Source organism: Paenibacillus sp. G34 (assembly GCF_056856875.1).
Genome location: NZ_CM166469.1, coordinates 2,941,241 through 2,998,911, shown reverse-complemented (window position 1 = coordinate 2,998,911; position 57,671 = coordinate 2,941,241). Strand labels below are relative to the sequence as shown.

Genomic DNA, 57,671 nt, shown 5'->3' with positions numbered 1-57,671 from the left:
ACTATCCAGTTCGTCATGACACCCCCGTAACTGCCACCCGCAACACCCAAACGGGATGCATCCAGTATCGAATACGTTGACAACGCATAATCCACAGCTTCCATCAGATCCCGATAATCTCCGCCTGCGAAGTCTCCACGACAAGCTCTTGCGAATGCTTGTCCATATCCCATGCTGCCACGAGGATTAACCCATAACACAGCATAACCTTCGGCAAGAAGTGTCTGCATCTCATGACTGAAAGATCCAGTATACATCGCATGAGGACCACCATGAATCAGTAGTATTAACGGCAACTTACGGTGAGCCTGTATTGCATCTAAATCTTGTCTTGTAAGTGCAGATGGTGACCCCGCGGATGAAGCAACCTTCGTTTCAGCCGCATGTGTGTGTTGCGTTACATCGGGCATCGCTAGCCACCCTTGAATCAACCAGCCGTCCGATGAAGTGAATTCCACTCTTGTCGGCATGTTTACCTTGCGTTTAGCCATAAATTCATCATTGCGTTGAGTGAGTCTGGACATTTTGCCGCTTCTCATCTCTACGGTATAAAGCTCTCCCGGATGATTATCCGTCAGAGCAGCTACGATCAACGTTTCCTCATCCGCTGAAATCGTATATTGATAAACATCTTTTTCGCCTGCAAAGGTGATAACTTCGCAGCTTCCGTCCGCCTGAATCCGGTACACATCGACATTTCCATCATGCGTTCCCAGAACATATACTCCCTGGTGTGGAGACGAGCGACTAATGATTGGCGAAGGAGAAGCACTTGCCGACTTCATATCTCCCAGCGCAGCATTGCCAATATGCATATCTAATTCAGGTGCGAATAGCCTGGGTATCCCCCGCTGTACTGGAAGCGTAAAGAGTTGATGATGACTCCCACTCCCATATTCGCGATCACTCGCAATCAGGATCAGTTGCTTGGCATCGGCTGTAAAAGAGAACTGGCTAATCTGGAGGCTGGAGTCCGTTACTTTGAGAGGTTCATCAGCTACGCCTGCCCCCGACTCAACACTGACCATATAGACGTCCGTATGATAAAGTAAATCCGGATCGACTCCCTCCTCCTGTATTTGCTTAGAAATAAATGCAAGATTCAGGCTGTCCGGTGACCAGACTGGTGTAGTAATATTCCACAATCCGGACGTTATCTGTTGGATGTGTCCACTCTTGATCTCGTAAAGAAATAGATGGCTGTATTGACCATCCCACCACCCTGCACCCTCAGCTTTTGGCGTAGTACGCTCATAGACTTTGCCGCGCACTAAAGGTGCCTGCTGAGCGGATGGTTCAACATGTACATCTTTCGCCGACTCATCAGTACTAGATTGAACATCACTCAACTGAGCCTTACTTGACTCAACTTTACTGGTAAACGCAATGTACTTCCCATCGGGAGACCAGACGTAACTCATGATTTTACGTTCAGGAGATATGAGCATGGACGGTTCTGTACATTCCGTATGAACAGACCAAAGTCCTTTTCCAGCCTGAGTCGATCGAATAAACGTCAACTTATTGCCGTCTGGCGACCATGCAGGAGAAGAATCCTTCGTTCCATCCGTCAGCGCTACATCTTCTGTCCCATCCAGCGAAATTCCCCGAATCTGTGTGTTATATTCGTTCTTCGCCCGATCAATTGTCTGTTCAACATAGGCTACTTGTCCATTTGCACTGATCACCGGCTGACTGATCCAGCGGTAGTGAACAAGATCCTCCGGCGTAATCTGGCTTTTTTTCATATCCATAACTCCCTTCCGTTATGATTTCTGAGCTGACTCTGTTCGAGGATCAAGTACATCCCGTAACCAATCCCCTAGGAAAATAACACCCAGCACGGTAAACGTAATCGCAAGTCCCGGAAATGTCGCAACCCACCAGCTCGTGGCTACATACTGGCGTCCATCGCTCAACATGCCTCCCCACGATACATCCGGTGGTTTGATCCCTAGTCCCAGGAAACTCAGCGAAGCTTCCATGATGATCGTTGTACCTACATTCATACCGCAAATGACAATAAACGAGGATATGACGTTAGGCAAAATATGTTTGATAATCAAACGCCCGTTTTTGGCACCGATAGACTTGGCTGCAAACACGAAATCACGTTCTTTGATGCTGAGCACTTCACTTCGAACTACTCGGGTGAACGGAACCCAGTTGGTTACACCAATTACGAAGATCAGTGTAGTCATACCCGGGCCAACAATAGCCATCACAACCAGCATGAAAAGTATCGTTGGAATTGCCATAAATGCATCGCCTATACGCATGATAACGGCATCCAGCCATTTTCCATAGAAACCGGATATCAGTCCCAGAATCGCTCCAAGAATACCGGAGACAATGACTGCACCCATACCCACGATCAGCGAAACGCGTGCACCATATACGATACGGCTCCACATATCTCTACCCAGATTGTCGGTTCCAAGCCAATATTCGGCCGTTCCCCCTTCAAGCCATGCAGGAGGTTTGAGACGGTTCAGCGGATTAACCGCTGCCGGATCATGACTCGTGAGCAGAGGTGCGGCTATAGCAATCAGGACAACAACCATGACAAGCACTGCACCGAATAAACCGGTCTTGCTGATGATTAGCTGTTGCCAGATGGACCGAATCCCGGCAATCGTACGCTGCCTGTTGTTGTCCTGTTCTGCAACCAGAACGGATGTTTTATCGCTGTCTCTCATTGATCGCACCTCCTTCTAGTCATATTTGATACGTGGGTCCAGCAATCGGTAAGACACATCCGTCAGAATATTAACAACCACAACTATAAATGCAATGACAAACACAGCAGCCTGTACAATAGCCATATCATGTGTATTTACGGCTACAACCAGCAGTTGCCCCAGACCGGGCCAAGAGAATACCGTTTCTGTAATCAAGGTACCCCCGATCAGACTGGTAAATTGAAGACTCATGATCGTCACCACTGGAATTAATCCGTTGCGGAACGCATGTCTCGCAATGACCGCCATTCGTCCAAGGCCTTTGCTGCGAGCCGTACGAATATAATCTTGATTCAGAATCTCGAGCATGCTGGACCGGATCAACCTTGTCATCTGTGCAGCAAGTCCTACGCCCAGCGTAAATGCAGGGAGAATCAGATGGGATAACCCTCCGCGACCCGAAACGGGCAAAACGCCCAGCATAACAGAGAACAGCAGGATCAGCATAATGCCCATCCAGAAGTTCGGCATCGCCTTCCCGATCACCGAAATTCCCGAAATGAGAAGATCGGTAAACGTATTCCTTTTTACTGCGGAGATTACGCCCAGAGGCACCGCCATCAATACGGCAAACAACATCGCAGCTAAGGCCAGTTCAAAACTGGCAGGCAATCGTTCCAATACAAGCTCGAGCGCAGGTTGCCCGTAACGGAAGGATTGGCCAAAATCCCCCTGTATCGCATTGCCCAAAAATTTCGCATACTGCGTGTACAAGGGTTGATCCAGCCCCAAGGCCTGCGTTAACACTGCTCGGTCTTCTGCCGTTGCCGTTTCAGGTAACATCAGAGCAACAGGATCACCCGTTACCCGGACTAGAATAAAAACGATTAATGACACAATAAACAGTACCGGAATAACCTGCAGTAAGGATTTAAATACGTATTTGCCCACTCCCGGCTCACCTCCTATTCCAAAAAAAGAACGGCAGGAACTTGTTCATCCAGTCCCTGCCGTTCACGACTTACTGATGCAATGACAGGTGGTATAAGCCTGATTTTACTTTGCAGCAGGTGTAATCTCGTCCGCGTAGAACATCTCATCACTGCGTGGTGCAAAGTTCACTTTGTCATTGGTTCCGTATACGCCTTCCATCTGATACAAATACACAGCCGGGCGCTCTTCAGCAAAAATCTGCTGTACTTGCTGGTATTCTTTCTCACGAGACTCAGGGTTCATATTCACAAGCGCAGATTCCAGCAATTTCTCTACTTCCGGATTGTTATAGTCCGATTCCCCTTTGGCTTCTTCCACCATATAACGGTTATAGTTGTTCGAAGCATCAAACAGTGAATTACCAATACCAATCATGAAGATTTCTTTGAATGATTTGGAGCTGTAACGCTCGCTGAATGCACTTGGCTCCAGTACGTCCAGATTGATTTTGAATCCAGCCTGTCCCAGCATGGCTGCAACAACTTCAGCTTGTTCCTTGTACTGCGAAGATACCGAAATAGTCATCTCAGCTGCGCCTTCCGCATAACCCGCTTCTTTCAGCAACTGCTTGGCTTTGTCCAAATCGTACAACGATTGTTTATACAGTGACGGGTCTGCACCAAAGTTCCCAGGTGTTACGGATGTACGTGTAACGATCCCTGCTCCGCCAGCAATGCTATCTACAATGCCTTTTTTGTCTATGGCCAGATCGATCGCTTCACGAACCTTTGGATCAGCTGTGATGCTACCCTCGGTTTGACGGAAGATCAGTTGAAGAACACGCTGAATTGGTGCTTTCACAATTTTTTTGTCTGCTTCGCCTTCAATACGTGCAATGTCCGTGGATGGGATCGCTGCAGCAACATCAACTCCGCCAGCAAGCAACTCGGAGACACGCGTGGAAGCTTCCGGGATCACACGGAACACTACTTCATTCCATTTCGGCTCACCGCCCAAATAACTTTCATTTTTCACCAGTTCAATGCGGTCGTCTTTCGTCCATTTGCTGAACTTGTATGCACCAGTACCCACTGGCTCTTTAAGGAACGTCTCCATACCCTTGTCCGCAATATATTTCGCTGGCAAGATGCCCGCACCCATTTTGGACAAACGATTAAGTAGCAACGGATCTGGGCCATCAGTAATGATATCTACCGTATGCTCATCTACCGCTTTAACTTCAACGATGTTTTTGAAGTAACTATTTTGTTTGAGCGTATTATCTTTGGCTACACGCTCTAACGTGTATTTTACATCAGCAGATGTGAACGGATCGCCATTGTGGAACGTTACACCTTCACGCAGCTTGAATCTCCACGTTGTATCATTCACTTGCTCCCATGAAGTGGCGAGCGCAGGAACTTTTTTCTGCTCACTGTCGTTTTTGATCAAATAATCAAATACGTTTACAAGCACAGCTTCACTTGCGGTATTGTTATTGTTGTGCGGATCAAAGCTTTCAATATCCGTTGCTGCGGCAATGGTTAACGTACTACTGGCTGCTGCACTTTCACTTCCACTTCCCTCAGAAGCTGTATTGTTCGCCGTACCTTTACTGCCTCCGCCACAAGCACTTAACACCATCACGATTGCCAGCAAAGTAATCCACAAGCCTGTCCATTGTCTCTTTTTCATTGTGATTCTTCCCCCTTGGAAGTTGTATTCCTTGCCAAAAATTCAAGTGCAATTGCTGACAACAAGCCTACGCCATATGGCATGACCGTTTCGTCAAGATCAAATCTCGGATGATGAAGCGGATACCGTGTACGCTCCTCTTCATTTCCCGATCCTAACCGGAAAAACACACCAGGCACATGCTCGCAATAAAAAGCAAAATCTTCCCCGCCTGTCGACGGTTTGATGTAACTCCACCCCTTCTGCGCATTCACCTCTTCACAGACATCTGTGAGCAGATCAACCATGCCAAGGTCATTCACAACAACCGGATAACCGTCACCATAGGTGACTTCACATGCCGCTCCGAATGAACTGCAGACACCGTTCACGACTTGTTTGATCAGAGATGGCATCCGTTCACGCACTGCAGGAGATAATGTGCGGACCGTGCCAATCATCTCGACTTCAGGTGCTATAGCGGTACCCATATAACCTCCGGTGATTTTACCAATCGTGACCACTACAGGTTCAAGCGGGTCAACCATACGGCTGGCGATGTTCTGTAGCGCAGTAATCACCTGAGCGGATACGGCAATCGCATCAATCCCTTCATGCGGACGAGCCGCGTGACCTCCCTGACCCACAATCTTGATGACCAGCGGATCAGCCGAAGCAAAAGCAACTCCCTGGCTCACACCAACTGTTCCCGTATCCTGACCGGGTGTCATATGCAAGCCAGCAATGGCATCCACCTTTGGATTCTCCAGCACGCCGTCCTGAATCATGGACCTTGCACCGGCAAGTCCTTCTTCCGCAGGTTGAAAGATGAACTTGATATTGCCGGACTTGGGTCTACCAAGCCCTGTGAGCAGTTCAGCAGCCCCCATCAGAATCGATGTGTGTGCATCATGGCCACAGAGATGTGCCTTGCCTTTCACCGTTGAGCGATACTCGACTGATTTTTGATCCTCAATCGGCAAAGCATCCATATCTGCTCGAAGCGCAAAGGTAGGACCCTCTGTTTCTCCGCGAAGCAGGCCGGTTACACCTGTCTTCCCCACATGACGAGTAACCTCAAGTCCAAGGCTCTCCAAATGCTCGGCTACAATAGCAGAGGTCCGATGCTCCTCATAACCAATCTCCGGATGTCGATGCAAGTCTCTGCGCCAACCACTCAATTTCGCTTGCAGAGGCTGAGCCAGCTGTATTAGTTCAGATTGTTTCATTGGATCTCATTCCTTTCATGTTCCTCGGATTCCGACACCAACCGCGCATAGATGGCATCAGCCGAGAATTCGATGTGCCTTTTCATCGTATCCCGTGACCTCACGCTGTCTCTTGACTTCAGTGCTTCAAGAATCTCCATATGTACCCCGTAGTTTACGGAACGAATTCGGTCATCGTAAGGCATCAGATCGAGCGCCGGGTTGATTTTGGTTCGAATTTGTCTCACAGCTCGTTCACAGTATGGATTGCCAGATGCTTTGGCTATGGTCAGATGGAACTTCACATCCAGTGCTCTGAACCATTCTCGTGTACAATCCGGCTCAATACTTTGCTCCATATAGTTATACAGCTGTTCCAGTTCGCCTGCGGTGATCCGCTCAGCAGCCAGAAAAGCCGCCTCCGGCTCAATAATGGTCCGGTACTCAAATACCTTGAGCATCTGAGCCCAGCCTCGTTTGATCTCTTCTCTCGTTCGTTTATGTGAGTTGGCTGTCAGAGGCAGGACGAATGTTCCACCTTTGGCTCCAACTCTTTTTTCAATCAGTCCTTTATCTTCCAGTGCGGACAGCGCTTCCCGAACCGTAATCCGGCTTACATCGAACATCTCGGCCAAATCCCGTTCAGCCGGAAGCTGCTCCTCACTCATTAATTCTTTTAAAATAATAGCCTCCTCCAGCTGTTCTCGAATAAACTCACTAACCTTTTTAGTGGATACTTTTTCGAAACGAAAGGAGAATGGATTAGACATCTAAACACTCCAATCTGTATATGGTCTAGACCTTATACCATTAATATAATTCCGACTAAACTGATATGCAATACTTTTCTTGATAAATTTCAACATTTATTTTAATCGTTGTTTCGAAATCAATCTTTTCAAAGGGATGTCAACGCGACCCATAGAGAAGAAAAGACGCTCTGCTCTGGCTCAGAACCTCTTTATGATGAGAAAATATTCACCTATTTACTTTTCGCTAAGGAGAACAAACACCGCACACTTAGTCATCTATCTTCCTATTCTCTATTTCCTTACTGGCAATTCCTGCTCCTATACTTCCTTATTGGCAAAAGGTCTGAAATTCCCGGTTACAGCCAGACGCTCGCTTCCTTCGAGATAAAACTGATCCTCCGCCCGCCAGGTATGACTTGCCTTGTTTTGCCTGCGCAGATATACATAGTTGAAAGGTGAGGTCGCATACGTTTTATAACCTCTTCGTCTGCATTGTCTAAGAAATGTAACATCCTCGCCCACCGAACGATCGGTGAAACGAACTCTTTTTAATACCTTTTTCCTGAATAACAAGGTGCCCCCCTGGATGAATTCCACAGGTTTATTGCTCTCGCCCGGTGACCTTACCAACAATGTTCGGGAAGCCTCTAGATAAACTAAACAGGAATGTTTGCCCACGATATCACTTCCAGTTCGCCGGAGAGCACGCACCTGTTCTTCTAAATAATGAGGAGCGTAGTAATCATCATCATCCATTTTCGCAAGGAGTGAAAAACGGGCTCTCGTCATTCCGGCGTTCAAACACTGCCCCAGTGATACCCTCTCTGGTACCCTGTATACATGAACGTTTGCGTATTTCTGTACCTTTTTCCGAACCAAACGCATGTTCATGCTGTCCAGATTCAGAATAATAATCAGTTCCTTGGCCTTGTAACGCTGTCGAAGATAATTTTTCAGGATGTTATCGAGAAATTGTGGGCGATTGGTACAAACCACGATGGATACTCCTAGAGAGTTACGATATTTAGACACAACATCCCCTCTTTTCCGCTTATCTTCTCTCATCCTATGTTCTTGGTTCTTACCAGGTATGGACTGCTCCCTCTAGTCTTGAAAAAACAATAAAAACCTCCGCCCTGATTACAGGACAGAGGTTTACAGGAAAACTGATTTTTTAGCATTATTCGTGATGATTGCTTATTTGCTAAAAGAAGACATTACACTCACAGCAAAGATAAGTGTACGCAAGCGTCTCCGTTAATTATTAAAGTATACTGCTTTGCCCGTGTGTGCCGACTCGTAAATAGCTTCCAAAATCTGTGATACCACCAGCGCCTGTTTCGGTGTTACTACCGGCTCCAGATCTTTATCAATCGCTTCAATCCATTTGCGCATCTCCACATCTGGTGCGTTTTCGGACTGACCTTCATAGAAGTCCACACCGCCCGAACTGAGTTCAATTTCCTGGGTATATAGACGGCTGAACTTCTCGCCATTAATACGAAGTCCATTTTTCATGTCAGCACCTGCCTCGGTGCCACTCAAACTGCATTTAGCCTCATCCACATCAAGCGAGTTCAGCGCCCAGCTGGATTCCAGCATAATGGTTGCCCCGTTTTCCATAACAATCATGCCAAAAGCCGAATCCTCCACCGAGAACTTCTTAGGGTCCCACGGTCCCCACGCATTCGCTGCATTTTCTCTCTGGGAGAGCTCGTGATGCGTCGTGCCAAGCACGACCTTTGGCTGATAATTGTCCATCATCCATAACGTCAGATCCAGTGCATGTGTTCCAATGTCAATCAGTGGTCCGCCGCCTTGTTTCTCCTCATCCAGAAAGACACCCCAAGTTGGTACGGCTCTTCTTCGAATGGCATGGGCTTTGGCAAAATAAATCGATCCCAGCTCTCCTGCCTCACACAGCTGTTTGAGAACCATACTGTCTTGACGGAAACGGTTATTATAGCCAATCGTTAACTTTTTCCCCGTACGTTCTGCTGCTTCCAACATAAGCTGTGCTTCTGCGGCTGTTTTCGCCATCGGTTTTTCACACATGACATGCTTACCTGCCTCCAGCGCAGCAATCGAAATCTCCGCGTGGGAAATGTTCGGTGTAAGTACATGCACGATATCCAGCGACTCATCCTTCAGCAGCTCCTGGTAATCCGTATACACCTTGGCATCAGCTGCACCGTACTTTTTCTTCGCCTCAGTAGCACTCTCTTCGACAATATCACAGAAAGCAACTAGCTCCACGTTATTCAATTTACTCAAACTTGGCAGATGTTTGCCGTTCGCGATCCCGCCACAGCCAATAATTCCAATACGATACACTTTACTCATCATAAGTCACCCTCACTTTAGTATTGGTTGTTTCATTTTGCGAAAAGCCGACGGGGTTATCCCGAGGCGTTTACGAAACACAGCATGTAAATAATTCGCGTTGTTGAAACCGGAAGCGAGCGCAATCTGTTCAATGGATTCGTTGCTCTCCTGTAGATTACGACACACCGCACGCAGGCGAATATCCTCCAGCACACGACTGAACGGCTTACCTGGCTGCATCTGATTAAAAATTCGTTGCAATTGACGGCTGCTAATATTCAGCTTCTCAGCAACTTGCTCCAATGTCACTGCAGAAGCGTGATTGGCCTCCATATATTGAACGGCATATTCGTATCGGTACACCGTCATATCCCTTACGGGTGCTTCGGCTCGAATCCCGCCAGTATCATAAGCGCGCACCGTTTTTAGTAAAATGCTAACGACCAGCTGTTTAATTGAGGTATAATATCCGACCAGCTTGTGATCACACGCTTCATAGGCTTCAAGAAAACAGAGCATCGCCCGATGATAATCCTGAACCGGGGCATGTGGAAGTGTTCTCAGTTTTTCCATCGTTTCCTCTGATTCCGCAACTTCCCATGGATCAACATGCTCTCTTGGTTTATACACGATATCCACATGTAGACACAGCTCATCCATATCCCGCTCGGCATCGGCCTCCTGGTAATGGACAACCCCCGGCCCTGTGAGATAGAGCATACCTTCTGATAGTGCATGGGATTGCTCGTCAATAATAACCTTGCCTTTTCCTTTAGGAATAAAATGAAACTCATACTCCGCATGGTTATGAAAATCGACAATCCGTCCCGCGGGAAACGTCGTCAGATGAAATCGCAGCACACGAATCTCGTAATGCCCCCATACCACGGTAATGTCAAGCCGCTCCAGGAGATCCTGCCGATCAAGCATTTTCTCATACGGGTACAGACTCAAGACGCCTTCCTCCTTAACGCCTTACAGGAGTAATTTATATAAGTTGAACTAACAGATTTTACACAGTCCACTCCGATGACGTGTAAATACATCATTCAACTTTAATCCAATCTAATCCTGTAGGGCCCTCTTATCAAAAACTTTGCAACTCAGTCAGCGCAATTCGTCTACCTTCCTTCGCTGAGCGATTAGCGGCTTCCATCAAACGAGTTAATTCCATCGCCATGTTGATGTTGGTGCTGTCTTCTGTATCATTTTGAATATGGGATACCCATTGATTGAATGCGCTTTCTACATTTTCAGCAACAGGAAGTTCGGTCCAATCCGTATACTGTCCTTCTGCTGCTTTCGTGCGGATCAACAATTTTGGCTCAGGCGTGCCATATAACAACGTGCCCTCCGTGCCGTGTACTTCAATCGCAAAAGGCGAGTGACTGTTCACAAACCCAGCTTCCACCACACCGATCGCTCCTGATGCTGTCGAAAGGGTTGCCACTGCGTTATCTTCAACTTCTTTGCCTGTGATATAACCAAAGTTTGCATTCACGTCTATCACTTCCTGATTCAGAAACAATCGCGTTAAATACATCGGGTGACAGCCTAGATCAATCATTGCCCCGCCCTGACAGTCCTGTAAACTATAAAAATGTTGCGGCAGCCAGTCCGTGATGGCTCCATCATGTGATAATCGTGTCCTCACATAAGTAACTTGGCCGAGTAATCCGCGCTCCAGCACATCTTGAATAGTGGCTGTATAACCCGCATATAGACGGGGAAGAGAGACGGTCATTTTGACCTGATTTGACTTAACTTCTCTCAGGATAGCATTCGATTCCGCTTGTGTAGCAGCGATAACCTTTTCAGTAAAAATATGTTTGCCTGCCTTGACAGCAGCCGTAATTACTTCTTCATGTAGACGTGTGGGCGCATCCACAATTACCGCATCAATGTCGTCTTGGGCCAGCATATCCGCAAGCGATGCATAAAAAGGCACGTTCAAACGATCAGCAGCTTGCTGCCCACGTTCCGGATCTTCATCCCATACGGCTGCCATCACCGTATCCTCATGTTCCTGTGCTTGCTTGATGTAGTCCCATGCATGAACATGCCACAAACTGATTTTGCCGATTCGAATAGTCACGAATGTCTTCCCTCCATAGTATATAATATTCTGACAATGTATCTATAAGGTATCACATGATTCATCTATTTTTAATCGAAACTCACGACAATTCGTATATAAAATTACGACATACAGATCCCCACTTGCAAAAGTATGTGAACCAGACAAAAAACGACAAGCCCTGATTTCAGGCTTGCCGCTTCTAATGCGATAACAATATCTAGAGTAAGTGATTCCTTTAAATCCCTTTTTCAGTACGCCTATCTACGGCTCATCTCATGGCTCAACACTTTCAGCAGGAGTAGAACCTCCATTCGTTTGTTCCGATTCCAAATCACTCCCTGCCTCAGTTCCCTTCTCTGGAACAGGCTGCTCCTCCACTTCTTCTTGTGCAGCACGAACAAACAGTCGTCCGGCGGCTTGAGCCTCGGCTTTATTGCCTGCGGCATCCTGTGCCCGGATCACAATGACTCCACCTTCAAGCACAAGATTAGCAGGCGTTGTGTAGGAGCCCGTGTACACACCCGGTTCTGTCTCCACCAGCGGCACCTCTCCCGCACCGTCGACGTTCAGATTCAGAGGCAATTGAACTCGGAAAGAGGCTTGCAATCCCGCTTTGCTTTTGAATGAAACGTTGACACTTTCTCCTGATGTAATTCGTACATCTTGGGCTGGTGTGATATCGGTAAGTTCAGGTACTTCCGTTTCCACATAAACCTTACGTGTTACCGTCGTTTTATTTCCGGCAAGATCGCTTGCCACAATTGTAATGATGTTTTCGCCCTTGTTCACCAGTACACGATGACTGAACTTTTTGTCTCTATCGACTTGCACGGTCTGACCATTCACGGTGACTTTGTCGAGGAATTGCTCCACCACGCTACCTGTCACATGAACAACCTCGGTATTAATCCGGCTTCCTTCCGCTGGACTGACAACGTTTACCTGAGGTTTGGTCTCATCAAGAATGATAATGACTGGAAGTGAACGATCTGTCGTTTTACCATTAATGACAGCTTCTGCGGTAATCACATTGACGCCAGCCCGCAGCTTCACTCCATAAGAGAATTTTCCGTTATTTACGGTTGTTGTTCCTGCAGCATCCTTGCCATTGTAAAACTTGATCTGTGCTCCAGAAGCAGGAGATGTTCCAGCGATCGTAAAGGTGGACTGGTTGGTATACGTATTCGCTGGTGTTGTAAGCACCGGAGCATTTACCGGATATTGAACCACCGCGCGGATCATATAGTTCCCCTCTTCAGCAGGTGAAGCACTCCATGCCCCGCTTACTCGCTGCCAGCTTCGGGCTGCATAAGTCCCATCCTCGTCGGTAGCCAGACCAGGAGCAGCTGTACCCGCTAAACTTTGAATATAAACGATGTAGAAATCACCGGTCACAATAATTGGCTCAGGGAACTCAACTGAAGTCCACTGATCATTCCGCAGTGCCGTCCCATTGAATGGTCCGGCAAGCTTTTTACCTGGTGCTCCACCAGCGCCCGATGCATCATAAACCGCGTATTGGAAAGCAGTTCCTCCAGGTACAGGCCACTCCGTATTCCAGAATCGGAACGAAGCTCCCGTGATTTGCGCTGTTTCAAGCTCAGGGGTCATTCGGACGGCCCACGCATTATCAGCAGCATTAAATGCTCTTGCATTCTCTGCTGTACCGTCGTCATAAGCAATTTCGCCAGGGAAACCGATAAATGGTTTCAAGGTAATATTACTCTCGACTGTGCCATTGCCCGGTACCGTCACCGTAACTTTTTTGCTGTAATAGTCTGCCGCACGAACCGACAACGTGTAACTTCCCTCCAGCACTTGAAGCGTAAAGCTTCCGTCCGTTCCTGTACGAACCTCTGCTACTTTAGCATCCTCCACAACAAGCACAGAGGCATCCGCTATCGGTTGACCAGAGCGTTCATCTTTAACTACCCCTTTGATCTGTCCATAAGGGATCGTTTCCAGATTGAAATTGGCTTTGGCTCCACCGCCATCCGTGATGGTCACCGTTTTCGTTTGCGGATAATAACCGTATGCCTCTGCTTTTAAGGTATACTCTCCTGCAACATGTGTGAAGCTGTACTTCCCTGTAGACGAGTCTGTTTTCACAGAACGTCCCGTCTCAAGCACAGTAACGGTTGCACTCGCCGGCAGACTTTGTGGCTGAACGGAACCTGTTCCCGGTTTGAGGACATCAGGCTCCTGTTGTTTCGTCTGATTAAACTCTGCTTTATCTGTTCGCGTAACTTTGTACCATGGATTATCATAGTCCGGCTTAGGTTTGTCACTTGAAAGCACAACGGCTTCATCCTTTGTTACCGTTGGCGTAGCAACACCCAGTACACGGAAATCATCGATAAACCAGCCCGTTCTCACCACGCTGTTATCCGAGGTTAATCGGAAACGGAATTGAACTTCGTTTCCCGTCAGTGCATCCAGTCCATAGAAGACAGGCGTCCACTGTTTTCCGTTGGTGTTATGCGAGAATTTGCCGAGTTCCGTCCAGGTTGTTCCTCCATCTTTGGTTGCTTCGACATAACCGAAGTCATATCCACCTTCAATCTCATACCAGTGATTAAACGTAAGTGTCGCATCAGAGACATCCGTCAAATCAATCACCGGGGATACCAGCGAGTAGTTGGAACCATTCTCATACGTGTTGTCGAGATCGGTTGCCCACACATTAGGCGGGGATACCGCACTTAAAGGTCCAGTTAACGGGATACCTCGCTCCCACTCATCCTTGGTTCCGGCGTGTGTCCAACCGTTATCATCGTTTCCATCAAACGAATCGATATAAATATCTTCAGGCACCTCTACGGTAATGGAAACTTCATTCGATTTCTCACTTTCGTTACCACTATAGTCACGTGCCGCCACAGTGTAATAATACGTTGTGTTCGACTCCGTAGCCGTATCCGTAAATGTGGTTTTCTTCACCGTACCGACAGCCTCATAACCGGAACCAGCCGTTTCAGAACGATAAACCACATAAGACTCAAGATCCTCATCCTCCGAACCCGTCCAGTTCAGGGTTACGTTACCCAAAATATCCGCTCTTGCGGACAAAGCTGAAGGCGTTTCTGGAGCGATATCATCCAGTTCCTGCACTGCAAAGTCATCGATATACCAGCCAGCTTTCTGAACTGTAGCATCACTGGTCAGATTAAACTGGATGAACACCTGCTGTCCTGCATATTCGCGAAGATCAATAAACTGTGTTTTCCATCCTCCACTAGCTCCTGTGTAACTAAGCAGTTCCTCAAATACATAGTCGTTATCTTCAGAAGCAATGTATACCTTGCCAAAATCGAGATTATTCTCAATATCATACCAATGTTTGAATGTTAACAATGCCCCTTCAGGGCTATCTGTCAGGTCAATCGGCGGAGCAAGCAAGTACGCGTTGCTGTTAGGCAGATACGTGCCTTGCAGATTGGTAGCAATCACTTTCTCACCTGAATAAGCAGCCTTAGGTCCGCTTACAGGTTCACCCCAAACCCAGGTGCTTCCTGTGCCGCCCGTGGTAAAGCCAAGCTGATCTGCTTCAAAATCCTGCAAATATCCAGGCTTCACACCATTAGATACAGCAATGCTATATACCTCGCTCTCAAATCCATTGTTGCCATAATCATTCACTCGAATGTAATACTCCACGCCTTCTGGCTCAATCAGGAAAGCTGGAATTGTCGCTGTGTAAGTACCTGCTTTCGTGTCTCCTTCAATCCGGCTCATTGGCAGATAGACATACTGCTTCGTACCTTTGGTTCTGGCAAAAGCTTCAACGGAAACCACCGCAACATTATCTGTCACATGTGCCGTTAAAGGAATATCCAGACCCGTAAACGCCGTATTGACTGGCGTGTGCTGCAACACCGGCTCTTCCAGATCATCTCCAGCCGTGACCACTCTTCCGGAGACGGTTCCGATGCCTTCCAGAACCGATCCGACCGCATCAAGCGCGTTAATGATTCCGTGACCATAACCGTTGTTCGGGGTAACCGGAAATTTACCATCGGTTCGCGGTGTCGCCGTATCCATGATGATCTGTTCCAGCTGATCCACGTTAAGAGAGTGATTCGCTTGAAGCAATAATGCAGCGAGCGCCGTCGTATGCGGACCTGCCATGGATGTGCCGTTCCATCCACCTTCATATGTACCTCCAGGCACGGCTGAACGAATGTTCACGCCAGGGGCGGATACTTCTGGTTTGATCTCATTATACGGGGATGGTCCCAGCAATGAGAATGAACCTAAATTGCCGTTAATATCGGTTGCTCCTGTAGCAAAACTCTCAGGATAGTTCGCTGGATTCGCGACTGAAGCTGGGCCTCCCGGATTGGTCAAGGTTGTATTTCCCGCAGAAAATTCAGGGAAAATCTGAGCATCACGCCAAGCCTGAACCATCGGTCTGAACCATTCATCGAGCCCTGCGCCTCCGCCCCATGAATTATTTACGACGTCCGGTGCGAGTTCAGGATGCAGGTTGCCTTCGGCATCCACTGGAGCAATGAGCCATTGTCCACCATCGAGAATAATGGCATCCGTTGTTTCCGGATTAAAAATACGAACTCCGATCCACTTTGCACCAGGTGCAACGCCGATCTTATTCGTGCCGTTTGCTTCAGAACCAACCATCGTTCCCATCGTGTGGGTACCGTGTCCATCCCCATCAGCAGGAAGAGTTGCCCGGCTATGCGGATCGTACCAGCTGAGCTCTGGATCAACAACGTTGCCCGAAGCGTCCAGACCGCGCCATTTACTGCGAAGTGCAGGATGCGTGTAATCCACACCACTGTCCAGATTGGCAACAACGATGCCTGTTCCGTCAATGCCTCGCTCCCATACTGCAGGTGCATTGATGTAGTCAATGTTCCATTCCACATTTTCCGTCTGCTTTTTTACGCTTGAATCCACTTCCTTGGTAGCAGACCCTTGAGAAGCGGAGTCTTTCGTTGCTGGTTGCTCTTTGACCGGCGGCTCTTTAGCCGGTGATTGTACTGAATCCTTGGCTGGTGCCACACTTGCTGGCTGTTTGTTCACTTCCGCCTTATCCAGATATCGCGTTTCGTTAGGTAGAATTTTCTCTACCTCTGGCAGTAACGCAATTTGCTCCATCACTTCTTTGGTACTGGTCACTGCTAGAGAATTCACGATAAAAAAACTTTTATATTCTTTGACCTTACCCAGGTCAATTTCCTTTTCAAGATAATTCTCGATCGAATATTGCGTCCGTGAGGCGGTTTCGCGAAGTGAACTCACTACAGAGTTCCGCACAGACAGCTTGGTTGCCGAAGGGGTTTCTTTGGCAATCGTTGCTTTTTCCATCGCTTGTTTGGAGACATCCTTGGTGTCCACCTGTTCCTTCATTTTGACAAGATAGGTTACATATTCGCTGCCTTCGAATGCTTTGGTCAGTTTGGGATTCACTTTGGACGTTGAAATCTCAGCCCGGCTGGACTTCATATCGATTTTGGATGAGGATGAGTTCTGTGCAGCAACCGGAAGTGCCATTGAAAATGCAAGGAGAAGCGAGAGTCCCATGGAGACGGGCTTGCGTAACGGTTTTAATTTAATCAAACTTTTCCACTCCTTTTACCCTGCTTTATAGTTTGGTCTAGTACAAGTACCCTTCTCTGTGAAAGAATTGAATCGTTGATCTGTAGCAATCAAGTTAGAATCATAAGACGCTCCGACTTACTTTGCTTTTCATTTCACATACTGCCTCACCTCCTTTACAGGTCCGGTTAGGAAAATTCAGGGACTGTGTTGATATAATTGGCCATAGGTCAAAATTATTGCGTGCAAAGAAATGTTATCTTGGTGAGATAAGAAACGCTTTGGCTGGGGGTATAATCATTCGTGTGGGTCTGCATAAGTGAGAGACTGTGATTTCTATAAGTATTCATGTGGAGGTTATTCAGGAGCGTTAGCAGTAAGCTTGCCATGAAGTGGAAAAGTGAATCCGGATGACGCTTGCGGGTTGGTTGGAAGAATACATCTTAAATTACATATAAAAGTTAAATTTAGGTTTTAATTGGATTTTATTGGTATAGTATAGATTCAAAGTTCGATACACGCAAGACCTTTATTTGAAAATATTAGAAAATAAGTCTATATCATGCTTTTATAAGCCTTTTGTCTCTAACCATTCCTTCTTCAACTTACGCAATTGTGCATAATGTAGGTTGTTTAACTTCAACATCAAGGTCTTTATACCCTCTGTCACCTCAACAGTCATCCTCTCTCAATAAAATACAAAAAAAAAGAACCAGCCTGCTCGCCACCGGTTCTCTCCACAATTAGATTCATCCTTGTAATGACACCTAATTCAGGTCAATTTTAAATACGACAGGTACATTGCTCTTCACACCCGTTGCGGTAATCGTTAATGCATCTTCATTACGCTCCCAAACCGGCCGTTCCTCATATCCCAGAATCTGAACTTTCTCAATGATGCCATGAAAATGCGAAGACCCTTCGCTCAGCGATTTAATGTGCACAATTCCATTATCCGGGTATACCATTACCGTGGCATACAAACTGCTGCCTTTCACCGTAAAACGGATATCTTCACTTGTAAAAATCTTCGTATCCCCATCCGTGAATTGCCCTTCCTTCACCTCTGTAGGCCCTTCACCATACGTACGCCAGTACGTGGTCCCGTAGATCGCCTCTCCATTGACCTCCAGCCACTTCCCGATGTGGACCAGGATATCCCGATCCTCGTCTGGAATCGTTCCGTCTGCCCGTGGCCCAATGTTGAGCAGAAGACTTCCATTTTTGCTGACGATGTCCACGAGATCCCGTATGATCTCTTCTGCCGTTTTATAATCGTTGTTTTCAGTATAACACCAGGAATTTCTCGCAACTGCGGTATCCGTCTGCCAAAAATAAGGCTTCAGCTCCGCAAATTGTCCACGCTCCACATCAGGGACCGCCGTGCCAAACATGAATGCATCATGCTTATAATTGATGGCAACCGGAATGCCCCATTCCTCGCCTTTATTATAATAATACGCAGCAAACTTTTGGAGATATGGCTTGAACGCCGCCGTTTGAATCCACCAGTCAAAATAGAATACTCTTGGTTGGTACTCATCTACCAGTTCACAACATCGAATGAGCCAATCCTCCAGATATTCGTCTGAAGGTGGCGAGCCGTAAATATCTTGATGATGTGGCTCCGGCATGGCAGGCCAATAGAAATCCCCGCACTTCATCGGCTCTTGGATATCGGAATCAAATTCCTTTCCATGAGACATGAAAAACCAGTGCTCGGCTCGGTGGGACGACACACAGAAGGTCAGCCCCTGCTTCTCATAGGCGGCTTTCATCTCGCCAAGCACATCACGTTTGGGTCCCATTTCATATGTGTTATAGTGAGAGATAGAACTCTTGTACATCTGGAAACCGTCATGATGCTCTGCAACCGGCATAACATATTTTGCACCTGCTTGTTTGAATAAAGCTGCCCATTCATCTGCATCGAACCTCTCTGCCTTAAACATCGGGATGAAGTCCTTATATCCAAATTCCTTATGATTCCCATACACCTCAAGGTGGTGTTCATAGGCCTTGGACCCTTGGATGTACATATTACGTGAGTACCACTCACTATCATAAGCCGGAACCGAATACACGCCCCAATGGATGAAAATGCCGAATTTCGCCTGTTGATACCACTCGGGAACGACGATTTCACGAAGTGAAGTCCAGTTATCCTTGAATTTCCCATTGGCAATCCTGGCCTCGATCTGCTTCAAATATTCGTTTTTGTCCATGTGCTGTTCCCCATCCTTCCCTAGTTGACTACATTTGTATTGTAGTGTAGCAGGATACCGATGCACATGCAGAACGTTAACGATTAGATGGACGATAATAACTTTCAGGGAGATATGCTCATGGATCATCACACACTGCTGACCAACTATTTGTCCAATCTGCAAGTGGAGTTGTTTATGGTGAACTATAACCGCTGCGGCCCGCATTGGAGAGATCTGGACTATACCCCGGACTATAGCAAGCTGTATTGGATTTGCGAGGGTGAAGGTTGGCTTAAAATCGGCGATGAGGAATATTACCCCGAGCCAGGACAGCTCATTTTGATGCCAGAAGGGGTAAAGCAATCGTATTCCTCGATCAGTGACAAGCCTTTCCTCAAATACTGGTGTCATTTCTCCGCCAAAGTCGGGGGGATCAATCTGTTTCAGATTCTACAATTTCCGCACGTCGTTAACGTGAGTCAGCCCGAACGCTTTCAAGATATCTTTGACAGTGTGCTAACCTATGCGAATTCCAATGAAGTTTACGCCCATATGATGGCCAAGAGTAAACTGACCGAACTGCTTTCTCATTACATCATGGACCTGGAACTGGATCAGATTACCTATTTAAACGCGCCCGTTGTTGAAAAATTGTCCAGCCTGCTTACCTATATCGATGCACATATCGAAGAGAACATGTCCGTTCAGGATTTGGCTAAGATGCTGCATATGCATCCCAATTATTTCATTCGGTTTTTCAAGCAACAGATGGGTATGCCACCGATTCATTTCATGACCAGTCGAAAAATAGATAAAGCCAAAGAGATGCTTCGCTGTACCTCCCTGACGATGACTCAAATTGCCGACACTCTCGGATTCAGCGATTCGTATTACTTTTCCAGACAGTTCAAGAAACATACCGGGTTAAATCCTACCGAATATCGCAAACAGATGACTGTAACTATAACCACATAAATTTCAAATGCAGTTCAACTCCAAAAAAATCCCCACAAATTTAAATTTTGGATTAAAATGGATGTGTAGCTCATTCTTGCAGAAAGGAGGTTCGTATATGACGAAGAAGACACTCCTGCTCCTTGCTGCCCTGTTTGTTGTTTCCTCATTCTCTGCTTTTGCTTCGGCCGCACCATCAGACAATGGGTCTAGTGTATTATCTGATCGAGAAACGGGAACCGTTAAACCCAAATAACGATTCATCTTTGCATGCTGGACATCTGGTCATACATAATTTATGCATTCGTAAACGTAGCAAAGTATAGAGTTCATACAAAAACAACCTCCTGTTTCTGTTCAGGAGGTTGTTTCGCATTACGTTGCGTTTTGCGTGATGTGTTATACGGTTATACGTTATTGCCAATCTCTCTTCCTGAGATAAGATTCAAACACAAATGTTCCAAAAGGAAGTACCCCCGCCAACAAGCCCATGATCCAAAGTGACACTTTCCATCTTTTGACCAAGCCTAGATGTGCTAGTGCAATGAGATATAGAGGAAATAATATACCATGGATCATACCAAGTACAGCTACAGCTATAGAGATATCGGCGAAGTATTTTAACGGCATTGCAATAAATACTAGCAGCAGAAAGGATATGCCCTCCCAAATACCAGCAATTCTGAATCGACCTGTGACCGTGTTCATTCCGTTTGTTCTCACCTTTCCGCAAGATTGTTTGTGAAATATGTAACTTATGACATGACGCTTTACAACGCTGTATTTCATTCTCACACAACGTATGTAAGCCCTCTCCTAGTATAAAACATGAGCAAGATTCGAATTTACTTTAAATTTGAAGAATTATTGAATAGAATCGATCTGATTCACATCATTCCATATTCGTTACACTCACGCTAAGTTGTTGATCGTTCGATCAACCGATATGCGAGTGATGCCACCTTATGCTCCTCTTTTCCCAATATGGCCCATAGTTGATGAAAAGCCTGCTTCGCCTGCTCGGCAATTGGATTATGGATGGTTGTAAGTTCGAGTACACGCGACAACTCAATATCATCAAATCCCACAATAGCAAGCTGATCTGGAACCCGTATGTTCCGTCTGCGAGCTTCACTCATGATGCCTATTGCCGCATAGTCGTTGGAACAAAGCACTGCTTGCGGCAGCTCGCCTCCGTTGGCCATTCGTCGCAAGGCTATTTCTCCGTCTGATGAAGTGAATACGGAATACTGATAGGCTTCACGCCACACGGGAAGACCTTGGCTTGTCATGAATGTCTCATAGGCTTCGCGGCGGCTTTTCGTATTCAGACTGCCACTCCGGCCAAACACATTCGCAATACGTGTGTAACCTTTGGACACTAGATGCTCCAGCGCCAGTCTATACCCTTGAGCCTGATCCATGGCAATCGAAGGGATCTCTTCATTCCCCATGCGCTGCCAGGAAACCATCGGTCCATATTGCATGTAGGCTTTCAATTCCCCCGGATCATTCACACAAGTCACGATTAATAAACCATCCACACGTTTACTCCGCAAATCCTCGAAGGCTTGCAACTCAATTTTTTTATCACCACGCGACATATAAACAATCGTCTGAAATCCGTAGTCCATCGCGGTATCCATAAATTGGTTAATAAAGGTCAAACTCAGCTCATCAATCATCGCGGTGACAATCCCGATCTGTTTCGTTTGTCCAGTAGATAAAGAAACTGCATTGCGATTCGGTATGTAATCGAGTTCTTTCATAATTTCAGTAATAATACGTCTTGCTTCATCACTAACGTGCGGTGAACGATTAATGACCCGGGATACCGTAGCCCTCGAATAACCCGAGCGTTTCATAATTTCATCAAATTTGGACATTCCGATGCTCCTTTCCTGCGAATAAACGCCAAATATAGTATGCCTCATCTGCTCTGTAAAAGTAAAACTTGACGTGTAACCCGTTACAACGTGTAAGCTTTTTTGGGAGAGAATAAAGTGAACTTCACACACGTTCACCATGAATTAAATGAATGGAGCGATCTATATGAGCAAATCTTCGAATCATACGTATTCATTTCCTGAAAACTTTCTGTGGGGCGGTGCCATTGCGGCGAATCAGGCTGAAGGTGCATACAATCTGGGCGGTAAAGGTTTGTCTACACAAGACGTTGCCCCGCGAGGTGTCATGGGTTCGATTACGGAAGAACCGACGGACGATAACATGAAACTGATCGGTATCGACATGTATCACCGGTATAAGGAAGACGTAAAGCTGTTTGCCGAGATGGGTTTCAAAGTATTCCGCACATCCATCGCATGGTCTCGCATTTTCCCTAAAGGGGACGAGCTAGAGCCGAATGAAGAAGGTTTGCAATTTTATGATAATCTGTTTGATGAATGTCGCAAATACGGTATCGAGCCGCTGGTCACGTTGTCTCACTATGAGACACCTCTGCATCTTGCCAAAGAATACGACGGCTGGGTCAACCGGAAAATGATCGGCTTTTACGAGCGTTATGCAACAACGGTCTTTAATCGATATAAAAACAAAGTCAAGTACTGGCTCACTTTCAACGAAATCAACTCTATTCTTGAATTCCCATTCATGAGCGGAGGCATCTTCACACCTAAGGAGAAGCTGAGCAAACAGGATCTGTATCAAGCCATCCACCACGAACTCGTGGCAAGCGCATCTGCTGTGAAGCTGTGTCATGAGATCATCCCTGATGCTCAGATTGGATGTATGATTTTGAGTATGCCGACGTACCCATTAACTCCGAACCCGGATGATGTCATCAAAGTGATGGAGTATGAACACAGCAACTATTTCTTTGGTGATATGCATGTCCGTGGACGCTACCCTGGGTACATGAAACGTTACTTCCGTGAAAAAGGAATTGAAATTCAGATGGAAGAAGGCGATCAAGAGATATTGCTTAACACTGTGGACTTCATTTCCTTCAGTTATTACATGAGCACATGTCAGACGGCTGATCCTGCTAAACAAGTGGCTGGTGAAGGCAATCTGATCGGCGGTATACCTAATCCGTATTTGCCGGCGAGTGAGTGGGGATGGCAGATTGACCCGCAAGGACTTCGTTATGTATTGAACATGTTCTATGATCGTTACCAGAAACCACTGTTTATCGTTGAAAATGGTCTTGGCGCAGTAGACGAGTTAATTACAAGTCCGAATGGCGAGAAAACCGTTGATGATGATTACCGCATTCAGTATTTGAATGACCATCTCGTTCAGGTTGGTGAAGCATTGGAAGATGGAGTAGACATTATGGGATACACCTCTTGGGGTTGTATCGATGTCGTGAGTGCCTCTACCGCTCAACTGAAAAAGCGTTATGGCTTTATCTACGTAGACCGTCACGATGATGGTTCAGGCACCTTGGAGCGTTATCGTAAGAAATCGTTCCACTGGTACAAAGAGGTCATTAGCAGCAACGGAAAAAGTCTGAAGCGTTAAGCTTTAAATCATAATAAGAGACCTTCTCTTCGGCAACACGAGATCAAGAAATTCGCCACTGTGCGGCTTTTCAGCTTGATCCGTCAAGCCGAGAGAGGTCTTTTTTCTACATAAATTGAACTAAAGAAAACGACATGATGCCGATTAACGGTCCATGATATCGTCAAAGAGCACTGTAATAGGGCAAAAATACCAGCCTTGCAGGCTGCTCAACTGGAAGATGGAAATCTAACGATCCCCATGGAGCTTATTTACCCTGAATCAGGGAGATTTGAAATCTAACGATCTCCAGGAAGCTTATTCCATTCAAAATCCTGAAAAATGAGCCTGATCAAGCTGATTTCAGCACAATAGCGTCTCTGGGGATCGTTAGAATTTTTGAAAGCCCGGATATGCCGAAATAAGGCTTCTCCTGATCGTTAGCGCTCGCAGTAGTCAAAGTAGAGGGTGACAGACTTGCACTATTCATGGGCGATCGGTGATATTGTTAATGTGCCTTTATGGATGAGCATATCGGAGCGGATTGTTTACATTCTTTAGTTCAACTTATATAGACTAAACTTCAATGTCCCTAATTCGCTCTTGCGGGTTAAGCAGAGGCGCTGTGCATGAGATATGTACGTACGTCTGGTCCTGAAAGGCAGCTCTCGTGGATTCGAACTCGGCACAAAAAACCTCTGCACATCCGCAAAAAAATCCGGAAATACAAAGGTTATATTTTACCTGAAATGAGGCATGGTTCCTATTCTCAAGCCATCACATGAGCATGCTTTTCTTTCATACTAATTGCGAGAACAGCAGCAACAAGTCCGACACCCACAAGGATCGAGCCAACCCACCCCGTGTTCATAATGGATGAATGGTCAATAACAAGACCGCCAATATAGGTTCCCAGCGCGATACCCGCATGGGCTATCCCCGAGTTCGTACTAATCAATATTTCAGATGTTTCAGGTGAGGTCTTGATAATCAGACTATTTTGCACAGGTGTAATCGTCCAGCTTAGAGCCCCCCAGACACTTAACAGCAGCAGAAAAGCGATCATAGGTAGTCCCGTGCTGAACGGAATAACAGCCATACTAATCATAAACGGAACCAGCACGATCAAAATAGCTTTAGCCGGATGAAGACGATCGGATAACATGCCACCAATACCCCCGCCTGCAACTGCGGCAAGCCCAAACATCATGTAGATCAAGGTAATCGCCGTTGCACTTGCTCCAACGGTTTCCTGCAGAAACGGTGTAAAGTAAGCATATAACGTTAGATGACCCGCCAGAACGAGTAGTGTTGTGGCGTGAATCGCCAGCATTTTCGGATTCCATAGTGCCTTAAGCTGATTTTTCAGACTTACGGCAGGAGCAGGCTGAACACGATCCATTGCGAGGCCGATGGACACCATCACCAGTACTGTCAATAGGGCAATTAGCATGAACACCTCACGCCATCCAAACGCGTTGCCTATATAGATACCAATCGGTACGCCCAGAACCAGTGATGCACTTCCTCCCATCGTAATTGTGCCAACCGCGCGACCTTTGTACTCCGGTTTAACGATACGTGATGCTAACGTCAGAGATAATACAAAAATAAGCGAACCTGCTGCAGCTCCAAGCATGCGTCCTGCCATTAACATGTAAAAGTTAACACTGAATGCAGAGACCAGATTGCTGATTAGAAATACAAATAACGTAAACATATATACCTTTTTTCGCTCAAATCGGGCCGTTACATTTAACAAGATCGGCGCAGAAAGTGCATATACGAGTGAAAAGATCGAGATCAGATATCCGGCTTTCGCCAAAGACAGATGAAGATCGGTTGCAATCAGATCCAGAATGCCGCCCAAAATCAGTTCAACCGTTCCAACCACAAAGGCAGCAATCGCCAAAACATATACTTTTTTATTCATTGTTTTAAATCCCCCTAACAAGTTACAACTACGATAGTAACCTATTAGCAAGAAAAGTTCAACGAATAATTTCAATACATTTTCAGATTCTTTTCATCTCATTTACAAATATAAAAAAATAAAAAACTATTCTTCGATAGAATAGTCTCCTAGTAGATCAATCTCGTAAGCAAACGTTCAATCTCTTCATCCTGCAAAAGTTGATCCCCGTATTTTTTTGTGATCTGTGTCAGAGCCACGTCGTGATAGAAATAATCCGTCATTGCTTTAACAATCGGTTTGGACATCGTTTTGATGGCTTTCCACGACTCATTTTCCAATCCGGCGAATAGCAGATAGGCATGATCCACGATAAGCAGTTGTGAAGGTTCTGGCGCATCAAGTAGCGGGATAAGCGAGTATTTACGAGTCAGGGAACTGTCCAAACCACCAACTGCAAGCACTTCTACATACACGCCTTGCCTCTCCTTCTGCTCCAGCAAACTGCGGTAACTCTCCATCCGCTCATTCCAGGCCAGAAAAAGAATAGACGAATCCGCCTCTTCAATCAATTGCTCAATGTTCGAGGCAATGGATGACTCATCCTTTAACGTCCAGATATGCTCATCGGTGAATGTTCGCTTAATTTTATATTGTTTCAAGGTTTCGATGTCTTTATCAAAATCAAGCTTGATTTTGTGAATAACCGTTTGAAGATCGACTGCCATGTACAGTTTTTTCTTGCCATCCATCGTTGTCAGCACAATCCCCTTATCAATCAAACGGTTGAGCACTTCATAAATTTTGGCCTTGGGAACATTCGATGCGCCTACGATCGTTGTTGCATCCAGCGGCTCATCCTGCGCAAGTATAGCCTCGTAAACCTGACTTTCATATTGGGTAAATCCGAATTTTTGCAACATGTTATTTTCAGAACGTCCCTTCGTTCTTAAGTGTGTAAAAGAATAGTTCAACTTGTATCTAGTTTAGAGAGAAGTTCAGCACCTGTCCAGTTTCATGGTGTCTGTTCAAATAAAATGAGTTAAGCCTGGTTATATTAAGCTTGAATTACCCATTCCCTGTTTTGGAAAGGAGCATGAATACGAATGGAAAGTACACAAGAATTCGTGAAAAAGGTCAATGAAAATGCCGAGAAAGCACGTCATAACAAAAACAATGGTAAAGGTACGCCCGGTGATAAATTGCCGAACAAACAACACTCCACGAACAAATAAACACAAGGTTTTATGACTTCACCTAACTATGAACTAGCATAATCAGTAGCATCCATGTAAAAAAATATGGTGCCTCACAACAGTGAGTGCATCATATTTCCTGTCACTAATGTTTACTTATTACTTGTTTCTTGTTTACTTCGAATTGGCATAATGTATCACCATGCTCAGCTTGTTACTACTTACCCCAGGATTATCGTAACCATGCGGCTGATCCGCTTTGAAACGAATCGAATCTCCCTGTCTTAACTTGTATTCTTCTTCGCCTACTCTGATCGTAAGCTCTCCTTCATACAACGTGATGAACTCCTCAGCCCCGTCAATATGCGGTTCAGCTGTCAACGATGCCTGTTCATCCATCTCCATCATGTACATTTCAAAACGGCGCCCCGCTTCCAAAGAAAAATGAGGATAGATTCGGATTCTTCCCTCATCTTCTCGCATGACTTTGATGTCTTCTCTCATGAGAACGGTTGTATCTGACTTCGCTTCATGAATTAATTCACTGAATGATATTTTTAACCCGTTCGCAATCTTCCAGACCGTTGCAATCGACGGATTGGATTCCCCGCGTTCAATCTGACCAAGCATCGTCTTGCTAATGCCTGACATTTCTGCGACCTTGTCCAGGCTCAGCTTCCTCTGTTCCCTGATTTGCTTGAGGTTTCGAGCCAAAATCAAATTAATATTTTCCATGAAAAATACACCTCACTTCTTCCCAATCCTATTGTGCGATATACAGCACATATTGTACAATCATAAAGTATATACGTTATAACGACCTTATAGTGCATTATAGCATACAATCTAATCTTACGAGGAGAACATATGGATATTCTATCTTTAGTCACTTACGCAATGATTGCTTCTTTTACACCAGGACCGAACAACATCATCGCCATGTCTCATGCCAAGGAACGAGGTTTCAAATACACATTTCCTTTTATTAGCGGAGTCGCTGTCGGATGTCTTCTTATCATGATGCTATCCAGTTATTTCAACCTTGCCCTTTATCAGTACATTCCGGTCGTCACCCCGGCTTTAAACGTATTGGGATGTATTTACATGCTCTATCTGGCCTTCAAAATAATGAAGAGCACGTCTGCTAAAAGCGAAGCCGAGGACAAGTCAAAGATTCATTATTCCTTTTCGTTTGGATTCACTCTTCAGTTGATCAATCCCAAGGTCATCTTATACGGGCTTACAGCCCTGTCGGTGTTTGTCCTGCCCTATACACAGTCACATCACCAACTCATACTATTCTCGTTGCTGCTTACTCTGATTGGGATCAGTGCGAATCTGACCTGGGCATTGGGCGGACGTTTATTTCAAAAGTTCCTGTTAAAATATGAGCGACCTTTTAATATCATTATGGGTCTTATATTGATCTTTACCGCGATTTCATTTATCAAATAAAACAAAAGCGTCCACTCATCTGTTGAGTGAGACGCTTGCTTGTAAGTATTACTCCTGTTTCCTTCTCCACCAGGAACGCATCTCATGAGCTTCATTATTGAACACAACTGTCTCGCCTATAACCGGTGTAACAACCGGCACATTCAAGCTTCGTGCGGCACGGGTAACCCGCTCCGCTGGTTCATTCCAAGCATGATAGGCGAGGGTGAATGCTCCCCAATGAATGGGGATCAATACATTGCCGCCTACATCCAGATGGGCTTGTACCGTTTCCTCAGGCATCATATGAATGTTGGACCAGCGTTCGTCATATTGGCCGCACTCCATCAAGGTCAGATCAAACGGGCCGTATTTACTTCCAATTTCCTTGAAATGAGGCCCATAACCACTGTCGCCACTAAAGAACACTTTGGTTTCCCGTCCCTTAATGACCCATGAGCACCATAACGTGGAGTCCCGATCAAATAATCCCCTGCCTGAGAAGTGACGAGCAGGTGCACAAGCGAATGTTAAACCCTTGAAGGAAAATTCATCTCCCCACTGATGCTCAGTAATCTGGTCCGCTGGCACTCCCCATTTGATTAAGCGTTTGCGCACACCGAGTGGAACGATAAAACGATTGGTTTTGCGTTTTAATTTTCGAATAGAAGAAGCATCAAGGTGATCATAATGATCATGAGAGATCACAATCGCATCCAATGTAGGAAAATTTTCAGGCTGTATGGGCAGCTCCTTGCTGAAACGCTTCGTACCAACCCATGACACGGGTGACGGCCTGTCACCCAGCATGGGGTCAAAGAGCAGTCTGTGTCCCTCAATCTCAAGCAGAAAAGCCGAGTGACCAAACCATGTCACCTGTGATTGATCGGAAGCCTCCAGCGTTGAAGCGGCTTGATAGTGCTCCATAGGTATGTTCCCTGACGGTCTTCGCTCCACATTTCTTCGCATGGAATCCCTCAATATACTTGTCAGAGACTTGATATTCATTCCGGCAGTTGTTGGAACCTGATTTTCGTATTTCGTCATCGTTCACCCTTCTTTCCCAAGCTAGAATTAAGATACTGTTTCCACTCGTATAAGACTGGGCTTATATGATATAGAAAAAACAAGAGAGAGTGTGAGCTACCATGAGCAAAAAATGGCGTAAAAGACTTGTTAAATTTCTGATATTCGACCTGTCACTAATTATTATTTTGGTAAGTACCGGATTGATCTATCAGCAGATCAGTTCTTCACAAGATGAAAAAACATTTACACCTCCAGGCAAACTGTATGAAGTACATGGGGATAAAATGCACCTATATACAGGCGGTGAAGGCGATGTGACCGTCGTTCTTGCCTCAGGTTGGGGGACAGCTGATCCTTATGTAGACTATTATCCTTTATATGAAAAGCTTGCCCCTAACACTAAATTCGCTGTATACGACCGCTTCGGCTATGGATACAGTGACAGAACCGATAAGAAACGTGATGTAGACACGGTAGCGGACGAATTGCATGAACTCCTGCAAGTCTCTGGGCAAAAACCTCCTTACGTGCTCGTTGCTCACTCCCTTGGTTCATTGGAGACCCTTCGATTCGCACAGAAGTATCCTGACTTGGTTAAAGGTATCGTCATGATTGACGGCGGAAGTCCTGAGCGCTACGCAAATGATGACGACAACCCGGCTGACACTTTGGCTGGTTTTGCGAATCAATTCCGTATCAAAACCGGACTTTTCCGGCTAAGTATGCAAGTCCCGGCAGTCGTTGATGCTTCTAATGCCAATCGCAATGAGTTAAAGCTGGTACCAGAGGATTTGAGAAAAGTAGATAAAACGGCGCTGCTTCTGAACTATAGCAATGCTAACACGATTGATGAGTTACGCGAAATGAAGGCGAATGCCAAAGTCGTTCTAGACCATAAGCAGCCATTCACATTCCCTCTCACGATTCTGACCGCAGATTACTTTGGCAAGCCGGAACCGGATTGGGTGAAAACCCAAAGTGAATTCACATCCTGGTCAACTTCAGCCAAACAAATTACTGTCAAAGATACGGAGCATTACATTCATCAATACCACCCGGACATTGTAGCTGATGAAATCCTTGAGATTGTTAAGAAATGATTAATCCGGTTGAACAACAATATTCATCCGAAAAGGTAGTTCTGTAAAGTAAACAAAAGAGCGATGTTCCCTTACATTAGGGAACATCGCTCTTTTCAAATGATTCATTTCATTTTAGTGCATCGGACTCTGCTGTTTGTCAGCTGACCCAACCTTCACTCTTCTTACAAATAAAGCAATGACAAAACCAACGAGGGCCAGAACGAGCGCAAAGACAAACGCATTCTGTACACCTGATGTAAATCCTGCAAGGATATTTTCCGGACTTTGCGGATTCTCAACATTGCTCAGGAACCGCGTCTGTCCAGCACTCAAAATACTTACGGCAACAGCTGTACCGATCGCACCGGATACCTGTTGAAGTGTGTTCATAATCGCAGTACCGTGAGGGTAAAACTCACGCGGCAACTGATTCAATCCGTTCGTCTGTGCAGGCATCATCACCATTGAAATACCTATCATCATGAACACATGCAGCATAATAATCTGGATCAGTGGCGTTGTTGCTTCGATACCTGTGTACAGGAACAAGACAACCGCAACGACCGCCATACCGATAATAACGAGCCATCTCGGACCAAACTTATCAAACAACCGTCCCATGACAGGAGATAAAAATCCATTCAGCAAACTACCTGGCAATAAAACCAATCCGGCAGTAAGTGGTGTAACAGCCATGCCTTGCTGTAAATACATCGGCAAGATCAGCATGGACGACAGAATCATCATCATACAGATAAAGACCAGAAGCAGTCCTGTCGTAAACATCGGATATCTGAACGCTCTTAGATTCATCACTGGCTCTTTCATACTCAATTGACGAATACTGAACAAGAGCAATGCAACGATACCAATGGCCAGCGTGGCAATAACAACCGGGCTGGTCCAGCCTCCGCCAGATTCACCGTGTCCACCTGCACTACTGAAGCCATAAACGATACCGCCAAAACCAAGTGTAGACAGAACAATCGACAACACATCAATCTTGGGCTTGGTCAACTTGGAAATGTTCGGCAGGAACAACAACCCACATACCAAGGAGATCAGGAAGAACGGCAAGGAAATCCAGAAAATCCAGTGCCAGCTTAAGTTAGCAAGAATCAGTCCTGAAATACTCGGACCACTTGCGGGTGCAAACATAATAACGAGACCAATCAAACCCATCGCTGCTCCCCGCTTTTCAATAGGGAAGATGACCAGTATGGTATTAAACATTAACGGCAGCAATAGTGCCGTTCCCACCGCTTGTAACACGCGAGCTACAAGCAAAATTTCAAAGCTAGGTGCCAGCGCAGCAACCAATGTTCCTGCAATCGAGAAAATAAGTGACGTTGTAAATAGCTGTCTCGTCGTGAACCATTGCAATAACAATCCAGAAACAGGTACCAATACACCAAGGACGAGCAGGTATCCTGTAGTTAGCCATTGAATAGTTGTAGGTCCAACTTCAAGTAGACCCATAAGTGGTGTCAAAGCGACATTCAAAGCCGTTTCACCAAACAAACCGATAAACCCGCTCAGCAGCATGGCAAACAAAATTGGGAATACCTTATATTGCTGTGTTTCTTGCTGGTCTTTTGCTGTACCAGCCTTCATGGAAGCCTCCACGATCCCATCCTCCTCAAACATATCCTGCGATTTCTATTTTCTCTTTCTCTTGGTACAACTATTGATGCTGCTGGACATTCTTCGCTACAACTGACAAATAATCCGCAGCCGTAAGCAGCGGCTGTTTATTCTGATTGGTCAGCGTAATGATCAATGCACCTTCCATCAGAGAAATGACGAGCATTGCCGTCTCACGAGCCTTCTCTTCACTAATACCGTCCAACATGAGATGCTTTGCGATAATATCTTGCCACCCCGCAAATACATTCTGTGAAGCCGTACGTAGCTGTTGACTGATACAGGAAGTCTCTACAGCAGCCCAGAAGCTGAATGGCAAAAATCCTGTATAACCACATGCTTCCGCTTCATTCGCTGTTTCATAAATGAATTGCCGAATGCCTTCTGCAGTCGTCTCATGGGCTGCAAAAATTTCCTCAAATCTTTGCAAGATATGAGCATTGGCTGATTGAATGCATTCGAGAGCCAGCTCTTCTTTCCCCTTAGGAAAATAATGATATAACGAACCTTTCGGTGTGTTACTCTCCTTAATGATCTGATTCAGACCGGTCGCATGATACCCTTGTGAAAAAAAAAGTCTCGCTGCTGTGCCAACAATAAGATCTCTGGCATTCGACTTTTCACTCAAAGAAAGCCACTTCCTTCAATAAATTATAACAATCGGTCTATATAATTAAAGTCGCTCTCGGGCAACATGTCAATGCTTTTATTTTAAATTTTACGAAAAAATAACACTTCCCTACTATATAGAGACATAAGTAAAACCGTCAGCTTAATCGACATGTAATCGAGAATCACTGGCGGTTTCACTTCGTATTGTTATGCTTTAGTTAAATCCCAGGCTTCAACATTTAACTCATTGTTAATGCTAACCGCAGTTAAAGCGCCTAATGATGCTGCGGTGATGGCTTGATACATTTCAGAAGCTGCATCTCCGGCGCTAAACACACCAGACACAGACGTTTTCCCTTGTGAATTAACAAGGATAGTACCCGTTTCTGTCATCTCGCACCCCATACCCTTTGGTATATCTGAACCCGTATGAAGTTTAGGCTGAAAGAATATTCCTGTACAAGAGATCAACGTTCCATCGCTCAGTTCAACTGCGCTAACCATCCCCTCTTCCGATCTGATCGATTGGATGGGAGCTTCATATAGTTGCACACCATGGCTAGAAAGTTCTATCTTATGTTCTTTTTCTAATGAATCAGCATCCTGTATGCACACAACAAACTGCTTCGTCCATCCTGAAATTAATTTAGCCATATGTAACGCATAGTTTGCACTGACAATGATGACAAGCTGCTGTTCCCTTAGTTCCCATCCATCGCAGTAAGGACACACAAAAGCGCTTTTCCCATAGACTTCGGGTAGACCCGTAATATTCAAAGGCAAATCTTTCTTACCTACGGCAAATAAAATCTTTTTTGTCTCATATTGCTTTCCCTCGACTGTTTGAACAACAAACTCACCGTCATGTCCAGTGATCTCTGTCACCGTATCTGATTCAAATTGCACCGAAGGATACACAGTGATCTCTTCTTTTGCGATTCTGCGGAATTCACTAGGGCTAACACCATCTCTGGTTAAAAAACCATGTGTCTCGCGAGTCACCCAGTTACGAGGTTTTTGATCATCGATGACAAGCACGTTTTTTCTAGCTCTGCCAAGTACCAACGCAGCGTTCAGCCCAGCAGGCCCTCCTCCCACAATTACAACATCGAATTGGTTATGATCTTCATTCATATATAACACCCTTTCCAGATATTTAATGTCTTTAATAGAAACAAAAAAATTCTATCTTTCCTCTTCACACTCGATACGTAAGGAGCAAAGACATATGAGATATCTAATAGCGTCCCTTCTAACAGTCAAGGGAACCCTGCATTTATAGCCCCAAAACAAGACTATTAAAGATATCTTATATCTACAATACAATTATTATTTCGTATTTGCAATATTTTTATTTCATTTCTACAATGGAACCATGACAATCTTATGAAAATACGCGCGTAGCACAGAACTGTTGTTTTAACAATTAAAAAAGTTCTTGTTTTTAAATTGTTCACAATCAAATGACATTATTATAAATACTAGAATGTAATTTAAATCACAACGCGAATTGAGTGATATAATGGACACATATTATATTAAGTATAAACAATAGGAAGTGAGTATTTGAAAACAATAAATAATGAATCACAAGCCAATATCAGCCTGGAATACAGCTCGATTCCAAAAGTATTTTTCGATACGATCAAAATTGGAATCATCAAGTCCAACTTGATCGCCATGTTCGCAGGTTTAAGTTTAGCTTTATATGTGTTCGATGCATCTGTCACTGCTAATATTGTTCCGATTGTACTTTCATTTCTCGGTTCTTCATTAATTATTGGAGCAGCCGGGGTGTTCAACAATCTGTATGACCGAGACATTGACGCGATTATGGAGCGTACGAAGAAACGCCCTACCGTTACAGGACGGGTCGATACCAAGGCAGGTCTGATTCTTGGTTTTACGATTACGTTGATTGGTGCGATAATGCTGTACATCGCATCTCCATCGGCCGCATTTTTTGGACTTCTTGGATTGTTCCTTTATGTAATTCCTTATACGATGTGGACCAAACGTACAACGATCTACAACACCGAGGTAGGCAGTTTGTCTGGTGCAGTTCCTCCGCTGATTGGCTGGGCAGCCATCTCTCCAGAATTGGGACATTTTGAAATCTGGGCACTGGTCGTAACGATGCTCTTATGGCAAATGCCTCACTTCTACGGTATCGCCATTCGTCGCTTCGACGAATACAAAGCAGCTGGTGTTCCGATGTTGCCTGTTGTGAAAGGCATTGGACGCACTTACGTACAGACAAATGTATATCTGGTCTTGCTATTGCTTTCCAGCTTCCTGTTCTGGCCAATGAGCCCATTTGTTGCTATTGTGGCCTTTGTGGTAAGTCTGATTTGGCTCATTCTTAGTGTGGCTACTTTTGATAAAAAACAAACAAAAAAATGGTCACAGCGGATGTTTATTTTCTCCATTAACCATATCACCATCATCTTCTTGGTCATCATTGCTTACTCTTTGATTGCATAAAGAGTATAAAATAATAGTAGCACCTCTAATCGTTTTATAAAAAAAGAAACCGCACAGATCTCACGCCTGCATTCAGGCAGTATCTGTACGGTTTTTTCTTTTATTTTATGACATCTGAATTATTCACATTGCTGCTCTATTCAATTCCGTTCTAACCCACATCATCCTGCCTTTACAGGTACCTGTTCTCCCTGCCACAACAACTGCATTTCTTCATTGGTCTCAAGTAAATCGGCCAGGTTTCCTTCGGCTTCAATGCGTCCATCTTTCATGACGATAATGTGATCCGCTTTCGTAAGAGCCGCCTTGCGGTGAGATACGGCAATACATGTGACATCTCTCTCTTTGAAGAGTCCGTCCCACACCAACTGCTCCGTTTCCACATCAAGCGCACTGGACAGGTCATCAAAGATAAACAGATCTGCCTCGGTCATTAGCATTCGCGCTGTTGCTGATCGCTGAATCTGACCTCCAGATAACATGACACCTCTTGGTCCAACAGGCGTTTCCAACCCTTGATCCAATTGATTGATATCTTTATCCAAAACAGCCAGTCGAATGGCTTTTTCCAGCGCTTGATCTACATTACCCTGTTTACCTTGAACGATATTTTCTCTGAGCGTGTCACTGAACAGCCTTGGAACTTGAGGCGTATATGCAGCTCTAGGCGGCATAAGAAAGGTTGCCGGATCTACGTGCTCTCCATTCCAGAGAATCTCACCCTGTTGCTTGGGCAGAAGTCCAAGCAGAGTACGAAGCAGTGTGGATTTACCAGAACCGATGCGTCCTGTAATGACAAGAAATTGTCCCTGTTTCAGCTTGAGGCTGATGTCTTGTATACCGTTTGAGGATTGCTCGTAGCGATAACTAAGACCATTCACTTCAAGCTCACGCAATTTCTCCTTCGGCTCTCTTGCTTCATTTACTGGCTCTGGTGGCTCTTCGTAAAGGTAGATCTCCCGTTTCTCCATAATCTGATCCTCCTCACCCGGCCGAAAAAGTGTCCGCATACGGTCATAAGAAACCTTGAGCCTTTTATGCTGGAATACCATGTATCCGAATAAGGAAATGCTAAATCCGATGTTAACGAGATAACTCGTAAATAAGGCAAAATCACCCACCGTAAAGTTACCTGCCTTCATTTCCGCTGCACACATCAACAAAATAAGCCCGGTACATATACTTAGTACATGCTGATTAAGTGACTTCATCCATTGCTTGAACAGATTGTCTCTTAAGGCAGCCTGACGTCGTTCTTCATTCAGCCGATTGAACCGCGTGGAGACATGTTCTTCTGCCTGACCCAGCTTCAGTGCCTGCACAGCCCCAAACGTCTCGGCAATAAAGCTGGTAATCCGACCTGTAGCTTCACGATTAACCTGTGCATACTTTCTTGCACGATTACCTGACAGATTATTCAGTAGCGTTACCACCAAGAGCGGTAAAACGGCAACAAGTGTAATCTTCCAGTTAATATTGGCCATAATCACGATCGACACCACTGCAAAAACTAATCGACCCCAAAAATCCACCCAGGATTCAATATATTCAACCACTTCATCAACGTCATCCCGGAAACGACTCATCGCTTCACCCGGAGATGCAGGAAGATTCCGTCCCGGCCAGCGCATAATGCCAGCCAGCATATTCGTCCGCAAAATGGCTTGAATATGATACATATAGGTCACCCAAGCATGGAAAGCGACAAAGAACGTGCCGACGCGGGCCAAGCGAAAAAGCGCGATGAGAATGAGCGGTACAGCAAGCCACATATAGTCAGTACTGCCCGTTGCTGTCCGGTCAAAGAACCACTGCATCCCAAGCCCCATTGCTAGGGGAAGCGAATGAAAGATACACCATAACAAACCGTTAATAAGAAACAAATAAGGCTTAAAGCGAAACAAGCGCCCTATAAATCCTGTTACATTCATGCCAGTTCCTCCTCTTGGCCCGTGACCAGAAGTCGTGCATAATGGGAGGACGGATTATTCGCAAGCTCCACTCTTGATCCGAATTCCAGCAGCTTGCCTCCACCAAGAACCATAATCTTATCCACCTTCTCCAGCGTGGCTAATCTATGCGCAATAATGATACCTGTTGATCTTTTCATTAATTCATCAATAGCAGATTGAAGCAAATTCTCGGTCGCTGCATCAAGCCGTGAAGAAGGCTCATCCAGTATCACCAGACTCGGCTCCGTTAGAAATACACGGGTCAAAGCGAAGAGCTGCGCTTCCCCTGCGGATAATGAAGAACCTCCTGCATTTAGATGTGTATCCAAGCCTTCCGGCTGTGTATCAATCCAGTGATGCAACCCCAGTCGCTCTGTTGTTTGCTTAATCATGACATCCGATACTTCTGAATTAAACAAAGTCAGATTGTCACGCAATGTACCGTCAAACAACTGCACATCCTGTGTCACCATCCCCACTCTGCGATACAGAGCCTGCATGGATAACTTCGTAATATCCGTTCCACCGATCCGAATCTTGCCCTGATCCAGATTGTACAAACGCAGGAGCACACGGCTAAGACTTGACTTTCCGCTTCCCGTCCGTCCGATGATCCCCAGACGTTCTCCCGGTTTCACTTCAAAGGTGATATCCTGAAGCACAGGTTTATCCTCATTGTAACTGAAGTGCACCTGATTAAACTCCAGTCCAAGCGGCCCATCAGGCAACCTCTCTTCACTTCCGTCCTCAATCTCGCTTCGTAAAGACAATAATTCGCGTGAACGAAGCATACCTGATTTTGCCTTTTGAAACTCCTGTACCTGATCGCCAAGCAACTCGATAGGTTCATTCAACATCTGGCTGTATTGATAGATCAAAAACAAGGTTCCAATGCTGATTGCACCTTCGATATAGTAGTGCACACCCAGAAGCAAAACGACCGTAACGGATACAATAAACATGACCACCGTGGTGTTCCAAGGGATAACCCTGAGCATCCATGCCTTCCGGCCTTTGAGGAAAACGGTGCGCATCGTACGAAAGAATCGGTTCATCACATATGGTACGTGTCCATTCGCCTGCACGTCCTCAATACCGGCAATTCGTTCCTCAATTAAGCTGAACAAGGAAGCACTGGCGGCGCGCTCATTTTTGGAAGACTCCACTCCAAGATTGCGAATAATGACCATGAACAGAATAGATAATAACGTAAATACGGTCATAACCAGTGCGATTGGCACATTAATCGTAAACATGAATCCCAGAATACCTGCGAGCAGAACAAAACTGCCGATGACCTGTACGATAAACATAGCGAAGAAGTTCGAAATGCTCGTTACATCGCCATCCACGCGTTCAATCATCTCTCCAGGAGTTTTGACGTTATGAAAACGCATATCCAGCCTCAGGCAATGTTTCAGTAAATCTCCACGCATCCGGTTGGTTGCCCGCCAGGCTACATCGTTTCCTAAATAACTGACCGCGATCGTGATCAATTGATTGCTCACGGCAATGAGCAGGAAGAGCCCAGCAAGCTGTACCAGATCATCCAGAATCCCGCCGCTTGCAGCCGTATCAATGAAACGTTGAATGATCTGTGGATTGAGAAGCTGCAGCCCTGTTGATGTTAACAACATGATCAGCAACATGGCCAGCTTGCCTTTCACCGGCTTTAAATATCGTAGCAGCCATGACATGGAGCGTTTTTCTGTTTTGGGCACCAGCCCCACCCCTTTAATTAAAAATTTCACTCGGATTTATACTTTGTCGCGCGCATAATTATCATTTGAATGTTGAATCTTCCAACTACACTTTTGATTACCTTCGCTATGACGAATCATGTATGAGCGTATTGTAATCAGCAAGGCCTCCCGAAGAAACACATTGTTTGCATGCATTAACCATAGTTTATTCTTCCTTTCTTATGGATATAGATCGAACATAAGTAACAACTTGGAATCGATTTCAGTTCTTGCTTTTTTCCTTTCACTTTTACTCTTACTCATGCTCCTTTCCATGTGAACCGTCTGGTGGAATGAAAAAAAGCCATAGATGAACGAAGTTCATCTACAGCTTGATTGGATCGAAAAGCCAGCCAGAAAATGTGACATTTCAGCTTCTTCTCTAACATCGCAGTATGAATGAGCGTCCAGACAGGATTGCAGTAAGCTGGACTGTCCAAACATGGTCAATACTCTACCTGGATTATGTCACTATGCTCATGCATATTCAATTATTGGTTGAAGCACCTGCGCTGGCTGATCCATCATTGTTTATCCCACCCGTTTCACATATTTGTTGTTTATTGTATTCGCTCATTCTTTATACGTCAACATAATTATTAACTTAATTGTTATTTACTTCATCTGTTAGAATCCAATTTGTACAGATTCAGGTGTTTGCTTTTCTCTGCTGATAAGTCGCTTATGTGCTATCAGTAGAAAAGGAACCCCGAGTGCAGTCGTTATAGCAATGGGTATAAAGACGGCTAGTCCATTTCCCGCACCAAACTGGCTTAACAGCAACCCACCAATGACCGGAGCCGCAACATTTCCAATATTGTTGAAACCGATTGTACCAAAATACGTTCCTTTCCATTCAGGCTTTGCAATTCGGTCGATAAGCATATCCATCATGGTAAAGAGTAGTACTTCCCCTACTGTAAACAAGATGACACTGATCATCATCAGTACAATCCCTTCGGCTAGACCAAATAACAACAGACTTGCGGCAACGAGCAGATTCCCCAAAATAAGCGGTACAAGCGGCGGTGCATTCCGGAAAGTACGAACGAGTGGATACTGGATGATGAGCACGGTGATTGCGTTAAGTGAAAGCATATACGAGAACATCTGACTTCCATTTTCAAAGATTGGACTTCTCGCCAAATACTGCGCTAACGTAGAGCTGAAGTGGCCATAACCTAACACACAAAACGTCGTCCCAATTAGCACAGGCAAGAATACCCGATCCCGTCCGGTGGTCATGAGGGCTTCGCGCAGACGAGGTGCAATAACCTCTAGACGTCCGGGCAAATTAGCCTGATGCAGTTTAAATTGAAGTCCCAGAATCAGACCATACGCAATATAAACGAGCCCCGAGATGACAAAAGGAAACGTCGATTCCGATGATCCCAGCTGAAATCCGATAATTGGCCCAAACACGACCCCCAGATTAATCGCTGCATATCTCAGATTAAACACTAGTAGTTTGTTTTGCGGTGAAGTTATGTCGGATAACAACGCTCTTGAGGTTGGCTCAAACACAGCCCGGCACAAACCGTTTAACGTGTTTGCAACAAAGAACACCCATAGATGTTCAGCTGCCGCAAAAATGAAAAATACAGCGGCCCAACTAAATACCGAGACGAGCATAACGATTTTGCGACCGATTCGATCAGAGATATATCCCCCGTAAAAGCTGACGAGCACTCCCGCCAGCGAGCTTACCGCAACCGTGATTCCCGTCTGGGTCGGCGTGGCTTCAAGCACACGTGTCAGATAGATGGACAGAAACGGAATACTCATCGACGTCACGAGACGCCCGAACATCGTTCCAATAATAATGGTCCAGGCCAGCGGGTGAATTTGCTTCAAAATATGCTTCATCTTTCATTCTCCTATCTTGCTGCTTTCTCTATCTATCCTGTTGCTGCGAAAATGGATGAATTCTCTCATCCTCATAGGTATAATTGTAAAGATAAAAGGGGGAAGTAAAAGTGTAATGTTTCATTCTCACTTTTCACCTTTATGGAGGATCTATACACATGGATACGATATACACTCACTTTTTAAGACTTGCTGGCTCTGATATGCTCTCGATTAAGATCAATGAACCTGTACCCGTAACGATTGAGAATCTGTCCTCCATCCTCTGTTGCACTCCACGCAATGTAAAATTCATTCTACGAAAGCTGGAAGATCAGAATTTTATCCATTGGAAACCTGGACGTGGACGAGGCCATCATTCCGAGCTTACACTACTGCGAAGTCTGAATGATGCTTTAGAATCCAACTTTACTGAACTGTTATTCAAAGGCAAACTGAAAGAAGCCATCGAGTTGATTGGAAGTGTGCAAATCGATGACTTGATGCGGGAAAAACTGATGCTTACTCTTCATGACCAGATGGGATTTCGCAGTTACACCGAAACCGCCTCTGGCCAGGATACACTTCGCATGTTGAGATCACGTCAACTGGGTGATCTGGACCCGGCTTCGGTTTATACGGCTTTTGAAACCTATCTTCTTGGCCAAATATGCAACACACTGATTACTTATAACGCCCACACCGATACCTTCTTACCCGCACTTGCACATACATGGGAATCTAACAAAGACCATAAAGAATGGATATTTTATTTGCGAAAAGGGGTTCGTTTCCATGACGGACGTGTGATGACATCTCATGATGTTCAGGCTTCATTGATGCGTTTGTTTGATACAAATTGTTCGTCTTTGTGGCTGTACCGTGATATTAAGCGAACAGAAGTGAACGGCGATTATTGCATCAGGTTTATATTGCATCGGGCGAACCGTTTTTTTCTGCATCTGTTCAGTTGTATTCGGATGACGGTACTGCCCGCGGATTATGACTCGAACCAGACTTTGGTCGGCACAGGCCCGTTTCAGATCACCGAGATGAATGAAGATGTGATTAAATTGAAGGCATTTGATGCTTATTTTGGTTTCCGTCCTCATCTCGATCAGATCCACATCTGGTTTCTCCCTGAGCCGGCTTCAAGCGACGGTTATTATGATATGTCTGGTACTGACCGGCTTAGTCTGCCTGGAAGCAGTCATGAGCGACCTCACTATATCGACTATCCTGCACTGGGATGTCAGTATATGCTTTTCAACTTCAATGTCCCGGGTTGCCATCATACACTGCCTTTCCGTCAGGCCATGCGCATCGTCTATGATCCGGTCAACCTGGTGAACGATTTGGGTGAAAATCGAATTACACCCGCCAGCAGTTTTCTCCCTTGGAAAAGCGCTGCACAGAGCTGGGAAGCCACATTACTCGCCGACGCTCAAGCATTGCTTGAACAATCGGGTTATCAAGGAGAATCCTTCTTGTTATCTTATAAGAAGAACAAAGATTCCGATGTGGCAGAGTGGATACAACAACGCGCACGCCGAATCGGATTGAGGATTGATCTTGAACCTTTTGACGATTATCTGGATGTCGTGAAGACCTCAGATGCACCTTTGATTCTCAGAGAAGAAATACTGGAGGACGACTGGCAGTATGGCATGATTCACTTTTTCAAAAACCAAAGCAATACGCTCCATGAGTACATGACTCCCGAGCTTCAATCCATATTGGATTCTCTGCTGGATCCCTTTCCACAGCTTCCTCACTCCGAGCGTAGCGATCTTCTGGAGCAGGCTGAAGAATTACTGCGGGAAAATAGCTGGATGTTGTACGGATGTCATATGAACAAAAAAGCGGAATTGCACCAGAGTTTCTACGGCATGCAAACTTCAGAGTTTGGATTCCTGGATATCTCGAAGTTATGGATCAAAAATGCGTAATAAAATAACCCTCAGCCCCGTTAAAATACGGGTGAGGGTTTTATTGAGTATACATCGAATAACAGTTATAAGTTCGGTAAATCCGTTAAGCCTCAATGTTAGCCTTACCGTTCACGGCCAACGAGATAATCCAGCAGATGTTTTAAAAATGGGATCGGTTTAGGCATTTGACGTAATGCATCCGTAGCAAGACAGTAATGCTCCCACATCGCTTTTTGAGCACCTGTCTCTCCCAGAATGGATACAAAGGTTGAATTGTTATTTCGCTCATCCTGACCAGCAGGTTTGCCAAGGGTTTGTTGATCTCCTCCATAGTCCAGCAAGTCGTCCCTGATCTGAAAAGCAATGCCTGCATGATACGCAAACGCTTTTAGCGCGTCAATCTCCTCATCTTTTACTTCTGCCAAAATCGCTGGCATAACCAGCGCCGCCTCAAAGGCAATGCCTGTTTTGTAAAAACAAATCGTGTTTAGCTCCTCCAGCGAGAGCAGCTTCCCTTTCGAATCAAGATCCATCGCCTGACCCATACACATATCTTCTGCTTTTATAGCCGAATATTGAATCAGCTTCAACACCGTTTGCGCATCAAATCGGTTCAATGAAGACTGCTCACGAATCGCTCGCTGAATCAGGAATAGTCCTGTGAGTTCTGCCGTCGCGCTATTATGCAACTGATGAAGCGTAGAACGTCCACGTCTTATCTCGGCATTATCCTGTGTGGGCAGATCATCAAAGATGAGTGAAGCGGTATGCATATATTCCATGGAGCGTAACAACGGCATGATTGCCGACTCGCTAAGCCCGTACTCCTGAACACCCATGACCCAAGTCAGGATCGGACGCAGACGTTTGCCATTCCCTTGCAGACTGTAGTTAGCCGCGTCCATCAGCTTCCCCTTCATTTCGAGCTCTTCAGCAGCTTTGTTGATCTGCAGTTCTACATTGATCCGCTCACGTACTTTTCGAATCGTCTGCTGGAACGACTCTTTCTCTTGTTTATCATTACTGAGCTGCGAAACAATCTGATCCCGTAACAATTTATCCAGAAAGTCCACGTCATCTGCTTTTCGCACCATTTGTTGTACTACTTGATTAAGTCCAGGTTGGCCTGAAGCAAAGATCGTCATGACCTCGTCATACCTCGCCTGACCGAGCCGCTCTCTGCAACGCTTCAGCCCGTTAATCGCACGATCCAGGATAACTTCCCTCGCCTTGGCATTGGAATGGTAGACATCATGGATTAAAAACGAGATGACTGCCCAGTACAGCTCATACGGATTAATCAAATCCGGACGCAGGTCACGATATTTCAAATAATACGTGTAAGGTGTCACGGCCTCGTCCTGCATATCATCGAACATATCCGCAAAATCATCCGCGAGCTGATTATAAATCCCGTAATGGAAGGTGCGCAGATCAAACCCTTCATCTTCCGGTGCGCTCAGAACAGAACGAACAATCAACCTGGACGACGCTGACTTGATAATGATCGGAATGTACAGCTCTTCATTCGTATAATGGGCATTGGATAATTTCTTGCCACGATCGATCTCCTGAGATTGAAAGAACACATAAGACTGTTCAAAAAAAGTGTGCCGCATCTCCTCATGCTGATAGTTCCGAATATATTCAAAGGCCTCTCGAAGCTCGGAGTGTACATACCGAATCACTTCAAGCTGAGGTCCCTTCCATTCTCCAAGATCAGGCACAATGCCGGTAAGCAGAGCTTGTTGTATCATCGCAGAATACTGTTCCTTTTCCTGTGTAGTCAGCGCCTGAGAATCGAGAAGATCATCCACAAAAGGGTATGTTAAACCATAGGAATAACCCAGCCTGATGGCTGCATCAAGCTTTGCGATCCGTTCCTCCCGCGGCGTGTCCTCTGTAAGCTCATCATCGACGTGAAGCACGACACCCAGAATAATCTTGATCAGTTTACGTTGAGCCTGTGCCGCATCGAGTTCTGGTGGGATGTTTGCTGCAACATGTTTTAATTTGTCCATCACCCAGATGACTGCCTCTTCAATCTGTTCTCGCTGTCCCCACCGATATAATGCTGCCGGGCTTATGTAGTCAGCCTGACGTTGTTGTTCACTTGCGACACGCATAAAATATGCTTGGGTATCTTTAGCGATACGCTGAATCTTGTCTTTTGTTTTCGGGTTATCCAGCGCCTGCCCCAGATCGCGCATGTAGATATATGAGATGCTGCGATCCAGATAATCATCGATCTTGCCTGTCGCATTGAGCCAATGCATATATTTCTGAATATCAGTGGCATCCGGTTTTCTTTTGCCAGCGAACCAAGATAACCAGCTCCAACGATGGATATGTTTTTTTTGCCAAATTCTAAAATCTTTCGTAAGTGTATCTATATGAGTATTATTCAGCAGTTGCTGAGAGAGTGTCACAAAATACTGAGATGCTTTCTGCTCTGCGTGACGATAAGCTTCATCCGCATTAGCCTCGGCTTTCGTCTGATTCATAAGTACGTTGTTCATCGGTCGATCCCTCAACTTCAGTTAAAGTTAAACATGGTCCGCTCATGTTCATATCCTATATACGGCACTTCGGCCGTTTGGTTACGAAATCGCTAATGTCTGAAAGATAAGAGCGTTAAATTAGAATATCGAAGACCATACTTTAACCGCAGTAATCGCGATCAGAAGAAGCAACCCATATCGAAGTAGCCGCACATTAACCATTGAACTTACTCTCGAGCCAATCGAAGCACCAATCAAACTTCCCAGCACCGTGTAAATAATCGGCTCCACCGGAATGTCTCCCGCAGATAACTTCCCTATAACACCTCCTATTGCAGAGATGAAAACAATCGCAAGGGATGAGGCAATCGTTGTCCGAACCGGAATCTTCAGAACAGTCAACATAACAGGGATGAGTACGAATGCACCTCCAGCCCCGACAATTCCTGAAACGATCCCCACAGCAAGCGAAGTACTTGAAGCAATCATTTTATTAAACGTTAACGGTTGGTCCAGATCCAGCCGCCCCTTGCTCGGGATGAGCATTAAAACAATCGCTATGATCGCCAGAATGCCATAAACGAGATGAATCATACGTTCAGCCAGCATGCCTGAGATAAAACCACCAATTAAACTGCCCACCAGAATACTGCTTCCCATGTACAGTACTAGTTTGGAATCGATCACAGCGCCGCTAGTTTTGCCTGCTTTTGCTTTTCTGCGAAATGCAACTACGCCCGCAAGCGAAGCAAAGAACACTTGAAACATGCTGATGGCTGACACCTGATGAGCCGTGAACGGTTCGAGCCCTGCCATTTCCGGCACATACAGCAGGAGAGGGAAATTGATGATCGCCCCACCAATGCCAAGCAATCCGGAGAAAAATGAACCGATTAGACCCAGTATAAACATGATGAAGAACAGCAAAAGATCCATCGGCTATAACCTTCCTTTCATGAACATAATACGAAGATACGAAATCAAAAAAAAGATAAAATTTCATTCCAAAAAACATATACAGGACACTTGGATTCGGGTATAATACTTTAAAACCAAGTAATTTAATCAGAAATGAGTGATTAAGCATGTTGAATGTGTTGAAGGCACTTTTTGTGAATACATGTCCTCGCTGTAACGAAAAATTACAAACACATCATGATGAATTATGCTCAGTCAAAACCTGCACTCATTGTCACTATAAAGAAGAAAGTTATGGCTCACTCGGAGTCCGTATTGTGTACGACACCACAAATGGATAAAACGAGCAGCCCTTATATTGTATCATGAACTCCTAAATTTCGGGATGATTCGACACTATTGTATGATGAATTTATTACAAGAGTGAACATGAAAAGGCACAGGATGATTACATCCTGTGCCTTTGGTTCATTTTTTAAATGCAATATGATTTAGAGTTAGATAACCCGTTATTTCGTTTTGAAACTCAGGAAGCCATCATCAACTGCCACTGTTGTACCGTTCATTGCACTCGCGGCATCACTGAACAGGAAGGTCACCACACTTGCTACTTTCTCCGGCTGGATCAACTCTCCGCGCATATGTTGAGTGGCCAATGCATCCTTCATGGCTTTGTCATTTCCGAGAATGGGAGTTTCGATGAACCCAGGCGCCACACCCAACACGCGAATTCCATGCTCGGCCAGTTCAAGTGCACCCGATTTGGACATCATCACTACTGCTGCTTTCGCCGCATTGTAGTTGAAGCTACCTACAGCTGCCACGCTTCCATAGATCGATGCTGTATTAACAATTGTGCCCCGTACGTTTAATTCAACCATTTTCTTCGCGCCATAATACATACCGTAGTATACGCTGTGTTGATCCACATCAATAACTTTGTGATAGGATTCCGGGTCCATCTCCAGAAACGGCTTTACAAGACCGATTCCAGCGTTGTTGAAAATCCCGTTGAATGTTCCATACTTTTCGACAGTCCAGTCAATCAAAGCTTTAATCTCATCACCTTTGGATACATCTACTTTATAAGCTCCGGCTGTGCCACCGGTTGCTTCAATCTCGGTCGCAACCTGTTTGGCTCCTTCTTCGTTAAAATCCGCGACAACGATTGTTGCTCCCTGTGCAGATAGTTGCAGTGCAGTTTCTTTACCAATTCCGCTTGCTCCACCTGTGATAACAATGACTTTTCCCGTATGTTCGGACATAACATAGATCTCCTTTGCTAAATAAAATTGGTTTCAATTTACTGAACTAATGTTAGTTACTATATATATGTTTATATTTTAACCTTACTAGTCTATCACCTTTTTGTCAAATGGGTCGATCATACGATGCGATTACGATCGACCAGCTTGTTACTAACAAACAATTAATCACCATCTTGGTATTCCCGATTGATACACGGCCAGCATTTTGGATCTTTGTCGTAATTCATATAGTTTTTCTTTCTACAAAATAAATATGCAAAAAAGACGAGCAGCCCTTCCAGATCACCCGTCTTCTATAATTTTCCTGTTCAAATGCTCCTTAAGGAGAAGGAAAGATTATTCTTATATTTAGTTTAAACTTATTATTCCGTTTGTAATCCGCTCAGCGGTTCCTTCAAGCTGTTGATGTTGTTGATTAATTCCGGAATACCTGTTTTCTCCCAATTCTCAGCAGTAATCCCTTGCTCCGCAATGGAAGTTTCGAATTGGTTCATTACCTCTGTCAGCTGATTATTATAACTAACCAGATTCTCATGAATGTTTTCTCCAATAGCAGGCGCACTCATCTCCGAAAATTCTGCGGCTTCTGCTTGGATCAGATCAATCTTCTCCTGAATCTGACCCGTTACATCCGGGTTATTGATGGCATTCGTTGCAAGTTGTTGTAACTCGGTTCCAGCACTCGATACCTGATTAATATAATCCGTAGCACCGCTTACATAACTCAAACTTTGATTGGCTTGCTCTACAATCGAACAAGCGGATAGCATCAACATACTGGAGGCCACAATGGCTGTGATCATCGTCCTGTGTCTTCTTTTTCGCCTTCGCATGATTATCTTCCTTTCTTCATCTCAGAATGATGGTACCTTACTTCATGATACTTGTTCACAAAGCTACATTGCAAATCAGCCTGCATAGCCGGACATTCCGATGTATAATAGGAGAATCATACAATAAAGGGATGTCGACATTATGCTTCAGGCCTTGAATCAACGCTTGAACCGCATCATGCCACTGATTACCCCCGCTAGTATTATCATTGGTGTTTTATGCGGCAGTTTTTTATCTTCTTACACGTATTTGTCGCCTTGGCTATTTGCCTTCATGACGTTCGCGGGCAGTATTAGTCTGAGCGTACGAGACTTTGTAAATGTCTTGAAAAAGCCTTTTCCGCTGTTTGTTTGCCTTCTGATCTTGCATTTGGCCATGCCTCTTATTGCGCTGGGCATGGGTCATCTTGTGTTTCCAACCGATGCTTATACTATCACAGGACTTGTTCTCGCTGCGGTCATTCCGACGGGTATTAGCAGTTTTATATGGGTAAGCATCTACAGGGGGAATATTGCGCTTACGCTTTCGATTATACTGATTGATACCTTGCTGGCTCCGTTTGTTGTGCCCGGCGTGTTATCCCTGCTTGTTGGCACAAGTGTCACACTGGATACGGCAGCAATGATGAGCAGTCTATTCTGGATGATTGTTTTCCCTTCACTGCTGGGTATGCTCCTGAATGAATGGACTAAAGGTGGGATCGTTCCTGTATGGGGACCTCGGCTTAATCCATTTTCCAAATTGTTTATGGCTTCGGTCGTTGCCATTAATGGCTCGGTTGTCGCACCCTATCTGGCTGACTTCAACTGGCGCTTGGCTGGACTGGCGATAATTATCGTTTTTCTGGCATCCTTCGGCTATGCACTCAGTTATTTCATTGCGAGATGGCTAGGTTGGAATGAAGCGGATCAAGTGGCTCTTGTTTTTAACGGAGGAATGCGTAACATTAGCGCTGGTGCCGTTCTTGCAGTTACTTATTTTCCGCCGCCCGTTGCTGTTCCTGTCGTACTTGGGATGGTATTTCAGCAGATGCTCGCGTCCCTTTCAGGGTACTTACTCGGCAGACGTTCTCAGCTATTGCGCAACTCGGATAAAACCTCAGCAGCTTGATATCGATTTTACTTGCAATGAAAATGGAATAAAAAAGGCTCCTGAACTGTCACTTGGAGATGACAGATTCAAGAGCCTTTTCACATTATATAAAAAAATCGCTTATTTCGGTTGAATATATCCTTCTGCTTTGAGCAGTTCAGCAATCAGTACGGCTCCACCAGCTGCTCCGCGCAGTGTGTTGTGGGACAACCCAACAAATTTATAGTCATAGAGTGAGTCTTCACGCAAACGGCCTGTAGAAACGCCCATGCCACGCTCGATATCACGATCCAGCTGAGTCTGCGGTCTGTTCTCTTCCTCAAAGTACGTAATGAACTGCTTCGGCGCGCTTGGCAGAGCCAGCTCTTGAGGACGACCTTTAAACTGAGACCAACGCTCCAGAATTTCATCTTTGCTCGGTTTTTTCTCGAAGTTCACAAAAACCGTTGCCAAGTGTCCGTCTGTTACCGGCACACGAATACATTGTGTTGTAATCAATGGTGCAGATGCTTTAACGATCTGATTATTCTCTACACTTCCCCAGATACGCAGTGGCTCCTGCTCACTTTTTTCTTCCTCGCCACCAATGTAAGGAATCACGTTATCTAGCATTTCAGGCCAGTCCGTAAAGTTTTTGCCTGCTCCCGAAATCGCTTGATATGTGGAAGCTACAATCTGTGTCGGGTTAAACTCACGCAATGCATGTAGAGCCGGCACATAACTTTGGATGGAACAGTTTGGTTTTACAGCGATAAAACCTGTCGTTGTACCCAGACGTTTTTTCTGAGCTTCAATAACCGCCAAGTGACCTGGATTAATCTCAGGAATAACCATGGGCACGTCTGCTGTCCAGCGGTGTGCGGAGTTGTTGGACACGACAGGTGTACCTGTTTTGGCATAAGCCTCTTCCAGCGCCTGAATTTCATTTTTTTTCATATCCACCGCACAGAAAATAAAATCAACCTGGCTTGCAAAAGCTTCAACCTGAGATGCATCTTGCACCACAATGTTTTTCACAGGTTCAGGGATTGGAACCGCTAGTTTCCATCTTCCCTTTACAGATTCTTCATACGTTTTACCTGCCGAGTTGGCACTTGCTGAAATCGCTGTTACTTCAAACCACGGATGTTGATCCAGCAGGTCTACGAAACGTTGACCTACCATTCCTGTTCCTCCGACAATACCGACTTTTAATTTTGCTGACATGGAATCATCATTTCCTTTCAAATTGAATTAGATCATCTGTTGTTGTCATCGTACATGGGATACTGGAACCTTCATATTCCCTATTATTCACACTATTCAGGCCAATCCAAAGCGTGTAATACAGCTCCGAAAAAACCAAAAAATCTCATCCCCAAGACAAAAGTCTCAGGGACGAGATTGAACACTCGTGGTACCACCCAGATTCGCAAATATGTCGCCACATTCGCCTCTTCAAGTATGTGAAGAATGACCGAGCTCCGATATAAGTTGAGGTAATTATCAACTAATTAGATGCTGTCTTCATCCATATACTCTAGCTCTATAACAGGAGCGCCTGTCACACCATCCTTCAGCGTAAGCCGATTCCGATGTGCTGCTCAGAGTCTTTATTCGATAAAAGTTTCTTTGCCCCTTTTCAGCTACCGGAGCTCTCTGATGAAAGAATAATTTTTATCTACTCGTCTCGTCATCGCATTTGATATTGCGATTATAATATCAAAATTCCAGTACGGAAGTAAACACATTTTTTTATAATTGCTGTTCCAGTTCACAACTTATTTCATTATTTACCTTTTAATTCGATTCAAGTCCCTCTTTTAACACAAATTCTTCTTTAGTTAAATCAAATAACAGCAGGTCATGGTGCTTGCCATCCGCATACACAACTTGACGACGCACGCCCTCCTGCACACATCCAAGTTTTCTCATCATCACAGCGGTTAACTCATCCAATTATAACCGTAAAAGAAAACCAAAATAGCCCCCATACAGGATGATCCTGTCGGAGGCTTGGCTAAAGTGAAGCTTAATCTAATTTCACAGAAACATCCTTACATCTTGCCTGGATATTGAGGTTCATGTACATCATCGGGTACCGTTTCATCAAAAACATCCTGACCCGGATAATCCCGAACCTCTCCGTCATGAAGCTCATGATTCTCGTAATCAAAACGGTGTGCGGTCCTCTGATCCACCCGCCATGGGGAACTCTTCCCAAAGGATTCCGACAACAAGGATGAACCGTAAGGGCCCTCTGGAAACTCCTCAAGCGTAATGTCATTCCGCTGTGATTCTACGGTGGACACATCGGTATATTCACGTCTGTCTTCTTGTAAAAACTTCTCATCCATCACTCGTGCCTCCTGATCGTCTTGAGATGATCAACGCACCTTTAAGGTGAGCGAAACGTGAAGTTTTTATGCATTTTCAATGGAAAACACTGCGTTTCAGCTGCTGATCCCTCAAGCAAATCAGCACTTCCATCCGCGCCATTACCAGTGGCGCAACGATACCAGCACAACAAACACGAGCAGTCCAAGGATACTCATCCAGGTATCCCGCCTGCTCCAGGACAGAAGTGAGGAACGAGCACCAAACGCGCCGTTTTCTCTCACCTTACGCATCTCCATCGCAATCGTCATATCTTCAGCACGCTGGAACAACGCCATGATCAGCGGTATAATCATAGGCCCCAAATCTCGTACACGAACCGTATTTGGCTTCAAAGCCGCTTTTCCGCGTGCCCGTACGATTAGTGAAAAGCGTTGCCACTCACTCCAGATCATCGGAATAAACCTAAAAACCAAGGATACAGCCAGTGCAAACGAAGCTACAGGTAGCTTGATTTTTCGCCCGTAAGACAGCACCCAGTTCAGTCCCTCAACCATGCGTCCATATGGCGTCGTAAGTGAGAACCACAGACTTGCAAGGGTTACAATGAACAAGCGATAGAGATTAAGTAATGTTCCCTCAGCCTGAGTCAAGGAAAATCCTAGTTGAATCCCGCTATCTCCTGTGGTCAAGGTACTTCCCGATAATGCTGTAGAAAGAACAAAAAATAAAACCAGTGGTTTCATCAATTTGATACATCCGATCAGAATCTGACGAGGCAAGATTGCCAAAGCACCGGCCACTGGAATTAAAGTTAACGTCAGTCCTCCCCAATGATGCTGAAGCATCGCCGCTGTAACGAGCAACATATATAATACCCATTTCAAACGTGGATCCATCATGCTTTTCAGTCGGCTGGAAGAACTTCGAAATGTAGAAGAAGGGGCTGTTCTTTGGTTAACATTCAACAATGAGTCTGTTATGGAAGAAACAGAAGATCCACGCCCATCTTCTCTTGAAATGATCGTTGCAGACGAGCTTGTACATGTCCCTCGTGTCATCGCAATGGTGTCATTGTCACTCTCCGCGTTGAGAGAAGCATTCTTCATCTTCAACTCCATCTCGGATCGTAAAATGGATTCCGCCATCTCTTCCGGGGTCATGGCTTGAGAACTGATGTGTACCCCTGCCTCTCTCAGTTGCGCCGCAAGTCGCATGGATGGAGGCAGACCGATTCCTGCTTGCACTAATTTCTCAGGATGTTTATATAGTTCCTGGGGCGTCAGGTCTGCTGTAAGACACCCTTCCCTCAATAAAAGTACCCGATCTGCATGTGGCAGGAATGTATCCAGGTCGTGCGTCGCAATGACGGCTCCTCCCCCTGCCACACGATGCTCATCTAGTGAATCAAGCAGTAACTTGATACTTTGTGCCTCGAGCCCTGCACTGGGTTCATCTAACAAAAGCCAGTCTGGCCTCGTCACATAACCAAGTGCAAGCCCTAGTCTGCGCTTCTCTCCACCACTCAGTGCAAATGGCGACCTGTCTAAGTGAAAACGTCGCTCCCCGTTATCCCCTTGAGGCGGGTCCCAATGTGCTAAGATTGCTTCGATCTGCTGCTCCTGTTCAACTTCATTCAAACGATAAGGACGGAGGGAATACTGTATCTCACGTTTAATATTTTGGGCGAACAATTGCTGCTCCGGAAACTGGAACACAAGTCCTATCTGAAGCAATACAGATTTGGATACCTTGCCGTTATGCCACATTGGCTCCCCTGCAAGTCTTATGTGCCCGGAATCCGGCGGCTTGAGTCCAGCCATCGTCTGCAGTAGTGTTGTCTTGCCAGAGCCAGTACAGCCTAAAAGCAGTGTGATCTTACCACGGTTCAGCTCCACGGAAATGTCATCTAGTAACGTCCGTTTGCTCCCATCAGCAACTCGCATACATATGTTAGTAAGTTCAATCACCAGTGAGCAACCTCCTTCGCAAGCTGCTCAGGCCTGAGGGGCATAACATGCTGCAGTTTCCCTCTCTGCTTCAAGATCAGGCACGTCTTCACCGTGAAAGGCGGTTCAAGACCAGCCTGCTCACAAGGCGATTTAAGCTCTTCATGCTTCTTGGTACCTGCAACCGCCCCTATTGCTGTTTCCGCTGGATAAAAAAAAGATATCGGCATACCCTCGTAGATACATCTTCCCTTATTCATAGCCATAATCCGGTCACATAAGGTCGCTTCCTCCAAATGATGAGTAATCCAGATTACTGCCGTACCGTTCCTCGTAACGGTCTCAATAATACGTTCTATACGTTCTCTCGCATCAGGATCTAGCATCGCTGCAGGTTCATCCATAATTAGCACATCTGGCTTGGACGCAAGAGCTACTGCGATGTTAAGCAGCTGTTTCTGCCCACCCGATAAACGGGCAATTACCGTATCCAGCGGGTGAGGAAGTCCCACAAGATGTAACGCTTCTTGTCTGCGCCGTGCTTTCTCCTCGCTCGATATATGTACATGCGATAAAGCAAAATGAAATTCTTCTTCAATGGTATCTCCCAGCACCTGTGCATCGGGCTGCTGTAACACACCGCGAATGGTCAGATGATCCGGGACATTTCGTTCGCCACCTGATAAAGGAATATAACCAAGCAGTATTCCAGCAAGCGTGCTTTTCCCACTGCCATTGGCCCCCACGATACTTAACCACTCTCCCGCTCTGAGTGTGAGCGAGACACCGTCCAGTGCCTTTTTTACTTCACCGCCTTCGGCAGCATAGTGCACGCGGACATCTAGCAATGAAATGATAGGTATAGCTAACCTCTCTTGCATTCCAAAATTATTCCTTTCGCATTCTGAAATTATATGATAATATGCTAATCGTCAACCTAATTAAAAATAATGGTTAACAATCATTTTATCAAAATCGAAAGGATTGTACAAACATGAAATTATCTTTGCGAGGTATCGTATTTAGTGCATTAATGGCTGCTGTTCTCGTTATTTTTGGATACATAAGCATTCCTCTTGGCTTTTCACCTGTTCCGATTACTTTACAGACTTTAGCTGTGATGTTGGCTGGCGGCCTGCTCGGGCCGCTCTATGGTTTTCTCAGTATAGCTCTAGTCGTTGTGCTTACAGGGCTTGGTTTTCCTCTGTTACATGGTACAGGCGGTCTTGGGGTGTTACTGGGGCCAACCGGGGGATACGTATTCATGTGGCCGTTTGCCGCGTTGCTCATGGGTCTGTTGCTCTCCAAAGTGCAGATTAGAGGATTCAAAGGATTTTTGTATGCTTTTATAATCATCGAATTGTTTGGTTCCCTGTTAATCTATGTCACTGGTGTTCCTTGGCTGGCGTATCGATTCAGCATGTCGTTATCGGATGCGATGATTCAGGGCTTCTATCCTTATATTATCGGTGATCTGATCAAAGCCGTCTTTGCGACAATCATCATTGCTCCGGTTCGCATGGTCTATCCACCTTCGCGGTTGACGGGTCATATGCACTCTAATGTAGTAAAAGTAAGTTAATAGCAATCTTCCTTCCATAACCATCGGCAGCTAGTCAAGGTGATGCACGACAAACAACCGCCACATCGTTCTCTTGGCGGTTGTTTGTTTATTTATAAAAACATAATTTCCATTCATCCATGAGTGATTCATCTAGTGCTTCATCGAAATTTATAACGTTAGGCTTTACTAGCTTCTGTTCCGACGATTTTCAAGAGCATGTCCTTGTTGCTTACTTGTCCAGTAGCTTGCGGGATAACATCACTGTAATCTGCCGAATTCGTTACGATGATTGGTGTTACGGTATGATAACCAGCCGCTTTAATTTGCTCAATATCAAACTCTAGCAGCAGATCACCTGCCTTCACTCTGTCGCCTTCCTCGATATAAGAGATAAAATGTTGCCCATCAAGTTTGACCGTGTCCACACCCACATGTACCAGAATCTCAGCACCTGAATCCGACACAACAGCAAGGGCATGTTTCTTTTTAAAGGCGACGGTTACCGTTCCATCAAAAGGAGCAACAACTCGCCCTGTTGACGGCTCAATTGCAATTCCTTTCCCCATCGCGCCTGAAGCAAACGCCGGATCTGGAACCTCTGCCAAATCAACAATTTTACCTGCAATCGGGCTTAATACTTCTTGATCGGAAGTAGCTGTAACCTGAGCAGATGACTTCGAAGAAGCATCTTTATTATGTGTAGCCGTTGTTCCAGCAGATGGTACGGATTCCGCCTTTGTCTCTTCATCATCGACAGGGTCTTTGAAGCCCATGATATACGTTAATACTGCAGACACAATGAAAGATGCGGCGATACCGATAATCAAACCTGGGAAACCTTGACCACCCGGTCCGTAGAAGATCGGCAAAGTCAGCAATCCAGGTGCACCGGAAGCGAATGCTTGCGTACCTGCTTGACCGATAATGGCACCACCCACAGCACCACCGATAACCCCTGCGATAAATGGACGTTTCAACGGCAGTGTTACACCGTAAATAGCTGGTTCGGTAATCCCGAACAGAGCTGTAAGTGTTGAAGAACCAGCGAGTGTTTTTAATTTTTTATTTTTCGTTTTGAGCATGACCCCGAACGCTGCACCCGTTTGAGCAAAAACAGAAGCTGTCGCTGCTGGTTTCACACCATCCTGACCGTGTACGGCAATGTTATTAATAAATACAGGCACCAGACCCCAGTGTACACCGAAAATAACGAGCAACTGCCAGCTTGCACCCATTACAGCTCCGGCAAGTAGCGGACTGAATCCAAATGCAGCCACCATCGCCGATGCAATACCATTACCAACATATACACCAAATGGCCCGAAGACAAGCAGTGTGAGCGGCACCATAATAACAAGCAAAAATAGCGGTGTAATAAAGTTTTTGAGACTTTCATGAAAAAGCTTGTTGAAGAATTTCTCCAGCTTGCTCATCACAATAACGGCTAGAATGATTGGAATGACTGTAGAAGCATAACTCATCAGTACTACCGGAATACCGAAAAAGTCTGTTGGCGTTCCGTCCGTTTTCAACTGAATAATCGTTGGATAGATTAGTGCTCCTGCTATCGTCAATGCAACAAATGCATTTCCTTGGAATTTACGTGCTGTTGTAACCGCTAACAGCAAAGGCAGGAAGTAGAACAAACTATCTGCTGCTGCATACAGAATGATATAAGTCGTCTCTGTCTTTTCGAGCCAACCGACATTGTTGGCAATCAGCAGCAAACCTTTTAAAATACCGGCTCCGGCCATTACACCAAGGAGCGGTGCAAAGATGCTGGAGATGACGTCAATGATACCGCCTAACCCTTTAACTTTTTTGCTGCTTTTTTCCTTACTCGATGAATCGTCCAGAATGTTACTAATTTGTCCTATGGCTTGATAGACTTCAGGAACTTTGTTGCCTACAACAACCTGAAATTGACCTCCGTTTTCTTTAACGGCGATGACACCTTCCGTTTTCTCCAAACCTGCTTTGTCGGCCTTGGAATCATCCTTCAATACAAACCGTAACCGAGTTGCACAGTGTACCAGTGATTGTACGTTTTTCTCACCGCCAACCCGTTCAACAATCTCTCTAGCCAATTTTTCCTGACTCATGATATGCCCCTCCTACGTGTGGTCTAACAGGCTTTTTACCGATTTTTTTGCACACAAAAAACCTAAGCCTTGCGTAAATGGACATAAAATGCCGAAATACACATGACTTAGGTTTTGCCTGCATAACCAGTAACAATCCCAGTTAAATCGTATTCAATTCCTGTTACAAACATAATAATATAATTTAACCATTTATGTCAATAATTAAAATGTTAACGGTTCACGACACGTTCGATATGCACCGTGAGATATAACTTTTCCTCATTGGTGAGTTCGTGATCATATTCTTTTTTGACAAACAATGCGATTTTCTCTACACATGCTGCTGCTTCGGGATGTTTCTCCTTAATCATGTCGTAAAAGTGATCATAATTATTATCGTAATGCGTCCCGCTAAGCACTCGCTGGGAGAAAAACTTAAGATGT

Annotated in this window: 45 protein-coding genes and 1 other annotated feature (2 of these 46 running past the window's edge); of the genes, 10 read left to right on the top strand and 35 right to left on the bottom strand. The window is 45.3% G+C overall.

Going from position 1 to position 57,671, the window contains the following annotated elements; genetic code table 11:
- From AC1VYS_RS13640 to AC1VYS_RS13585, 12 genes are all read right to left on the bottom strand, one after another.
- Window positions 1-1,748 carry the 5' portion of a prolyl oligopeptidase family serine peptidase gene (locus tag AC1VYS_RS13640; RefSeq protein ID WP_482914704.1) on the bottom strand. The gene continues 391 nt to the left of window position 1, outside the view, so the window shows 1,748 of its 2,139 coding nt (coding positions 1-1,748); the start codon lies at window positions 1,746-1,748; its stop codon lies beyond the left edge, outside the window.
- An 18-nt stretch (window positions 1,749-1,766) separates the two neighbouring features.
- Window positions 1,767-2,699 carry an ABC transporter permease gene (locus AC1VYS_RS13635; RefSeq protein ID WP_482914703.1) on the bottom strand — a complete coding sequence of 311 codons (933 nt, stop codon included), beginning with the start codon at window positions 2,697-2,699 and terminating at the stop codon, window positions 1,767-1,769.
- A gap of 15 nt (window positions 2,700-2,714) precedes the next feature.
- Window positions 2,715-3,632 carry an ABC transporter permease gene (locus AC1VYS_RS13630; RefSeq protein ID WP_482914702.1) on the bottom strand — a complete coding sequence of 306 codons (918 nt, stop codon included), beginning with the start codon at window positions 3,630-3,632 and terminating at the stop codon, window positions 2,715-2,717.
- Window positions 3,633-3,737: 105 nt separating this feature from the next.
- The gene (locus AC1VYS_RS13625) at window positions 3,738-5,309 is read right to left on the bottom strand and encodes an ABC transporter substrate-binding protein (protein ID WP_482914701.1); all 1,572 of its coding nucleotides are present in this window, start codon (window positions 5,307-5,309) and stop codon (window positions 3,738-3,740) included.
- The gene (locus AC1VYS_RS13620; RefSeq protein ID WP_482914700.1) at window positions 5,306-6,517 is read right to left on the bottom strand and encodes a M20 metallopeptidase family protein; all 1,212 of its coding nucleotides are present in this window, start codon (window positions 6,515-6,517) and stop codon (window positions 5,306-5,308) included. The genes AC1VYS_RS13625 and AC1VYS_RS13620 overlap by 4 nt, the downstream gene beginning before the upstream one ends.
- Window positions 6,514-7,266, bottom strand: a complete 753-nt coding sequence (locus AC1VYS_RS13615; RefSeq protein WP_482914699.1) for a FadR/GntR family transcriptional regulator — start codon at window positions 7,264-7,266, stop codon at window positions 6,514-6,516. Before AC1VYS_RS13615 ends, AC1VYS_RS13620 begins: the two co-directional genes overlap by 4 nt.
- Before the next feature lie 300 nt (window positions 7,267-7,566).
- Window positions 7,567-8,313: a glycosyltransferase family 2 protein gene (locus AC1VYS_RS13610; protein WP_482914698.1), complete on the bottom strand. Its 747-nt coding sequence runs from the start codon at window positions 8,311-8,313 to the stop codon at window positions 7,567-7,569.
- A gap of 192 nt (window positions 8,314-8,505) precedes the next feature.
- Window positions 8,506-9,591 carry a Gfo/Idh/MocA family protein gene (locus AC1VYS_RS13605; RefSeq protein ID WP_482914697.1) on the bottom strand — a complete coding sequence of 362 codons (1,086 nt, stop codon included), beginning with the start codon at window positions 9,589-9,591 and terminating at the stop codon, window positions 8,506-8,508.
- 12 nt (window positions 9,592-9,603) lie between these two features.
- Window positions 9,604-10,527, bottom strand: a complete 924-nt coding sequence (locus AC1VYS_RS13600) for an AraC family transcriptional regulator (RefSeq protein ID WP_482914696.1) — start codon at window positions 10,525-10,527, stop codon at window positions 9,604-9,606.
- A gap of 133 nt (window positions 10,528-10,660) precedes the next feature.
- Window positions 10,661-11,668, bottom strand: a complete 1,008-nt coding sequence (locus AC1VYS_RS13595; RefSeq protein WP_482914695.1) for a Gfo/Idh/MocA family protein — start codon at window positions 11,666-11,668, stop codon at window positions 10,661-10,663.
- A gap of 258 nt (window positions 11,669-11,926) precedes the next feature.
- Window positions 11,927-17,233 (bottom strand): S8 family serine peptidase, encoded by a 5,307-nt coding sequence (locus AC1VYS_RS13590; protein WP_482914694.1) that lies wholly within the window; start codon window positions 17,231-17,233, stop codon window positions 11,927-11,929.
- A 746-nt stretch (window positions 17,234-17,979) separates the two neighbouring features.
- Window positions 17,980-19,437: an alpha-L-fucosidase gene (locus AC1VYS_RS13585; RefSeq protein ID WP_482914693.1), complete on the bottom strand. Its 1,458-nt coding sequence runs from the start codon at window positions 19,435-19,437 to the stop codon at window positions 17,980-17,982.
- A gap of 120 nt (window positions 19,438-19,557) precedes the next feature.
- Here AC1VYS_RS13585 and AC1VYS_RS13580 point away from each other — a divergent pair, with 120 nt between their 5' ends.
- Both AC1VYS_RS13580 and AC1VYS_RS13575 read left to right on the top strand, forming a co-directional pair.
- Complete coding sequence (locus tag AC1VYS_RS13580) at window positions 19,558-20,394, top strand: AraC family transcriptional regulator (RefSeq protein WP_482934527.1); 837 nt, start codon at window positions 19,558-19,560, stop codon at window positions 20,392-20,394.
- Window positions 20,395-20,491: 97 nt separating this feature from the next.
- Complete coding sequence (locus tag AC1VYS_RS13575; protein ID WP_482914691.1) at window positions 20,492-20,629, top strand: hypothetical protein; 138 nt, start codon at window positions 20,492-20,494, stop codon at window positions 20,627-20,629.
- 158 nt (window positions 20,630-20,787) lie between these two features.
- Here the strand turns inward: AC1VYS_RS13575 and AC1VYS_RS13570 are convergent, their stop codons facing one another.
- On the bottom strand, window positions 20,788-21,081 hold the full coding sequence (locus AC1VYS_RS13570) for a DUF3817 domain-containing protein (RefSeq protein ID WP_482914690.1): 294 nt from the start codon (window positions 21,079-21,081) through the stop codon (window positions 20,788-20,790).
- 209 nt (window positions 21,082-21,290) lie between these two features.
- Window positions 21,291-22,259: a LacI family DNA-binding transcriptional regulator gene (locus tag AC1VYS_RS13565; RefSeq protein ID WP_482914689.1), complete on the bottom strand. Its 969-nt coding sequence runs from the start codon at window positions 22,257-22,259 to the stop codon at window positions 21,291-21,293.
- Between the two features lie 166 nt (window positions 22,260-22,425).
- Between AC1VYS_RS13565 and AC1VYS_RS13560 the strand changes: the two genes are divergently transcribed.
- On the top strand, window positions 22,426-23,859 hold the full coding sequence (locus AC1VYS_RS13560; RefSeq protein WP_482914688.1) for a glycoside hydrolase family 1 protein: 1,434 nt from the start codon (window positions 22,426-22,428) through the stop codon (window positions 23,857-23,859).
- Window positions 23,860-24,607: 748 nt separating this feature from the next.
- Here the strand turns inward: AC1VYS_RS13560 and AC1VYS_RS13555 are convergent.
- Complete coding sequence (locus AC1VYS_RS13555; protein WP_482914687.1) at window positions 24,608-25,771, bottom strand: MFS transporter; 1,164 nt, start codon at window positions 25,769-25,771, stop codon at window positions 24,608-24,610.
- A 149-nt stretch (window positions 25,772-25,920) separates the two neighbouring features.
- Window positions 25,921-26,673 (bottom strand): TrmB family transcriptional regulator, encoded by a 753-nt coding sequence (locus tag AC1VYS_RS13550; RefSeq protein WP_482914686.1) that lies wholly within the window; start codon window positions 26,671-26,673, stop codon window positions 25,921-25,923.
- A 183-nt stretch (window positions 26,674-26,856) separates the two neighbouring features.
- On the opposite strand from AC1VYS_RS13550, the gene AC1VYS_RS13545 reads away from it, so the two are divergent.
- The gene (locus AC1VYS_RS13545; RefSeq protein WP_090924048.1) at window positions 26,857-26,985 is read left to right on the top strand and encodes a DUF4023 family protein; all 129 of its coding nucleotides are present in this window, start codon (window positions 26,857-26,859) and stop codon (window positions 26,983-26,985) included.
- A gap of 135 nt (window positions 26,986-27,120) precedes the next feature.
- On the opposite strand, the gene AC1VYS_RS13540 is transcribed toward AC1VYS_RS13545, so the two are convergent.
- Window positions 27,121-27,681 carry a helix-turn-helix domain-containing protein gene (locus AC1VYS_RS13540; protein WP_482914685.1) on the bottom strand — a complete coding sequence of 187 codons (561 nt, stop codon included), beginning with the start codon at window positions 27,679-27,681 and terminating at the stop codon, window positions 27,121-27,123.
- Between the two features lie 132 nt (window positions 27,682-27,813).
- Between AC1VYS_RS13540 and AC1VYS_RS13535 the strand changes: the two genes are divergently transcribed.
- Window positions 27,814-28,401: a LysE family transporter gene (locus AC1VYS_RS13535; protein WP_482914684.1), complete on the top strand. Its 588-nt coding sequence runs from the start codon at window positions 27,814-27,816 to the stop codon at window positions 28,399-28,401.
- Between the two features lie 48 nt (window positions 28,402-28,449).
- On the opposite strand, the gene AC1VYS_RS13530 is transcribed toward AC1VYS_RS13535, so the two are convergent.
- A complete protein-coding gene (locus tag AC1VYS_RS13530; protein ID WP_482914683.1) occupies window positions 28,450-29,427 on the bottom strand; it encodes an MBL fold metallo-hydrolase in 978 nt (325 codons plus the stop codon).
- Window positions 29,428-29,528: 101 nt separating this feature from the next.
- Between AC1VYS_RS13530 and AC1VYS_RS13525 the strand changes: the two genes are divergently transcribed.
- Window positions 29,529-30,509: an alpha/beta hydrolase gene (locus AC1VYS_RS13525; protein ID WP_482914682.1), complete on the top strand. Its 981-nt coding sequence runs from the start codon at window positions 29,529-29,531 to the stop codon at window positions 30,507-30,509.
- 114 nt (window positions 30,510-30,623) lie between these two features.
- Here AC1VYS_RS13525 and AC1VYS_RS13520 read toward each other — a convergent pair whose 3' ends face one another.
- The 3 genes from AC1VYS_RS13520 to AC1VYS_RS13510 form a co-directional block, all read right to left on the bottom strand.
- The gene (locus tag AC1VYS_RS13520) at window positions 30,624-32,105 is read right to left on the bottom strand and encodes a DHA2 family efflux MFS transporter permease subunit (protein ID WP_482914989.1); all 1,482 of its coding nucleotides are present in this window, start codon (window positions 32,103-32,105) and stop codon (window positions 30,624-30,626) included.
- A 70-nt stretch (window positions 32,106-32,175) separates the two neighbouring features.
- A complete protein-coding gene (locus tag AC1VYS_RS13515) occupies window positions 32,176-32,763 on the bottom strand; it encodes a TetR/AcrR family transcriptional regulator (RefSeq protein WP_482914681.1) in 588 nt (195 codons plus the stop codon).
- Between the two features lie 191 nt (window positions 32,764-32,954).
- Window positions 32,955-33,881: an NAD(P)/FAD-dependent oxidoreductase gene (locus AC1VYS_RS13510; RefSeq protein ID WP_482914680.1), complete on the bottom strand. Its 927-nt coding sequence runs from the start codon at window positions 33,879-33,881 to the stop codon at window positions 32,955-32,957.
- A gap of 432 nt (window positions 33,882-34,313) precedes the next feature.
- Between AC1VYS_RS13510 and cyoE the strand changes: the two genes are divergently transcribed.
- Entirely contained in the window at window positions 34,314-35,231 is a 918-nt protein-coding gene (gene cyoE / locus AC1VYS_RS13505; protein WP_482914679.1) for a heme o synthase, read from the top strand.
- A gap of 161 nt (window positions 35,232-35,392) precedes the next feature.
- Here cyoE and AC1VYS_RS13500 read toward each other — a convergent pair whose 3' ends face one another.
- From AC1VYS_RS13500 to AC1VYS_RS13490, 3 genes are all read right to left on the bottom strand, one after another.
- Window positions 35,393-37,162: an ABC transporter ATP-binding protein gene (locus tag AC1VYS_RS13500; protein ID WP_482914678.1), complete on the bottom strand. Its 1,770-nt coding sequence runs from the start codon at window positions 37,160-37,162 to the stop codon at window positions 35,393-35,395.
- On the bottom strand, window positions 37,159-38,880 hold the full coding sequence (locus AC1VYS_RS13495) for an ABC transporter ATP-binding protein (protein ID WP_482934526.1): 1,722 nt from the start codon (window positions 38,878-38,880) through the stop codon (window positions 37,159-37,161). Before AC1VYS_RS13495 ends, AC1VYS_RS13500 begins: the two co-directional genes overlap by 4 nt.
- A gap of 672 nt (window positions 38,881-39,552) precedes the next feature.
- Complete coding sequence (locus AC1VYS_RS13490; protein ID WP_482914676.1) at window positions 39,553-40,791, bottom strand: MDR family MFS transporter; 1,239 nt, start codon at window positions 40,789-40,791, stop codon at window positions 39,553-39,555.
- Between the two features lie 158 nt (window positions 40,792-40,949).
- Between AC1VYS_RS13490 and AC1VYS_RS13485 the strand changes: the two genes are divergently transcribed.
- Window positions 40,950-42,719, top strand: a complete 1,770-nt coding sequence (locus AC1VYS_RS13485) for an ABC transporter substrate-binding protein (protein ID WP_482914675.1) — start codon at window positions 40,950-40,952, stop codon at window positions 42,717-42,719.
- A 104-nt stretch (window positions 42,720-42,823) separates the two neighbouring features.
- Here AC1VYS_RS13485 and AC1VYS_RS13480 read toward each other — a convergent pair whose 3' ends face one another.
- The 4 genes from AC1VYS_RS13480 to AC1VYS_RS13465 all read right to left on the bottom strand — a co-directional run bounded on the left by AC1VYS_RS13480 (window position 42,824) and on the right by AC1VYS_RS13465 (window position 48,191).
- Window positions 42,824-45,205: a polyprenyl synthetase family protein gene (locus AC1VYS_RS13480; protein ID WP_482914988.1), complete on the bottom strand. Its 2,382-nt coding sequence runs from the start codon at window positions 45,203-45,205 to the stop codon at window positions 42,824-42,826.
- Window positions 45,206-45,340: 135 nt separating this feature from the next.
- Entirely contained in the window at window positions 45,341-46,138 is a 798-nt protein-coding gene (locus AC1VYS_RS13475) for a sulfite exporter TauE/SafE family protein (protein WP_154889379.1), read from the bottom strand.
- Between the two features lie 491 nt (window positions 46,139-46,629).
- Window positions 46,630-47,385 (bottom strand): SDR family NAD(P)-dependent oxidoreductase, encoded by a 756-nt coding sequence (locus tag AC1VYS_RS13470; protein ID WP_253494820.1) that lies wholly within the window; start codon window positions 47,383-47,385, stop codon window positions 46,630-46,632.
- A gap of 365 nt (window positions 47,386-47,750) precedes the next feature.
- Window positions 47,751-48,191, bottom strand: a complete 441-nt coding sequence (locus AC1VYS_RS13465) for a DUF6376 family protein (RefSeq protein WP_482914674.1) — start codon at window positions 48,189-48,191, stop codon at window positions 47,751-47,753.
- A 172-nt stretch (window positions 48,192-48,363) separates the two neighbouring features.
- On the opposite strand from AC1VYS_RS13465, the gene AC1VYS_RS13460 reads away from it, so the two are divergent.
- Window positions 48,364-49,332, top strand: a complete 969-nt coding sequence (locus AC1VYS_RS13460) for a bile acid:sodium symporter family protein (RefSeq protein WP_482914673.1) — start codon at window positions 48,364-48,366, stop codon at window positions 49,330-49,332.
- Window positions 49,333-49,434: 102 nt separating this feature from the next.
- On the opposite strand, the gene asd is transcribed toward AC1VYS_RS13460, so the two are convergent.
- The 5 genes from asd to AC1VYS_RS13435 all read right to left on the bottom strand — a co-directional run bounded on the left by asd (window position 49,435) and on the right by AC1VYS_RS13435 (window position 54,460).
- A complete protein-coding gene (gene asd, locus AC1VYS_RS13455; RefSeq protein WP_482914672.1) occupies window positions 49,435-50,520 on the bottom strand; it encodes an aspartate-semialdehyde dehydrogenase in 1,086 nt (361 codons plus the stop codon).
- Between the two features lie 164 nt (window positions 50,521-50,684).
- Window positions 50,685-50,999, bottom strand: a binding site (T-box leader).
- A gap of 94 nt (window positions 51,000-51,093) precedes the next feature.
- A complete protein-coding gene (locus AC1VYS_RS13450; protein WP_482914671.1) occupies window positions 51,094-51,234 on the bottom strand; it encodes a hypothetical protein in 141 nt (46 codons plus the stop codon).
- Between the two features lie 116 nt (window positions 51,235-51,350).
- Window positions 51,351-51,650, bottom strand: coding sequence for a hypothetical protein (locus tag AC1VYS_RS13445; RefSeq protein WP_482914670.1), 300 nt, complete (start codon window positions 51,648-51,650; stop codon window positions 51,351-51,353).
- Between the two features lie 141 nt (window positions 51,651-51,791).
- Window positions 51,792-53,600, bottom strand: coding sequence for an ATP-binding cassette domain-containing protein (locus AC1VYS_RS13440; protein ID WP_482914669.1), 1,809 nt, complete (start codon window positions 53,598-53,600; stop codon window positions 51,792-51,794).
- Window positions 53,597-54,460 (bottom strand): ATP-binding cassette domain-containing protein, encoded by an 864-nt coding sequence (locus tag AC1VYS_RS13435; RefSeq protein WP_482914668.1) that lies wholly within the window; start codon window positions 54,458-54,460, stop codon window positions 53,597-53,599. Before AC1VYS_RS13435 ends, AC1VYS_RS13440 begins: the two co-directional genes overlap by 4 nt.
- 113 nt (window positions 54,461-54,573) lie before the next feature.
- Here AC1VYS_RS13435 and AC1VYS_RS13430 point away from each other — a divergent pair, with 113 nt between their 5' ends.
- The gene (locus AC1VYS_RS13430) at window positions 54,574-55,161 is read left to right on the top strand and encodes a biotin transporter BioY (RefSeq protein WP_482914667.1); all 588 of its coding nucleotides are present in this window, start codon (window positions 54,574-54,576) and stop codon (window positions 55,159-55,161) included.
- 158 nt (window positions 55,162-55,319) lie between these two features.
- Here AC1VYS_RS13430 and AC1VYS_RS13425 read toward each other — a convergent pair whose 3' ends face one another.
- Window positions 55,320-57,245: a beta-glucoside-specific PTS transporter subunit IIABC gene (locus AC1VYS_RS13425; RefSeq protein ID WP_482914666.1), complete on the bottom strand. Its 1,926-nt coding sequence runs from the start codon at window positions 57,243-57,245 to the stop codon at window positions 55,320-55,322.
- 212 nt (window positions 57,246-57,457) lie between these two features.
- On the bottom strand, window positions 57,458-57,671 hold the end of the coding sequence (licT, locus tag AC1VYS_RS13420; RefSeq protein WP_482914665.1) for a BglG family transcription antiterminator LicT. 617 nt of this gene lie beyond the right edge of the window; the window shows 214 of its 831 coding nt (coding positions 618-831); its start codon lies beyond the right edge, outside the window; the stop codon is at window positions 57,458-57,460.

What these genes read in the sequence shown, in the direction of transcription:
- AC1VYS_RS13635 (WP_482914703.1), bottom strand. Translation starts at nt 2,699, where the DNA reads ATGAGAGACAGCGATAAAACATCCGTTCTGGTTGCAGAACAGGACAAC.
- AC1VYS_RS13625 (WP_482914701.1), bottom strand. Translation starts at nt 5,309, where the DNA reads ATGAAAAAGAGACAATGGACAGGCTTGTGGATTACTTTGCTGGCAATC.
- AC1VYS_RS13620 (WP_482914700.1), bottom strand. Translation starts at nt 6,517, where the DNA reads ATGAAACAATCTGAACTAATACAGCTGGCTCAGCCTCTGCAAGCGAAA.
- AC1VYS_RS13615 (WP_482914699.1), bottom strand. Translation starts at nt 7,266, where the DNA reads ATGTCTAATCCATTCTCCTTTCGTTTCGAAAAAGTATCCACTAAAAAG.
- AC1VYS_RS13610 (WP_482914698.1), bottom strand. Translation starts at nt 8,313, where the DNA reads ATGAGAGAAGATAAGCGGAAAAGAGGGGATGTTGTGTCTAAATATCGT.
- AC1VYS_RS13605 (WP_482914697.1), bottom strand. Translation starts at nt 9,591, where the DNA reads ATGAGTAAAGTGTATCGTATTGGAATTATTGGCTGTGGCGGGATCGCG.
- AC1VYS_RS13585 (WP_482914693.1), bottom strand. Translation starts at nt 19,437, where the DNA reads ATGGACAAAAACGAATATTTGAAGCAGATCGAGGCCAGGATTGCCAAT.
- AC1VYS_RS13580 (WP_482934527.1), top strand. Translation starts at nt 19,558, where the DNA reads ATGGATCATCACACACTGCTGACCAACTATTTGTCCAATCTGCAAGTG.
- AC1VYS_RS13575 (WP_482914691.1), top strand. Translation starts at nt 20,492, where the DNA reads ATGACGAAGAAGACACTCCTGCTCCTTGCTGCCCTGTTTGTTGTTTCC.
- AC1VYS_RS13570 (WP_482914690.1), bottom strand. Translation starts at nt 21,081, where the DNA reads ATGAACACGGTCACAGGTCGATTCAGAATTGCTGGTATTTGGGAGGGC.
- AC1VYS_RS13565 (WP_482914689.1), bottom strand. Translation starts at nt 22,259, where the DNA reads ATGTCCAAATTTGATGAAATTATGAAACGCTCGGGTTATTCGAGGGCT.
- AC1VYS_RS13560 (WP_482914688.1), top strand. Translation starts at nt 22,426, where the DNA reads ATGAGCAAATCTTCGAATCATACGTATTCATTTCCTGAAAACTTTCTG.
- AC1VYS_RS13555 (WP_482914687.1), bottom strand. Translation starts at nt 25,771, where the DNA reads ATGAATAAAAAAGTATATGTTTTGGCGATTGCTGCCTTTGTGGTTGGA.
- AC1VYS_RS13550 (WP_482914686.1), bottom strand. Translation starts at nt 26,673, where the DNA reads ATGTTGCAAAAATTCGGATTTACCCAATATGAAAGTCAGGTTTACGAG.
- AC1VYS_RS13545 (WP_090924048.1), top strand. Translation starts at nt 26,857, where the DNA reads ATGGAAAGTACACAAGAATTCGTGAAAAAGGTCAATGAAAATGCCGAG.
- AC1VYS_RS13540 (WP_482914685.1), bottom strand. Translation starts at nt 27,681, where the DNA reads ATGGAAAATATTAATTTGATTTTGGCTCGAAACCTCAAGCAAATCAGG.
- AC1VYS_RS13535 (WP_482914684.1), top strand. Translation starts at nt 27,814, where the DNA reads ATGGATATTCTATCTTTAGTCACTTACGCAATGATTGCTTCTTTTACA.
- AC1VYS_RS13530 (WP_482914683.1), bottom strand. Translation starts at nt 29,427, where the DNA reads ATGACGAAATACGAAAATCAGGTTCCAACAACTGCCGGAATGAATATC.
- AC1VYS_RS13525 (WP_482914682.1), top strand. Translation starts at nt 29,529, where the DNA reads ATGAGCAAAAAATGGCGTAAAAGACTTGTTAAATTTCTGATATTCGAC.
- AC1VYS_RS13520 (WP_482914989.1), bottom strand. Translation starts at nt 32,105, where the DNA reads ATGAAGGCTGGTACAGCAAAAGACCAGCAAGAAACACAGCAATATAAG.
- AC1VYS_RS13510 (WP_482914680.1), bottom strand. Translation starts at nt 33,881, where the DNA reads ATGAATGAAGATCATAACCAATTCGATGTTGTAATTGTGGGAGGAGGG.
- AC1VYS_RS13500 (WP_482914678.1), bottom strand. Translation starts at nt 37,162, where the DNA reads ATGAATGTAACAGGATTTATAGGGCGCTTGTTTCGCTTTAAGCCTTAT.
- AC1VYS_RS13495 (WP_482934526.1), bottom strand. Translation starts at nt 38,880, where the DNA reads ATGTCATGGCTGCTACGATATTTAAAGCCGGTGAAAGGCAAGCTGGCC.
- AC1VYS_RS13490 (WP_482914676.1), bottom strand. Translation starts at nt 40,791, where the DNA reads ATGAAGCATATTTTGAAGCAAATTCACCCGCTGGCCTGGACCATTATT.
- AC1VYS_RS13485 (WP_482914675.1), top strand. Translation starts at nt 40,950, where the DNA reads ATGGATACGATATACACTCACTTTTTAAGACTTGCTGGCTCTGATATG.
- AC1VYS_RS13480 (WP_482914988.1), bottom strand. Translation starts at nt 45,205, where the DNA reads ATGAATCAGACGAAAGCCGAGGCTAATGCGGATGAAGCTTATCGTCAC.
- AC1VYS_RS13475 (WP_154889379.1), bottom strand. Translation starts at nt 46,138, where the DNA reads ATGGATCTTTTGCTGTTCTTCATCATGTTTATACTGGGTCTAATCGGT.
- AC1VYS_RS13470 (WP_253494820.1), bottom strand. Translation starts at nt 47,385, where the DNA reads ATGTCCGAACATACGGGAAAAGTCATTGTTATCACAGGTGGAGCAAGC.
- AC1VYS_RS13465 (WP_482914674.1), bottom strand. Translation starts at nt 48,191, where the DNA reads ATGATCACAGCCATTGTGGCCTCCAGTATGTTGATGCTATCCGCTTGT.
- AC1VYS_RS13460 (WP_482914673.1), top strand. Translation starts at nt 48,364, where the DNA reads ATGCTTCAGGCCTTGAATCAACGCTTGAACCGCATCATGCCACTGATT.
- asd (WP_482914672.1), bottom strand. Translation starts at nt 50,520, where the DNA reads ATGTCAGCAAAATTAAAAGTCGGTATTGTCGGAGGAACAGGAATGGTA.
- AC1VYS_RS13445 (WP_482914670.1), bottom strand. Translation starts at nt 51,650, where the DNA reads ATGGATGAGAAGTTTTTACAAGAAGACAGACGTGAATATACCGATGTG.
- AC1VYS_RS13435 (WP_482914668.1), bottom strand. Translation starts at nt 54,460, where the DNA reads ATGCAAGAGAGGTTAGCTATACCTATCATTTCATTGCTAGATGTCCGC.
- AC1VYS_RS13430 (WP_482914667.1), top strand. Translation starts at nt 54,574, where the DNA reads ATGAAATTATCTTTGCGAGGTATCGTATTTAGTGCATTAATGGCTGCT.
- AC1VYS_RS13425 (WP_482914666.1), bottom strand. Translation starts at nt 57,245, where the DNA reads ATGAGTCAGGAAAAATTGGCTAGAGAGATTGTTGAACGGGTTGGCGGT.